Here is a 54,143-nt window from a genome sequence, read left to right as displayed (position 1 = left end):
ACCGACGGCCAGCGTCCTGTCGTCCGGGCTGATGGCCACCGGCCATGTGTACGGGTACCTGCCGCGGATCGGCGGGCCGAGTTGCCTGCCGGTCAGCCGGTCCCAGACGCGGATGGTTGCGTCCGCTCCGCTGCTGACCAGGATGTCGCCGTTCTTGCTGTACGCCAGCTGCGAGACTTCGTCCTCGTGACCGGTGAGCGGGTCGGTGACCGGCCGCCGGGCGGCGGCGCGCCAGAGCCGGGTGGTCCCGTCCCCGCTGACGGTGGCCAGGGTTCCGCCGTCCGGGCTGAGAGCCACGCCGAAGACGTAGCCGCTGTGGCCGGTGAACGCGTCGCCGGCCGGGCGCCGGGTCACCAGGTTCCACAGCCGGGCGGTCCCGTCCCGGCTGCCGGAGGCCAGAGTCCGGCCGTCCTTGCTGAACGCGAGTCCGGTGACGGCGTCGGTGTGAGTTGTGAGAGGTCGTCCGACGGGTTTCCCGGTGGCGGGGTCCCACAGCCGGATGTCTCCTTCGAAGCCGCCGGTGGCCAGCGTCCGGCCGTCCGGGCTGAACGCGACGGCCCAGATCTCGTCGGTGTGGCCCTTGAGGGGCTTTCCGACGGGTCTTCCCGTGGCGGGGTTCCACAAGCGGGCGATCTTGTCGCGGCCGGCGGTGGCGAGGACTCTGCCGTCCGGGCTGAAGGCCACCCCGCTGACCTGGTCGGTGTGGCCCTTGAGAGGTCGTCCGACGGGTTTGCCGGTGGCGGGGTCCCACAACCGGGCGGTGTGATCCTGGCCCGCGCTGGCCAGGGTCCGGCCGTCCGGGCTGAAGGCCAGGGCCCACACGACGGACCGATGACCCGTGAGCGGGACCGCTGTCCTGGTCGAGAGGTCCCACAGCCTGATCGTCCCGTCGAGGCCGGCCACGGCGAGGGTCCGGCCGTCCGGGCTGAAGGCCAGGGCGAGGCCGCCGTCCTTGATCGGATTCCCGGCGGGCCGGCCGGTCGCCGGATCCCAGAGGCGGGTGGTGCCGTCCGTGCCGCCGGTGGCCAGGGTCCGGCCGTCCGGGCTGAAGGCCACCGCGCCGCCGTGGTAGGAGCCACTGTCCAGGATGGCGCGCACCGGGGAGGCCAGGGCGGCCACCATGCCGTAGCGGGCCTCGGGGGTCCTGGCGAAGTGCCAGGCGGTGGCCGACAACAGGCCGGAGACGACCGGATCACTCTCGCCGATCTGGATGCCGCGATCACTGGCCAGGTACGACAGGGCCTGATCGCGCTCGGCGTCGGCTCTGACGCGTTGGGCGTCGGCGACGTCGGCCGCGTGGACGGCCACGGCGGCCGCGACGACCGCCGCCGCGGTGAGGACGGACAGCCCGGTCCACGAGAGCCGCCGGAAGCGCCGGACCAGCCGGTGCTGCCGGACGTCTTCGCCGACGAGTTCGTCCTTGGCCCGGCCGTGCAGGGTGGCGGCGAGCGTCGCGACGGCGTCGAGGAAGGCCGGGTTGCTGAGCGAGAGGTCGCTCTGGCTGCGGATCGAGCGCAGGTCCGCCCACAGGGGGACCTCGGTGAACGACGTGAGCAGCGACTCGGGCAGCGCCGTGGTCAGGGTCTGGTCGAAGTGCCCGGCCGCGTGGTCCCAGACGAGGTCGCCGCCGGTGAGCACGAGGAAGATGGGCCGCCCCGGTTCGAGCGAGCTCCAGTGCTCGATCTCCCGCCGCACCCACACCGAACGCGCCGACTCGGGGGAGGCCAGCAGGACGAAACAGCGCGAGGCATCGAGCGCGGCCTCGATCGTCGTCCACAGTCCCGGTGACGCCGACAGGCTGCGGGCGTCGCAGAAGACCCGCAACGCCCGCAGTTTGTACCAGGGACGGGCGAACTGGTGCAGCCCATCACGCAGAGCGGGGCCGAGCAGCCCGTCGGCGACCCGGCTGTAGGAGATGAAGGAGTCGTACGGAATCGGCGTCGAAGTCCCGCGGATGCCAGGCACGTTCACGATGATAAAGACGCGCGGCTTTGAGTACCCGGTTACTCACGCGCCTTGTTTCGCGCCTTCGCATACTGAGCTGGATACACAGTCTGGAGGGGACGCGGAATGAGGAGCATTCGTGCGTTAGCCGCATCGTTACTGGTGCTGGCGTGGTTGGCGTATCTCGGTCCGAGCCCGGCCCAGGCGGCGACCGTGGAGGTCACCGTCAGCCTGTACCGGGTGGTCGAGCTGTCGTGCGACGAGGGCGCGGGCGAGTCCTGCGGCAACGACTACTACCCCAAATTCAAGATCGGGAACGAGGACCTGTACGACGGCGAGGACGATTACTGCTGTGCCCACGGCCCCGACTTCCGGACCAACTGGGTCCACAAGGCCACGGTCGACACCAGCCAGAATCCCGTCGACATCCACCTGGAACTGTGGGACCAGGACGACCTGAGCCAGAACAACGTCATTCACTGGGCCAAGAACGGCGATTACCTGGATCTCAAGTTCGACCTGGACACGTGCGTCTTCACCGGCGGCGGCCTGACCGCCGAGCAGGGCGCCGGCGCCCTGACCCTGTCGGGGGAGAGCGAGACCACCGGCCCCGACTCGGCCCGCGGCTTCTTCACCATCACCACACCCGCCTGCATCACGCTGGCCAGGACCGCGGGCGGCGCCGCCGACAGCGACGGCGACGGCATCATGAACGCCTGGGAGACGCCGGGCGTGGGCTACGACGTCAACAACGACAACCACGTCGATCTGGCCCTGGGCGACCCGCCGTACAACGCGCTGCCCTACCGCAAGGACCTGTTCGTCGAAGCGGACTACATGAAGGACAACGAGCCCGACTGGTTCGGGCTCGGCGACGTCGTGGACGCCTTCGCCAGAGCACCGGTCGACCCCTATCACCCCGACCCGGCCCATCCGGCGGCGACCAAATATCTGGGCGTCACTCTCCACGTGCTGAAGGATGAGGAACTGCCGAAGACGTCCAACATCCGGTTCGAGAGGTCCGATCCGGTACTCGTGGACTTCAACGAGCTGAAGAACGGCGAACCGGCCGGCCCCTGCACAGGACACTTCGGCACCCTCGCCGACCGCAACGACGGGAACTGCGCGAACATCCTGAAGGCCAAACGTGACGTGTACCGCTACATGATCTTCGCCGAGAGCTACCTCGAAGATCCCGACTCCTCGGGCAACTCCGAGTGGTACGCCGTCGGCCCCCAGGGCGGCAACGACTTCATCGTGACGCTCGGCACGTGGGGCGCCAAGGCGATCAACGACGTCGGCGGACTGAGGGTCGCCCAGGCGTCGACCTTCATGCACGAGCTCGGGCACACGCTCAGCCTGGGCCACGGCGGCGACGACGCGGTCAACTGCAAACCCAATTATCTGAGCGTGATGAACTACGCGCTCCAGTTCCCCGACATCAACTTCACCCGGCCCATGGACTACAGCAGCACGGCCACCGGCACCGCGCTCGGCACCACCGACGCCACCCGGCTCGTGGAGAGACATCTCAACGAGAACCTCGGCGTGCGCGGAACGCCGCACCCCGACCGCTACACCGTGTACGGGATCAAGGGCAAACCCCACGTCGAGCCCGCCAACAGCGGCCCGATCGACTGGAACGGAGAAAAGGGCAACACAGAGGGCGACATCCCCGCCGACATCAACTACATCGAGTCCATCGGCCTCCCGGGCAAGGGATGCAACATCACCGATGACACCCAGACGCTGCACGGCTACGACGACTGGGCCCACCTGCAGTACAACCCCAGGCTCAACGCCGACGGCTTCAACGACGGGGTGCCGCGGAGCATGCCCGACGAGATGACGGAGGAGATGGTCCTGGCCCTGTCGCAGCAGGCCGACCTGAAGGTCACCAAGTCCGCCGACCAGGCCGAAGCCGACGGCGGGGACACCGTGACCTACACCGTCGACGTCACCGACCTCGGGCCCGGCAAGGCCACCGCCGTCTCGCTCACCGACACTCTGCCCGACGGCACCACCCGGCAACGCCCGGTGCCCGACCTGAACAAGGACGACGTGCACACCGTCACGCCGAAGTTCACCTACCGGGTGCCGTGCGACACGACCGACGGCACGGTGCTCACCAACACCGTCACAGTGACCGGTAAGGACACGAACGGCGTGCCCGACCCGTACACCAGCGACAACACCGCCCGCGCCACGACCACGGTGCGCGCCCCGGTGCTGACGGTGAGCGAGACGGCGACGGCCACGGTCAACGCCGGTGAGGCGATCACGTACACCATCGCCTACGCGAACACCGGCGGTGGCGGCGCCTCCGACGCCGTCATCACCGGCACGCTGCCCGCCGGCGTCTACTACAGCAAGGCGCTCGACCTGGGCGCCGGGCCGAAGCCGGACTCGGTGACGCTCAACGCCGACGGCACCAGGACGCTGGTCTGGAACGTGGGCGCCCTGCCCGCCAAGTCCGGCGAACGGAACATCGTCTTCACCGCGCGGCCGACACTGCTGGCGACGGCGGGCACGGCGTACACGAGCGAGGTGTCCGTGACCTACAAGAACACCGGCGGGGCGTGCACCTTCGACCCGGTCTCGGACTCGGCCACGACCACGGTCACGGCCGTTCCGCCCACCAGGGATCCGCTGTCCAAGGGCTACTGGACGAACCATTCAGGACAGTGGACGGCCGAGTACCTGGCCCGCATCCAGGCCGCCGACCAGCGCTACGACAGCGACCAGAGCGGCGCCCTGTCGGCGGCCGAGATCGACTCCGCCTTCCACGACACCAAGGGGCCCAAGACCGTGCTCCGCGAGCACGCCCTAGGCACGTACTTCAACCTGGCGACCAGGCGCGTCAACGCCGGGACGGCGATCGACTCGGCGACGACCAGGCGGCTGAGCCTGGGCACCGTACGCGCCGCGATGATCTACGCCCAGGAGACGATGGCGCTGCCGATCGACTCCGGCACCTCGGCTCGCTACAGCGACATCATCGGGGTGCTCGACGACGTCAACGCCAACAAGATCGAGGTGTACTGACACGCCCCTGACGGCCACCACGCGAGTCGCGTGGTGGCCGTCCTCCATGAGGTACGGGGTCTCGACGTGACCGGCGCCGCTCCTGGTCACCGCGGGGTTGGTGACGATCGTCTACGGCCCGGTCATAAGCGGCAGCCGCTGTTCGTCCTCTACGAGGGTCGGGGCGCCCGTGCAGGACCGAGCCGCGGCCTTCGCCGCCGACCCGCCCTGAAGCTGACTCACCAGGCCGCCACGAACACGGACCTCGCGCGATGCATTCGGCGTGGAGGGCTGCGAGGGCCGCCTGGAGCCACGTTCGGAGCGGAGGGCGAGCTCCGCGTCGGCGCCGAGCGTCTGATGTCAGGCTGGGTACGTTCGATTCGATCCTTTGGGCCTTGGAGATTTTGATGCGTGCAGGCGTCGTGGTCACCGCAAGCCCCGGTGTGGAAAATCTCGCCGTACAGGCCGAGGAGTTGGGCCTGCACAGCTTCTGGGTCCACGACACCCCGATGGTCCAGGGCGACCCCTGTGTCGCCCAGGGACTGTGCGCGAAGGCCACCAGTCGCCCCCTGCCTTGGGCTAAAGCAGGGCGGCGACGAGCTCGGCGAACTCCTCCGGCGTGGCGATGCGTACGCCGAGGCTTTCCGCCTTGACTCGCTTGGAACCCGCCTTTTCGCCTGCCACCAGCAGCGACGTCTTGGCGGACACGCTGGAGGACGCCTTCCCGCCCGCCCGCTCGATGAGTTCGTTGACCTCGTTGCGCGTCAGGGCCGCCAACGGCCCCGACATCGCGCCGGTGACCACCACCGACATCGAGGCCAGCGGCAGCTCCATCGCCACGTGCTCCTCCGACGTTCCCTGGGCGGGCGGCCGAGCGCCGGGCTCGACCATGTTGACGCCGGCCTGGACGAGTTTGTCGATGAGGGGGGCGAGCTCGATCAACTCGGCCACCACGACCGGGGCCTTCTCCGGCCCGATGCCCTCCACCTCCTGGATGGCCTCGGCGTCGGCCGCGCGGACGGCGTCCATCGTGGCGAAGTGGCCGGCGATCCGCCGGCTCATCGAGCGGCCCGTGCCCCTCACCCCGAGCGCGGCGAAGGTCCGGCTCAGGGGCTTGGTCTTGGCCTGCTCGATGGCGGCCAGCAGGTTGTCGGTGCTGGTCTCGCCCATGCGCTCCAGGCCGAGCAGCTGCTCGCGGGTCAGGTAGAACAGGTCGGCGAAGTCGGCGATCAGACCGGCGTCGAGCATCTGCTTGATGCGGTTCTCGGCCAGGCCCTCGATGTCGAGCTGGTCGCGTCCGGCGGCGTAGACGATGGAGGCGATCGCCCGGCAGGCGCGGCCGCGCACGCACCGCCACCGCTCCTGCGAGCTGTCGATGGCGTCGCCGCAGGACGGACAGACCTGCGGGATCGGGATCGGCCGCTCCTCGCCGGTGCGCAGGTGCACCACCGGGGACTCCACACGCGGGATCACGTCGCCCGCCTTGTAGACCACCACGCTGTCGCCCAGCATCAGGCCGCGGCGGGTGATGTCGGCGACGTTGTGCAGGGTGGCGTAGGTGACGACGCTGCCGTCGAGCTCGACCGGCTCCAGCACGGCGCGCGGGGCTATGACGCCGGTGCGGCCGGTGTTCCACTCCACGCCGACCAGCTTGGTGATCTTCTCCGTGGCGGGCAGCTTGTAGGCGATCGCCCAGCGCGGCGCGCGTGAGCTGAACCCGGCCTCGGCCTGGTCGGAGGCCAGGTCACACTTGATCACGATGCCGTCGATGCCGAACGGCAGCCCGGCGCGGGCCGCGGCGATCTCGCCCACGCGCTCCTGCACCCGCTCCAGGCTGTCGGTGACGATGCCGGCGACCGCGGTGACGGCGGTGGTCTGCACGCCCTGCCCGGCCACCCACTCCATGACCTGGCTGTGCGGCAGCTCGCGCAGCCGCGTCGCGAGGTCGGAGTCGTCGCCGGGGGCGGGCAGCGCGCCGTAGCCGAAGAACGTCAGCTCGCACACGTAGGGCCGGTCCTGGGCGCGCAGCGTGCCGGCGGCGGCGCTGCGCGGGTTGGCGAACGTGGTGCCGTCGTGCGCCGAGCGCTTGGCGCACGCCTCCTCGAACTGCGACGTCGTCATCATCACCTCGCCGCGCAGCTCGACGGTGACCGGCTCGGCCAGCCGCTCGGGCAGGCCGACGATGGTGCCGACGGCGTGCGAGACGTCTTCGCCCGCCGTGCCGTCACCCCGGGTGACGAGCTGGGCCAGCCGGCCGCCGCGGTAGCGGGCGGAGATGGCCAGGCCGTCGAGCTTGGGCTCGACGCTCCACGCGGTGACCGGACGGCCGAGCCTGCGCTCGACCGAGGCGGCCCAGTCGGTGAGCTGCTCGGCGCCGAACACGTTGTCGAGGCTGAGCATCGGCACGGTGTGCGGCACGTCGCCCACGACCGCGCCGCCTGCGACCTTGCCCGTCGGCGAGGCCGGCAGCACCTGCTCGGGATGGGCCTCCTCGTAGGCCTGGATGCCGCGCACCAGCCGGTCGTAGGCGTCGTCGTCGAGGGTGGAGGTGCCGTCGGCGTAGTAGGCGGCGGCGGAGTCCACGGCCAGTTGCACGGCCTCGGCGTAGGCCGTCTCGTCGGCGAGTGCGGTGAAGGGAGGGGCGTCGCTCATAGTCACATCCTGCCTGGCCGGACCGACAATCTCGGACCGCGCAGGGCCGCACGGGCGAGCTCGCGCGGGCGCGTCGTCAACTGCCGCGAGCCTCGCGGGGACGGCCAAGGGATGATCGCCGTGGATCCGCGCGCCATGGGCGGCTCGGCCTGCGGGCGGTGCTGCCGGGCACGGGCACCGACGTCGAGGTGGTGCTCGTGCCCGGCAGCGGCCACTACATCCCCGAGGAGCAGCCCGAGTTCGTCGTCAGGCGGCTGAGCGACTTCTTCGGCTGAGCCGTCCTCGGAGCCGCCGGTGGCGTCAGGCGGGTGGCACCGCGCCGTTCTTGGACATGGGTACGGCGAGCTGCGTGGCGCCGGTGAGCCTCACGTCCTCGGCGGGCAGGTTCGCCAGCACCGGGTTCAGGTGCTTGAGGTTCAGCCCCACGATGGGCGTCGCCGGGCCGGTGACGTCGAACTTCTCCAGGTCGACCCAGCGGACGATGTCGAACACGTCCGACGGGATCTGGTCGCCGCCCTTCTGCACCGGGACGCAGAGCTGACGGGCGGCGCCGACCTGCACGGTCCTGGGCGGGATCTGGTTGACCAGCACCGGGTTGAGCTGGGTCAGGTTGAGCGCCTTGTTCATCAACGGGTTCGGCGTGTGGCCGTAGCACAGCAGGTCGATGTGCGAGACGACGCGCAGCACGTCAGCCGGTGGGACGACGCCGTTCTTGGCCACCGGCACGCACAGCTGCTGGGGCGTGTTCAGGGTGACGTCGAAGCCCGGCAGGCCCTGCAGGACGGGGTTGAGGTGACGCAGCCCCAGCGGCTGGTTGATCTGCGGCCCGGTCACCTGGTAGCAGGACAGGTCGACGTACCGGACGTAGTCGAGCACGGACGCCGGCGGGATGACGTTGTTCTTGGCCACCGGCACGCACACCTGCGTGCGCTGGCCGAGCGTGACCTGCACGGGCGGCTGGTTGGCGAGCACCGGGTTGATGTGCCGCAGCGACAGCGTGACGGCCGGCGGCTGGTACGTCGTGGTCTTGTAGCAGTCCAGGTCGAGGTTCGACACGAACTCCTTGGCCGTCGGCAGTGCCAGGGCCCCCGCGGGGGTCGCGACGAGGAAGGCGGCGGCGAACACCGCGAGACCAGCGGATAAGAGACGTCTTACCGCGGTCGTCGCGTAGCGGTGGGGGGCGGGTCTTGCGTTCATCCATCCTCCTGGGCTGGGCGATCGTGCCTTGACTGTGCGCCCGCGCGCCCTGCCCGACAAGGTGGATGGCCGCTGTTTGACATGCCCTTGTCAGCGGGCCGGAGACGTTCATGTGATCTTCGGGCGGCGGCTCCCGGGACGTCCCGTGAAGGGCGTGTGCACGCCACCCGTCCACCTGCCCGCCTTCGCCGACCGGCCGGGCTCAGGACAGGGTGACGGTCCCGACCAGCACGCGGTGGTCGGAGCACAGGCCGCCGGGGTTGCCCGTGCACGTGGTCGCGGGGGCGAGCGAGTCGGCCGAGTAGGCGCCGCTGATCCTGTCCTCCCTGGCGAAGATCATGTCGAGTTTCGTCCCGGAGGCGCAGGGGCCCTTGCCGTCCGGGGTGCTGACGGTCAGCTCGCCGTAGCCGGGGCAGTTGCCCGCGTCGGCGTCGTCCAGCTCGTGGTAGCGGCCGGTGTTGCCGCGGTTGTTGGCGGTGTCCACGGTGGTGGAGTAGTAGCCGTTCAGCCGGGCGGCGTCGGGCGGGAGGTTGAGGTCGCCCGCGACGACCACGGTGTCGCCGGCCGCGTGGTAGGCCTCCAGCTTGGCCAGGACGGCGTTGAGCTGGGCGGCGCGGTAGGCGTCGACATACGTGGTGTGCGTGACGCAGAACCGGAGGCCGGGACGGGCCTGCATGGGGGCGCAGAGCATCTTCCGCTTCTCGGTCTTGCCGTCGTCGGGCAGGGTGACCCTCTCCGCGGCGCCCAGGGGCTGCTTGCTGAACAGGGCGTTGCCGTACTCGCCGCCGCCGCACGGGCCGCCGGACTGGGCGGGGTACGTGGCGACGAACCGGGCGAAGTTGCTCCGGTCAGCGGGCCAGCCGGCGTCCCGCAGGCCGGTGACCAGCGCCTGGTACTGGCTCGCGCACAGCTCGTTGAACGAGACGAGGGTCGCGCCGCGCGCCACGATCGAGCTCACGGCGGCCCGGACCATGCCGTTGCCGGTCGAGCCGTGATTCAGGGTGTTGCCGGCCGCGTTCCAGTGCCAGACGACGGCGGGCGTGGCGGCTCGGGCCGCGCCGGGCACGGCCGAGGCCACCAGAACCGATGAGACGATCACGGCGGCCAGGCGCCTGGGGAACCACACGGGGCACGCTCCGGGAGTCGATGATCAGGAGGGTCCAGCGGACCAGAGCCGGGGCCGTCGCGTCAACCGCCCGCAGGCGTCAGGCGCGCTCGTTCCAGCCGGATTCCAGGAGGTCGAAGACGGCGTCCAGGGCGGCACGGGGGTCGGGCTCGGCGCCGGCCAGCTCGGGGATCTCCAGCACGTAGCGGGCCAGGGCGCGCACGGTCATGTCGGCGGGCTCGCGCCCGGTGGCGGCCGCGATCGCCTCGGCCAGCGGGCCTTCGGCGGCGATCCAAAGGCGGCGCGAGTACTCCCGCAGAGCGGGCGTGCCGACGATCAGGTCGCGCTTGCGCCGCTGCTCGGGCGGCAGGTCGCCGGCGAACGGCCCCCGCTCGGCCAGGCAGCGGCGCAGGGCCTCCAGCACGCTCTGCCCCGGGGACCGCTCGCGGACGGCGTCGGCCAGCCAGACGTGCCGCTCGTCGCCGTCGTCGAAGATCAGCGCGTCCTTCCCGTCGGGCACGTGCGCGAACAGGGTGGCGATGGAGACATCGGCCTCCTCGGCGATGCGGGCGACGGTGACCCCGTCGTAGCCGTGCTCGGCGAACAGCCGCACGGCGGCCTCGGCCAGGGACTTGCGGGTCTGGGCCTTCTTGCGTTCGCGGCGTCCTGTCGTCATGCTTCCAGCGTAGCGGAAAACTAGAATGATTCTGATTTCATAGTCATTACAGAAGGAGACGACATGTCCTCCCACCCCGCCCCCTGGGACGTCGGACGCCTGCCGGCCGCCCCGGGCAGGCACTTCCTGGTCACCGGCGGCAACGCGGGCATCGGTTACTTCGTGGCCGAGCAACTCGCCGGCACCGGCGCCACCGTGATCCTCGGCAGCCGCGACCCCGCCAAGGCCGAGACGGCCGCGCTCTCCATCCGCGGCCGGGTCCCCGGCGCGCGCGTCCGGCACGTGCCGCTGGACCTGGCCGATCCCGCCTCGGTCGAGGCCGGCGTCCGGGCGCTGCGGCTGGAGAGCCTGGACGCGGTCGTGTGCAACGCCGGCGTGCTGCTCGACCACCCGCCGCGGCGCGAGACGCCGGACGGCCACGAGCTGATGTTCGCCACCAACCACCTCGGGCACTTCGCGCTGGTCGCGCGGCTGGCGCCGCTGCTGGCCGCCGCTCCGGCCGCCCGGGTGGTGACCACGGGCAGCCTCACCGCCCGGTCGGAGACCCTGGACTTGGACGACCTCCACAGCGTCGGCGACTACCGGCCCAAGCGCGCCTACGCACGCTCGAAGCTGGCGCAGATGCTCTTCGGCTTCGAGCTGGACCGCCGCCTGCGCGCCGCCGGGGCCACGACGGCGAGCGTGGTCACGCATCCCGGCGGGGCCCTGGACTGCCTGACGCCCTCGCGGCCGGTCCGTCCGCGCACCGCGGGCGAGCGGCTGCGCGGCCTGCCCGCCGGGCTGCTGTTGCAGGGCAAGGAGGCCGCGGCGTGGCCGGCGGTGCGGGCCGTGCTGGATCCGTCCGTGCGCGGGGGGCAGCTCTGGGGGCCCCGGGTGCTGGGGATGCGCGGCCGGCCGGTCCTCGAACCGCTGCGCGGGCAGATGGCCGACGCCGAGCTGGCGGGCCGTCTGTGGGCGGTGAGCGCCGCTCTGACCGGGCTCGACCCGTTCGCGGACGCTTCCGGCGGGCCGCGCCCGGTTTCCCGGCGCGAGCGCTGACACGACATCCCGGTGCTACGCTTCGACGACCGTGCCCCGGTGAGGGCTCAACAGCGGCTCAACACAGGCTCAACGCCCCGATTTCCATACTCAGGGCAGTCCCACCCGTTCAAGGGGAGGGCGGCCGGGAGGAGATGCGATGACGGGCATCATGGACAAGGCCGGGCCAGCTCTGGCCGGGGAGCTGGAGAGCGTCTGCGGCCGGTGGTCCGAGCGCACGGGCGTCGCCGTGGAGATCTGGGCGCTGCCCGCCGGTCCCGTGGCGGCGGCGTTGCGGCGGGCCGTGCTGGCCGTCGTGGGCGAGGCGCTGGACAACGTCGAGGCCCACAGCGGCGCGAGCACCGCCTCGCTGGCCGCGACCGCCGGGGCGGACGGCCTGCGCCTGACGGTCAGCGACAACGGCCGCGGCTTCGCCTCCACGGCCCCGGGCGGCGGCACGGCCCGCATGCGCGCGGCGTTCGCCGAGCTGGGCGGGCGCCTGTCGGTGCGCGGCGTGCCCGGTGAGGGCACGACCGTCAGCGGCACCGTCCCGGTCTGACCCCACCGTTCCGGGCCCTCACTGTGCCGGGTTGACGAACTCGGGCTGGTCGAGGACGCGCAGCCAGCTTCCGTCGGGCTGGCGGCGTACGACCTGGGCGCGGGCGCCCGAGCCGTCCTTGGGCGGGGTGGAGGTGAGGGCGAGGTCCCCGCTGACCAGCGTCGGCAGCGGCTGCTCCGGCTCGAAGTGCGGCCGGCCTGCCAGCACCTTCTCCCACAGGGCCTGGATCGCGGCCCGCCCGACGGTCTGGCTGCCGGGCGGGTAGGCCAGCACGGCGTCCTCCTCGTAGAGCGCGGCGACGCCGGCCGCGTCACCGGCGTTGGACCGTTCGACGAACAGGCGGGTGATGTCCTCGGGGCGCATGGCCTTCTCGTATGTGGTCATGGTTCCAGCCTGCCGCCCTCCTTTCCAGAAGTCCAACAGATGGTTGTGATGGCTTCTAGAATCTGTGGTTATGGAACTGAGGCAGCTGGAGTACTTCGTCGCGGTGGCCGAGGAGCGGAGCTTCACCCGGGCGGCCGAACGGGTGCACATCAGCCAGTCGGGCGTCAGCGCCCAGATCCGGCAGCTCGAACGCGAGCTCGGGGCCGAGCTGTTCGACCGTTCGGCCCGGGTGGCCACGCTCACCGTCGCGGGCAAGGCGGCGCTCGAACACGCCCGCGCGGCGCTGGCCGCCGCCGGGGCGGTGGGCCAGGCGGTGGGCGAGGTGACCGACCTGATCCGCGGCACGCTGACGGTCGGCATGGTGCTCGGCTGCACGGTCACGCCGCTGTTCGACGCGCTGGCCGCCTTCCACCGGGCGCATCCGGGCGTCGAACTGTCCCTGCTGGAGGACAACTCCGACAAGCTCGTCGAAGGGGTCCGCGGTGGTGCGCTCGACCTGGCGCTCATCGGCACCGCGAACGCCGTCCCCGAGGGGCTGGAGGCGTTGACGGTCGTCAGCGAGCGGCTGGTCGCGGCGGTCCCGCCCGGACATCGGCTGGCCGCCCGGCCGCGGATCGCCCTGGACGACCTCGCCGACCACTCGATCGTGTGCATGCCGCGCGGCACGGGGCTGCGCGCGGTGTTCGACGAGGCGTGCGCGGCGCGGGGGCTGCGGCCGCGGATCGCGCTGCAGGCCGGCGCCGCCGACGCCATCGCCGACCTGGCCGTGCGCGGCCTCGGGGTGGCGATACTCAGCGAGTCGATGGCCGAGCGCCACCGCGACCGGCTCACCGCGCTGCTCCTGGACGACGTGCCGGCGCCCGCGCTGCTCGCCCTGGTCTGGCGGGAGGGCGGCGGCCCGGCGGTGCGGGCGCTGCTGCCCCACGCCCGCCGCGCGTTCTCCGCCGGGCCCCTGTAGCTGTCAGCCCACCCTTGACACGGGGGGCCGTCAAGGTCAGGCTGACAGCATGATGACACGCAGCAAGAGCGCCCGAGAGGTGACGCCCGTCGACCAGCTGGCGACGCGGTGTTCGTTCTGCGGCAAGCCGCACGAGGAGGTCAGGAAGCTCGTCGCCGGGCCCGGCGTCTACATCTGCGACGCCTGCATCCAGCTCAGCCAGGACATCGTCACCGGCGAGCTCGACAAGGCCGAGCAGGAGGGCGACCGCGAGCCCCGCGCCCACTGGGGCCCCGATGCGTCCGACCAGTACGTGACCGGCATGTCCGACGAGGACGTGCTGGCCGCGCTGCCGCGCCAGGCGCTCACCGTCGAGCTGGCCGAGCGCGACCTGCGCGCCTGGGTGGGCATCCTGCGCGACCGCAACGTGACGTGGGCCAGGATCGGCGAGGCCCTCGGCATCACGCGCCAGGCGGCGTGGGACCGGTTCGCCGCCGACATCGAGTCCCGGTGACGGCCGGAAAACAGTAATCCACTTCAAATTTGCAGTAGAGTCCTGTCATGACCGAAGGGCTTCGCGAGCGGAAGAAGCGCAAGACCCGCCGGCACCTCGCCGACGTGGCGATCGGCCTGTTCGTGGACCGCGGGTTCGACCAGGTCACGATCGCCGAGATCGCCGCGGCGGCCGAGGTGTCGGTGAACACGCTCTACAACTACTTCACCTCCAAGGAGGACCTCGTGCTGCCGCCCGAGGACGCCTCGCCGCAGCGGCTCGCCGACATAGTGCGCGAGCGGGCGCCGGGCGAGTCGGCGGCGGGGGCGGTGCTGGCCCGGCTGCGCGAGGAGGTGCACGCGCGTGAGCGCAGGCTGGGCCTGACGGCCGGGTTCGGCCAGGTGCTGGAGATGATGCTCGCCGCCCCCACGCTGCGGGCGCGCCTGGAGGAGCTGGGCCGGCAGATGACCGACGCGCTGGCCGACGCGCTGGCCCAGGAGACGGGGGCCGCGCCGGGCGATCCGCTGCCGCGGGCCGTCGCCTGGCAGATCGGCTGCCTGCACTCGCTGGTGTACGCCGAGGTCGGCAGGCGGGTGTCGGCCGGGCAGCGGCCCGACGACATCGCCGAGGCCGTGCTGGAGCTACTGGATGTGACCGAGGGGCTGCTCGCCGAGCGGTTCCTGACCTATGCCGTACGGGAGGGCTGAGCGTTGTTCCGGGTGACCATCCGCGGGAAGTTCGACGGACTCGACGAGGAGGGACGGGCCGCGGTGCTGGGGGCGCACGACACGGCGTTCACCGAGGCGGGCACGTTCACCCACGACGGGACCCTGTCGGCGTTCACCTTCCGGTGCCAGGTGGCCGCCGGGCCGGGCGACGGCGAGCACGAGGCGACCGGGCGGGCGGTGGCGGCGCTGGAGGCGTACGGGGTGCCGTACCAGGTGTTGCAGGTCGCGGTGACGGACATGCGGGACATCAAGATCCGCCGCAAGGGCCGCGCCTGACACCACCCGTGTCCCGGATCTGGGATATAGTCCCGAATATGGGACATGATTTGGACGACCGCCTGGCCGCCCGGCTCGCCGAGCTGCGGGTCGAGCGCGACTGGTCGCTCGACGACCTGGCGCGCCGCGCCGGGATCAGTCGTTCGACGCTGTCCCGGCTGGAGCGCGGGGAGATCAGCCCGACCGCCGCCCTGCTCAACAAGCTCTGCGCCGTCTACGGGCGCACGATGTCGCGCCTGCTGGCCGAGGTGGAGTCCGAGCCGGCGCAGGTGGTGCGGGCCGCGGCCCAGGCGGTGTGGCGGGACGAGGACTCGGGCTTCGAGCGCCGTTCGGTCTCGCCGCCACATCCCGGGCTGCGCGGCGAGGTCGTCGAGGGGCGGCTGCGGCCGGGCGCGGACATCGCCTACGACGAGCCGCCGGTTCCCGGGCTCGAACAGCACGTCTGGGTGCTGGAGGGCGTCGTGGAGATCACCGCCGACGGCCTGGCCCACCGGCTGGAGGCGGGCGACTGCCTGCGTTTCCGCCTGTGGGGGCGGTCGCGGTTCCGCTGCCCCGGCCCCTCGCCGGTCCGTTACGCCCTGTTCGTCGTCCTGCCCTGAGCTCGGAAGGAGCCCCCTCGTGCACACCGTCACCCGCATATCGGCGCAGGAGTTCGCCGCCTGCGTCGAGGAGCTGGCCGCGCTCCTGGCCGACGCCGTGGACGGCGGCGCCTCGGTCGGCTTCCTGAAGCCGTTCGGCCCGGCGCAGGCCGCGGCGTGGTGGCGGGAGCAGGCGGCGGCGGTGGCCGAGGGCGGCATGGCGGTGTGGGCCTGCCGCGACCCGGACGGCTTCCTGGCCGGCACGGTCAGCCTGGTCATGGCCCGCAAGCCCAACTCGCGTCACCGCGCCGAGCTCGTCAAGCTGCTGGTGCACCGCCAGGCGCGCGGGCGCGGCCTGTCCCGTCTGCTGCTGGCCGCCGCCGAGGAGGGCGCCGTCGCGGCCGGGGCCGGGCTGCTGGTGCTCGACACCGAGACCGGCAGCACCGCCGAGCGCGTCTACCTCACCGGCGGCTGGACCCGGTACGGCGTCGTGCCCGCCTACGCCGGCGCCCCCGACGGCACCCTGCTCGACTGCAGCTTCTTCTACAAGCGCCTCACCACCCCCGCCTGAGCCCGTCGAGGGGCCGCGCCTAGAATGGGCTTCGGATCTTCGTCGGGGGGTTGACGTGCCGTCCTGGGCAGAGCAGGCGATCTTCTGGCACGTCTATCCGCTGGGCTTCCTGGGCGCCGAGCGCGCGGCCGTGCCGCAGGTCACCCATCGGCTCGGGGGCCTGGTGCCGTGGCTGGACCACGCCGCCGCCCTGGGCGCCGACGGGCTGCAGCTCGGCCCGATCTTCGCCGCCGAGACCCACGGCTACGACACCCTCGACCACTTCCGCGTCGATCCGCGCCTGGGCGACGACGGCGACTTCGACGCGCTGGTGTCGGCCGCGCACGACCGCGGCCTGCGGGTGCTCCTCGACGGCGTCTTCAACCATGTGGGCCAGGGCTTCCCGCGCTTCCAGGAGGCCCTGCGCGAGGGGCCGGACTCGCCGGCCGCGCGCTGGTTCCGGCTGCGCTGGCCCGCCGGCGGCGGCGCTCCCGCGCACGACGACTTCGAGGGGCACCAGTCGCTCGTCGCGCTGAACCACGCCGAGCCGGCGGTGGCCGAGCACGTCGCGGCGGTGATGGCCCACTGGCTCGACCGCGGCGCCGACGGCTGGCGGCTGGACGCCGCCTACGCCGTGCCGCCGTCGTTCTGGGCGCGGGTGCTGCCGCGGGTGCGCCGCGGGCGGCCGCAGGCGTACGTGGTGGGGGAGGTCATCCACGGCGACTACGCCGCGTTCGTGGCCGAGACCGGCATGGACGCCGTCACCCAGTACGAGCTGTGGAAGGCGATCTGGAGCTCGCTCAACGACCGCAACGCCTTCGAGCTGGCCTGGGCGCTCAAGCGGCACGCCGCCTTCGCCGAGTCCTTCACGCCGATGACGTTCGTGGGCAACCACGACGTCACCCGCCTGGCCAGCCGCCTGACCGACGAACGCCACCTGCCCCACACCCTGGCCGTGCTGATGACGGTCGCCGGCACGCCGTCGCTGTACGCCGGCGACGAGTACGCCCTTCGCGGCGTCAAGGAGGAGCGCGAGGGCGGCGACGACGCCGTACGCCCGGCCTTTCCCGCCTCCCCGCGCGAGATGCCGCCGGACGGCCTGCCGGTCCTCGGCCTGCACCGGCGGATCGTCGCCGTGCGCCGCCGCCATCCGTGGTTGTCGCGCGCCCGCACCACCGACCTGACCCTGTCCAACCAGCTCTACGCCTACGAGAGCCGCTCCGGCGGCCACGCGCTGGCGGTCGCGCTGAGCACCGCCGACGAGCCGTCGCAGGTCACGCTGCCCTTCCCCGGAAGCGTCGCCGCCGGGGACGGCGAGCTGGACGGCGCGCTGCTGACCCTGCCCCCGCACGGCTGGGCCGTCGTCGAACCCTGAACAGGGCGACCTACCTGCAATCACTACGAAAAGTAGCGTTCTAGCAACGTTCCGCTACTAACTTCTCCGGGCATGAATCTCGCGACAAAGCCGACGTGGTCGCCGATAGCGCGAAGCAACCCGTCAAAGCGGGCCCGTCGTGCGTTCCCCGCGAGAGGAAACCCTTCTCATGCCCCTGACCCGGCTTCCCCCTGTCCTGTGCGCCGCCGCCCTGGCGCTGGCCACCCTGACCGGCCCCGCGCAGGCGGCCGACACCGACACCGCCGCCTGCGTCCGGCAACTGGCCAAGAACCACACCTACAAGGACGGCCCCCGCACCTACACCACCGACGGCGCCGGACGGCCCGCCCAGGCCCTGGCCCCGCAACTGGCCAGGAAGGCGGCCGCGCGCAGCGGGTGCGAGGCCACCGTCGGCAACTGGGGCGGCAGCGGCGACTGGCAGGGCGGCCATCTCATCGCCTCCTCCTTCTCCGGCTCCAGCATGCGCTACAACCTGGTCCCGATGCGCGGCAGGCAGATCAACCAGGGCCTGATGCTGCGCGTCGAGAACGGCGCCCGCGCCTGCCTGGCGGCCAAGGGCGGCGCGGTGGCCGACTACCGGGTCCAGGTGCACTATCCCGACGGCACGACGGTGATCCCCGACCGCATCCACGTCTCGATGGCCGCGAAGATCGGCGGGGTGTCCCGGCAGGTCAACGTGACCTTCCCGAACGCCACCCTGTCGGCCGGCGACCTGGACTCCTGGCATACGAAGATCGGCAACGCGTTCCGGGCGGCGCACTGCATGAGCGGCTCTGACAAGGCGTAGCCACCGGCGTTGTGGGAACCCTGCATGCGGGATCGACCCGTTCTGGTGTGGGATCGTCCTCATGACGAACGCAGGAAGACAGCGACGGTTCCCCACCGGCGACCTGGCCAGGATCGCGGTGTTCGCCGCGCTGATCGCGGTGCTGGGCGCGCCGGGCGCGGTCAACGTCTTCGGCAACGGGGTGCCGATCACGCTGCAGACGCTCGGCGTCATGCTGGCCGGGGCCGTGCTCGGGGGCTGGCGGGCGGCGCTGGCGGTGGTCGTGCTGCTGGTCCTGGTCGCGGCCGGGCTGCCGCTGCTGGCGGGCGGGCGCGGCGGGCTGGGCGTGTTCACCGCCGCCTCCGCCGGGTTCCTGATCGGCTGGGTTCCCGGGGCCGCGGTCACCGGGCTGCTGGTGGAGCGGGCGGGCCGGACGCCGGGCCTCCTGCGGCTGCTGGTGGCCTGCGCGGTGGGCGGGATCGGGGTGGTCTACCTGGTCGGGGTGCCGGTGCAGGCGCTGGTGACCGGGCTGCCGCTGACCAAGGTGATGGGCCTGACCGCCCTCTTCCTGCCGGGCGACGCGCTCAAGGCGGTGGTGGCCGCGCTGGTGGCCCGGGGCACGCAACGCGCCTATCCCGACGCCGTTCCCGCCGTGCACCGCGAGCGGGTGCGCTGATGCCCGTCGCCGAGCACGTCCTGCGGCACGCCGCCGAGAGCCCGTCGCGGGTCGCGCTGCGCGGTCCGCGCGGCAGCCTGACCTACGCCGAGCTGGCCGAGCGCGTCCAGGGCGGCGCGCGGCATCTGCGGGGGCGGCTTCAAGGGCGGGGCGCGCTGGTCGCCATCGCCCTGGAGGACCCGGCCGAGCTGCTGGCCGCCGTGCTGGCGGCCGATCTGGCGGGCGTGACGCCGCTGGTGGGCGACCCGGGCTGGAGCCCGGAGCGGTGGGCGCGCGTGGCGGCGGCGGCCGGGGCCGACCTGCGGGTCGGCGAGCCGCTGCCGTGCGTTCCGGGCGCGCCGCTGACGCCCGATCCCCGTCCCGATGACCGGGCGTGGGCGTGCTTCACCTCCGGCAGCACGGGCCGGCCGCGCGCGGTCGTCCGCACCCGCGCCTCCTGGACGCGTTCCTTCCCGCACCTGTGCGAGCTGACCGGGATCGGCCCGGCCGACGTCGTCCTGGTGCCCGGCCCGCTGGTCTCCTCCCTGTACGCCTTCGCCGCGGTGCACACGCTGGCCGTCGGCGCGACCGCCCTGGTGCCGGGCGGGCGGCCGGCGTCGGCGGAGCTGCGGGCGGCGACCGCGATCCACCTGGTGCCGCACCGGCTGCCCGAGGCGCTGGAGCAGGCTCCCGGCCTGCGTACGGCCGTCGTCGGCGGCGCGGCCCTGAGCCCGCGGGCGCGGGACCTGGCCGGGCGGGCGGGGGTGCGCGTGGTGTCCTACTACGGCGCGACCGAGCTGTCGTTCGTGGCCTTCGACGCCGACGGGGGCGGGATGCGTCCCTTTCCGGGCGTCGAGATCGAGGTCAGGGCCGAGCCGGGGCGCGCGCTGGGCGAGGTGTGGGCGCGTTCGCCGTGGCTGGCCGAAGGCTATCTGGGCGGCGCGAAGGGTCCGCTGCGCCGCGACGGCCAGGGCTGGATGACGGTGGGCGACCTGGCCGAGCCGTACCGGGCGGGGCAGGTGCTGCGGGTGCGCGGGCGCGGCGACGGCGCGATCCAGACCGGCGGCGCGACCGTCGTCCCCGAGGACGTCGAGGCGGTGCTGCGGAAGGTGCCGGGCGTGGGGGACATCGTGGTGATCGGCTCGCCGCACCCGTCGCTCGGCTCGGTGGTGACCGCGGTGGTCGAGGGCGCCTGCCCGCCGCCGCGCGCGCTGCTGGAGGCCGTCGCCCGCGGCGGGCTGGACGTGGCGCAGCGGCCCCGCCGCTGGTACGCCGTCCCCGCGCTGCCGCGCACCGGGTCGGGCAAGCCCGCGCGCGGCCTGGTGGCCGACCGGCTGGCCGGCGGCGACCCCGAGATCCGGCGGCTGGTCTGACGTGGGCGGACGACCCGTCGTCGTGGCGGCCCGCCGTACGCCGATCGGCACGGCCGGGCACGCCTTCAAGGACGTGACCGTCGACCGGCTGGCCGCCCCCGTGATCCAGGCCGTGACCGAGTCCGTGACCGGCGAGACCGGCCGGCCGGTGGACGACGTCGTGCTCGGCAACTGCATGGGCCCCGGCGGCAACGTGGCCCGGGTGTCGGCGCTGGCGGCCGGGCTCGGCCACGGCGTGCCCGGCCTGACGGTCGACCGGCAGTGCGGCAGCGGGCTGGCGGCGATCCTGGTGGCCGGGCAGGCGGTGGCCGCGGGCGAGATGGGCCTGGTGATCGCCGGGGGAGCCGAGAGCGCCTCGACCGCGCCGCTGCGTACGCCGCGCGGCGCCGACCGCCCCTACGAGCGGGCGCCCTTCGCCCCCGACGGTCACCCCGACCCCGACATGGGCCCGGCCGCCGACGCCCTGGCGGCCGCGTACGGCATCAGCCGCGACCGCCAGGACGACTACGCCCGCCTCAGCCACGCCAAGGCGCTGGCCGCCCGCGCCGCGGGGGCCTTCGACCAGGAGATCGTGCCGATCGGCGGGCGGGCGGAGGACCAGCGGCCCAGGGTGCTGCGGGCGGCCTCGCTGGCCCGGCTGCCTGCGGCGTTCGTGCCGGGCGGTACAGTGACGGCCGGTAATTCCTCCCCGGTCAGCGACGGCGCGGCCGCCGTGGCGCTGGTTCACGAGCGGGCCGGCCTGCCGGGGTTGCGGCTGGTGGCCGGGTCCGTCGTCGGGTGTGATCCGGCGCTGCCCGGGTGGGGTCCGGTGCCCGCGGTCCGCCGGGTGCTGGCACGTGCGGGGGTGGACATGGGACGGGTGGCGGCGGTGGAGATCGTGGAGGCGTTCGCGGCGCAGGTGCTGGCCGTCACCGACGCGCTCGGCCTCGACCCGCTGGAGGCCGACCGTGAGCGGGTGTGCGCCGGCGGGGGCGCGCTGGCGCTCGGCCATCCGTGGGGCGCGACCGGCGCGGTGGTGGTGACCAGGCTCTTCTCCAGGCTGGTGCGCGCCGGGGCGCCGGCGGGCACGCTGGGGCTGGCGGCCGCGGCGGTGGGCGGCGGGCTGGGCGTGGCCGCGCTGTTCGAGGTGGTCGCGTGATCGAGTTCGCCGACGTGCACGTCCGGCTGGGCGGGCGTGACGTGCTGCGCGGCGTCACCGCGAGCCTGAGCGAGCGCCGGGTGGGCGTGGTGGGCGCGAACGGCTCGGGCAAGAGCACGCTGGCCCGGCTGATCAACGGCCTGGCGGTGCCCACCTCGGGCGAGGTCACCGTGCTCGGCCTGGACACCCGTCGTCAGGCCGCGCGGATCAGGCGGCGGGTGGGGTTCCTGTTCACCGACCCCGACGCGCAGATCGTCATGCCGACCGTAGCCGAGGACGTCGCCTTCTCCCTTCGCCGCAAGGGCCTGCGGCGCGAGGAGGTCGAGCGCCGCGTGCACGACGTGCTGGCCCGGCACGGCCTGGGCGGGCACGCCGACCATCCCGCGCACCAGTTGTCCGGCGGCCAGAAGCAGTTGCTGGCCCTGTGCGCGGTCATGGTGCTCGAACCCGACATCCTGGTCATGGACGAGCCCACGACGCTGCTCGACCTGCGCCATTCGCGGCAGGTGGCCGAGCTGTTGCGGGAGATGCCGCAGCAGGTGGTGGCGGTCACGCATGATCTGCCGCTGCTGGCCGGGTTCGACCGGGTGCTGGTGCTGGACGAGGGCCGGGTGGTCGCCGACGGCTCACCGGCCGAGGCGATCGGCCACTACACCGAGCTGATGGCGTGAACGGGCTCACCGGCGCGTACGTGCCGGGCGGTTCGTGGCTGCACCGGCTGCCGGCCGGGGTCAAGCTGGCGGGGCTGGCGTTGTCGTGCACGGCGCTGGTGCTGCTGCGCCCGCCTGTGGCGCTGGCGGGGGCGGCGGTCGTGGCGGCGGCGCTGTACGCGTCGGCGCGGGTGGGGGGCCGGGCGGCGTGGGCGCAGGTCAGGCCGGTGCGCTGGTTCGCGGTGGTGCTGTTCGTCGTGCAGCTGGTGTTCGCGGACCTGGACGCGGCGGTGTCCTCGACGTTGCGGGTGGTGCTGGCCGTGGCGCTGGCGGGGCTGGTGACGCTGACCACGCGGACGGCCGACATGCTGGCGACGCTGGAGCGCGGCCTGTCGCCGGTCCGGTTGGTGGGGCTGGACCCGTTCCGGCTGTCGTTGCTGCTCTCGCTCACCGTGCGCAGCGTGCCGGTGGTGGCGTCGCTGGCGCAGCGGGTGCGGGAGGCGCAGCGGGCGCGGGGGGTGGAGCGCAGCGTGCGGGCGTTCGCGGTGCCGCTGGTGGTGGGGGCGCTGCGGCACGCGGACGCGCTGGGCGAGGCCCTGTCGGCCCGCGGCCTCGACGACTGAGCCCACACTTCATCACAAAGCGAACATAAGGCAGTTACAACTTATACCTGCACTTTTGGGCAAATATAGCCTTCTTGCGTAAATAAACGACAAAGCGGACGTCGATCGTTCGTTGCGCAAGGAGTCCTTCCCCCGTGCTGCCCACAAGAGCACTGCTCGCCGCCTGCCTGCTGGCCCCCCCTTCCCGCCGTCCTGCCGGGCACGGCGCACGCGGCCGCGTACTGCTCGATCCCCGACACCCCCGCCCTCACCGCCCAGGAGTCGGGGCCGCGTGAGGGCTACCTGGCCGGATCGGGCAGCGACGCCTTCGTGGACTGGATCTACCCCAGCCCGCGCCCGGCGGCCAAGGAGCCGACGGCGGCCCAGCGCCGCGACTACGCCAGCTTCCCCAACCTCACCGCCGTCGACGTCGTCAGGCCCGACGGCACGCCCGGCCAGAAGCTGATCGCCACCTGGTCCACCAACGTGGACGCGGTCATGGCCCAGACCAGCGGCATGGCCGTCTCCGACGACGGCGGCCTGACCTTCGGCCCGCCGCGCGCCACCCCGCTGCGCGAGGCCCCGGTGCAGCTGCACGACGGCCGCCTGTTCGGCACCGCCTACTACCTGACGAAGGTCGACGCCCGCACCAACGAGCTGGACGTCCACACCTCCACCGACCTCGGCCAGACCTGGGACACCGCCAGGGCCACCTTCACCAGCCCCGACGAGCTGGTCGGCGGCGGCGTGGCGCACGGCGTGCCGGTGCAGCTCGCCGACGGGACCGTCCTGGTGACCGTCTATGCCCGTTACACCGCCACCGGCGGCAAGAACCAGGCCGAGCTGTACGCCAGTGCCGACGGCGGCAGGACCTTCGCCCGCCGCGGCGTCATCGCCCGCCCGGCCGGGGAGACGACCTACAACGAGACGGCCGTCGAGCAGACCGCCGACGGCAGCCTGCTGGCCGTCATGCGCAAGGACGGCGGCACCTACTCCACGCTGGCCTGGAGCCGCTCCACCGACGAGGGCCGCACCTGGTCGGCGGTGCGTGACCTGCAGCTTTCCGGGCAGAGCTGCACGGTGCGCGGCGTGGCCCCGCGCCTGCTGCTCATGCCCAACGGCGTGCTGGTGCTCAGCGCGGGCCGTCCGGACAACTGGCTGGCGATCTCCTCCGACGGCCGCGGCGACTCCTGGACGCAGCAGCGCGTGACGTACCACAACCGCGACGGCGTCTACGACACGCACGGCTCGTCCGGTTACACGGCGCTGGCCGCCGTCGGCACGAACCGGCTGGTGCAGGTCTTCGACAACTGCAAGCTGCCCGGCGTCAACGCCGGCGGGACGCTGAACGAGACCGCCTGCCCGGCGAGCGGCACGTTCGAGAACGGCGGCTGGTACGGCGTCAGGCGCCGCCACCTGGACGTCCTGGCGCCCGGCGCGGGCCGGATCGACCTGGCCGCCAGGCAGCGTGCCGGCGAGCTGACCGTCGAGACGAACATGACCTGGGCCGGCGCGAACCGGCCGCGGGTGCGTCCCGACGGCGCCTTCGACGGCAGCACCGCCTATTGGTCGAGCGCCGTCTCCCAGGGGCCCGGCGAGTACGTCGTGCACCTGGACCGCGAGCAGACCTTCAACCGGATCGGCCTCAGCCTGCGCCCGGGGCATCCGGCCTCCGCCCGCGTCTACGTCTCCAAGGACGGCGCCGACTGGGGCCCCGCGGTGGCCACGGTCAGCGGGCGCACCGACTACGCGCTGCGCTACCAGCCGGTCAACGCCACCGGCCGGCACGTCAAGGTCGTCGTGGACGCCACGCAGGGCTGCGATGCCGAGATCGGCCAGAGCTGCGCGATGCTGAACGAGGTCGAGCTGTACTCCACGACCGACACCTTCGACAACGACCCGATCTGGCTGCGTCCGCGCGGCTACCAGAGCCTGTCGGCGGCGTGGGTGTCGCCGTACGAGGTGGGCGCCGACCGCGCGCTGACCCTGTCCGACAAGTCCACCACCCTCATGGCCAAGGCCGCCCGCACCACGACCGCGAGCGCCCGCAAGACCCTGGAGTTCCGCTACCGGCCGGTCAGCGTGACCAACTCCTTCCTGTTCACGGTGACCAGCGGGACGACCTCGGCCTACCACCTGAGCATCAGCAGGGCCGGCGCGGTCAGCCGCTACGACGCCGCCACCAAGAAGTGGACGACGCTGGCCCCCGCCGGGACGGTCGGCGAGGGCTGGACGAGGATCCGCCTGGAGGCCACCACGTCCGCCGCCACCCTGTACGCCGGTGACCGCCAGATCGCCACGCTGCCCCGCACCGCCGCCGTGACCTCGATGGACGGCTACGCCTTCAGCAGCGCGGGCACCGCCCCCACCGGCGACGAGGCGCTGTTCGACGACGTGCGCTTCGAGGATCGCTGACCTCGCGTGGCGGCGCGGGAGCGTGCCCGCGCCGCCACCTTGGCCTGCCTTGCGCCGCCTCGACGGGCCGTGTCTATGATCGCGCCATGCCTCCCCTGACGCTTCCCCGCCAGCACGCCCGGACGGCCCGCTTCACCTACGGCGTCCCGCGGAACTTCACGATCTCCCCGGACGGCGCGCGCGTGATCTTCCTGCGGTCCTCCTCGGGCGAGGACCCGGTGCACCGGCTGTGGTCGTTCAGCGTGGCCACGGGGGAGGAGCGCCTGCTGGCCGACCCGGGCACGCCGACGCCCGGCGCGCGGCCGTCGGAGGCCGAGCGGGCCCGCAGGGAACGCACCCGCGAGCAGGCCTCCGGCATCGTGGCCTACGCCACCGACGCGGCCGTCACCAAGGCCGTCTACGCGGCCGAGGGCGCGCTGCACACCGTCGACCTGCTGACCGGCGAGGTGACGGCGCTCGGCCTGAGCGGCTCCGACCCGCGGCTCGACCCGACCGGCGAGCACGTCGCGTTCGTCTCCGGCGGCGCGCTGCACGTCGGCGAGCGGCCGCTGCTCGTCCCCGACGGCACCGACGTGACGTGGGGGCTGCCCGAGCACGTGGCCGGCGAGTCGATGGGCCGCCACCGCGGCTACTGGTGGGCGCCCGACGGGAGCAGGCTGCTGGCCGCCCGGGTGGACAACGCGGCGGTGCAGAAGTGGTGCCTGGCCGAGCCGGCCGAGCCCGGCAGGCCGCCGCGGACCATGGCCTACCCGCCGGCCGGCACGGCCAACGCCGACGTGTCGTTGTGGCTGGTCACGCTGGAGGGCCGGCGCACCCGGGTGGTGTGGGACCGCGTGGCCTTCGAGTACGTGGCGGCGGTGTCGTGGACCGGTCAGGGCCTGCTGGTGCTGGTGCAGAGCCGTGACCAGCGCACCACCCGCGTCCTGGAGGTCGATCCGGCCACCGGCGCGACCACCCTGGTGCGCGAGGACACCGACGACGCCTGGCTGGAGCTGGTGGGCGGCGTGCCGTCGCGCACGGCCTCGGGCGAGCTGGTCTGGACGGTCGACCGCGACGACACCCGCCGCCTGATGGTGGGCCAGGACGTGGTGACCCCGCCCGGCCTCCAGGTGCTGCAGATCCTGGCCGTCGACGGCGACACCGTGCTCTTCCAGTGCTGCGAGGAGCCGACCGAGCGGCACCTGTGCACCTGGTCCAGGGCCGAGGGCCTGGTCAGGGTGACCGCCGAGCCGGGCGTGCACACCGGCACGCGCGCCGGCGGGGCGACGGTCGTGGTGCGCCGCGCCCTGGAGGAGCACGGCGTGCGGGTGAGCGTGGGCGATCGGGTGATCGCCTCCCACGGCGCGGTGCCGGTGCTGCGGCCGCGGGTGGAGCTGGTGTCGCTGGGCAAGCGCGACCTGCGTACGGCGGTGCTGTTCCCGTCCGGGCACGTGCCGGGGTCGGGGCGGCTGCCGGTGCTGCTGTCGCCGTACGCCGGGCCGATGGCCGCGCGGGTGCTGCGCGGCCTGGACGGCTTCGCGATCGAGCAGTGGTTCGCCGAGCAGGGCTTCGCCGTGCTGGTGACCGACGGGCGGGGCACGCCGGGGCGGGGGCCGGCCTGGGAGCGCGCGGTGCGCTTCGACAAGCTGAGCGCCGCGCTGGAGGACCAGGCCGACGCGCTGCTGGCCGCCGGTGCCCGCCATCCCGACCTGGACCTGGGCCGGGTGGCGATCCGCGGCTGGTCCTACGGCGGTTATCTGTCGGCGGCGGCCGTGCTGCGCCATCCCGACGTCTTCCACGTGGCCGTGGCGGGCGCGCCGGTGACCGATCCCCGCCTGTACGACACCCACTGGCAGGAGCGTTACCTGGGCCACCCCGACGAGCATCCCGAGGCCTACGACCGCTGCTCGCTGCTGCCCGACGCGCCCCGGCTGACCCGTCCGCTGATGCTGGTGCACGGGCTGGCCGACGACAACGTCTTCGCCGCTCACACGCTGCGCCTGTCGGCGGCGCTGCTGGCCGCGGGCCGCCCGCACACCGTTCTGCCGCTGAGCGGCGTGACGCACATGACCCCCCAGGAGGACGTGGCCGAGAGCCTGCTGCTGCTGGAGCTGGAGTTCCTGCGCCACCATCTACCTCAGGTTTGACTTATATAAGGCTGTCTTGAAACACTGAGGTCGTGCACGCGTTCGACGTCCTCGGGGATCCGGTCCGCCGCCGGATCCTGGAGCTGCTGGCCGGCGGCGAGCAGAGTTCCGGCGAGGTCACCTCAGTCATCCAGCGAGAGTTCGGCATCTCGCAGCCGGCGGTCTCCCAGCATCTGAAGGTGCTGCGCGACAACGGGTTCGCCAGCGTGCGGGCCGAGGGCACGCGACGGCTCTACGCCGTGCAGGCCGCGCCGCTGCGCGAGGTCGACCTCTGGCTCGACCGTTTCCGCGGGTTCTGGGACCAGCGCCTCGACGCGCTGGCCACCGAGCTGGCGCGGGGCAGAAGAAAGAAGCACGATGGACAGCCTTGACGAGATATCCCGGATCAGGCGCGAGCTGAAGGACGGCGAGCGCAAGACCGTGTCACTGACCCGCCGCTACGACGCGGAGGTGGAGGACGTCTGGGACGCCTGCACCGACGGCGAGCGCATCGCCCGCTGGTTCATGCCCGTCTCGGGCGACCTGCGGCTGGGGGGCACGTACCAGCTGGAGGGCAACGCGGGCGGGGAGATCCTCGACTGCGAGCCGCCCTCCTACCTCAGGGTGAGCTGGCTGTTCGGGCCCGACCCCGGCTTCTCCGAGGTCGAGGTGCGCCTGTCGCCCGAGGGCGGGGGCACCCTGTTCGAGCTGCGCCACACCGCCGAGGTGCCGCCGGAGATGTGGGGCAGGTACGGGCCCGGGGCGGTGGGCGTGGGCTGGGACCTCGCGCTTCTGGGCCTGGGGCTGCACCTCTCGGGTGCGCCGCTGCCCGACAAGGCCGGTTTCGAGCTGACCGGCGAGGGCCGGAGCTACATCACGGCCAGCAGCAGGGCGTGGGGCGAGGCGTTCGAGCAGGCGGGGGCCTCGCCCGAGTCCGCCGCCACCGCGGTCGCCGCCACCACCGACTTCTACCTGCCGACGGAGGACCAGTCATGAGCCAGAAGACCACGACGTTCCTGATGTTCCAGAACCGCGACGCCGAGGAGGCGATGAACTTCTACGTGTCGCTGTTCGAGGACTCCAAGGTGGTGGCCGTCTCCCACTACGGCCCCGGCGGGCCGGGGCCCGAGGGCACCGTCATGCATGCCACGTTCACCCTGGCCGGCCAGGAGTACATGTGCATCGACAGCAGTGAGCAGCACGCGTTCGGCTTCACCCCCTCGATGTCGATCTGGGTCGCGTGCGACACCGAGGAGGAGATCGACCGGCTGTACGCGGCGCTGCTGGAGGGCGGCCGGCCGCTGATGCCGATCGGCTCGTACGGCTTCAGCACCAAGTTCGGCTGGGTCAACGACCGCTTCGGCGTGTCCTGGCAGCTCAACCTGGCCTGACGGCCGCGACGGAGGTCAGACCAGGCTCTGGCCTCCGTCGACGGTCAGGACGGTCCCGGTCACGAAGTTGTTGGCCATGAGGAACAGCGAGGCCGAGGCCGCCTCCTGGGCGGTGCCGAACCGGCCCAGCGGCGTGCCCGAGCCGGCCGCGGCGACCGCCTCCTCGCCGTCGAGGCCGAAGGTGCCGCGCGAGAGCGGGGTGTCCACGATGCCGTACCTGACGGTGTTGACGCGCAGCCGCATCGGCGCGAGCTCGACGGCCAGCGTCCTGGTGAGCCCTTCGACGGCGCCGAGGATCGCGATGGCGGCGGCCGCGCCGGGGATGGGCCGCTGGAGGTAGAGGCCGGAGCTGAAGGTGATGGAGCCGCCGGGGGGCAGGACGCGGGCCGCGGCGCGGGCCGCGCCGTAGGCGCCCCAGAAGCGTCCGTCCACGGCCTGGCGGAGCTGCTCGACGGGGGTGTCGAGGAACGGGCCGCCGGCCAGGTCGCCCGCGGTGACCAGGACGTGGTCCACGGGGCCGGCCTCGTCCAGCACGCGTCGCAGGTCGTGTTCGTCGCTGCCGTCGGCGGCGATGCCCGTCACCACGGCGGCGGGCGTGCGTACCTGGTCCACGGCGGTTGCCAGGCGGTCGCGGTCGCGGGCCACCAGCGTCACGCGCGCTCCGACGGAGGCCAGCAGCGCGCCGGCCGCCAGCCCGATGCCGGAGCTGCCTCCGACGACCACCACGCCGCGGCCGGCCAGCGCGGCGGGCAGGGGCGGGCTCATGGGGACGGGGGCAAGGGTGTTCACGGTCATCGATCTCTCCTCCAGAAATAAACCATACAGTTGGTTTAGAGAGAACCCTGGCGCGCTTCCGCCCAAATGTCAACTGGATGGTTTAATTGCCGGTATGACCTACGACGCCGAAGCGACCAGGCGGCGGATCCTCGCGGCCGCCACGGCCGAGTACGCCGAGCACGGCCTGGCCGGCTCCAGGATCGACCGCATCGCGACCGCCGCCCAGGCCAACAAGCAGGCCATCTACCTCTACTTCGGCGGCAAGGACAAGCTGTTCGGCACGGTCGTGCGGGCCAAGCTGGAGGAGATCTGCCACGCCGTGAGCCTCGACCCGCGCACGCTGCCCGAGGCCGTCGGCCAGCTGTTCGACTGGTACCAGGAGCATCCGGAGCTGGTCCGGTTGCTGATGTGGGAGGCGCTGGAGGTCGGCGACGCGCCGGTGGAGGGCGAACGTGAGCGCCGGGAGTCCTACGTCGGGCACGTCGAGGGCCTGACGGCGGCCGGCCTGCGCGACCGGGCCACCGCCCAGGACTGGCTGTTCACCGTGCTGGGTCTGGTGGCGTGGAACTTCGCGGCCCCGCAGATGCGCCGGCTCATCCTCGACGAGCCCGATCCCGGCCGGGCGCTGGCCCGCCGCCGCGCGGCGGTCGTGGAGGCGGCGCGCGCCCTGGCGGCGGCCCACGTCCCCGTCCCCGCCGGCTGAGGGTGGGGCGAGTAGGGTGAGTAAGTGTTCACCCACCCTCTCGCGAAGGGCACGACATGAGGCTCGTCATCTTCGGCGCGACCGGCCGCACCGGGCTCGAACTCGTCCGTCAGGCGCTCGACCTGGGCCACGAGGTCACCGCCGTCGTCCGTGATCCCGCCCGGCTGCCGGACGGGCTGCGCGGCCGCGTCGAGACCGTGACCGCCGACCTGGCCGACCCGCAGGCCGTCGCCCCGGCGATCAAGGGCCGGGACGCCGTCCTGATCGCGCTCGGCCCGCGCGGGCGCGGCCCGACCACCGTGCACTCGTCGAGCATGCGCTCGATCACCCAGGCGATGGCGCGGGTCTCGGCCCGGCGGGTGCTGCTGGTGAGCGCCGCGGGCCTGGTCGCCGACGCCGGTGACGGCGCGGTCACCCGGTACGTGCTCAAGCCCCTCATCCTGCAGCCGCTGCTCAAGAACTCCTACACCGACCTGGCCGAGTCCGAGCGCCTGCTGCGCGCCTCGGGGCTGGACTGGACGATCGTGCGCCCGTCGCGCCTGCTCGACGGCGGGCTCACCGGCCGTTACCGCACGGCCCGGGATCTCAACCTGCGCGGGGGCCGCTCCACCACCCGCGCCGACCTGGCCGACTGCATGCTGAAGCTGGCCGCCGACCCGGCCTCGGCGGGGCACGTCGTGTCGGTGGCCACGTAACAGGGCTTCAGGCCGCGATCGAGGCCAGGAAGTCGTCGAGCAGGGCCGTCTGGGTCTCTTCGGGGAAGCGTCCGGGGTCGAACAGCGCCTGGACGACGAGCCCGTGGACGAAGGCCACGGCACTGGCCGCCAGCCGTTCGGGGTCGGCCGCCGGAGGCAGTTCGCCGAGGTCGCGGGCGGCCTCCAGATGGGCGCGCAGCGCCGAGCGCAGCCGGGTGTAGCGGGCGGCCTGGCCGGCGCCGAGGTCGTCGTCGGCCAGGGCCAGGTCCCATGAGCTGACCCAGATGCGGTTGCGGGCGACGTCGGCGGGGGCCAGCGGCAGGATGTCGAGCAGCGCGGCCCGCAGGGCGGCCAGGCCGGCGGCGGGGGCCCGGCGCCGGGGGCGGCCGGCCGTGCGCCGCTCCAGCAGGTCGAGCGCGTGCCCGACCAGGGCCCGCTTGGTGGGGAAGTAGTGCATGAGCAGGCCGGTCGAGACGCCCATGGCGGCGGCGACGGCGCGCAGGGTGAGCCCGCCGAACCCCTTGTCGGCCAGCACCTGCCAGACCGCCTGTGAGACGTCCTCGCGGCGGGCTTCACGGTCTCCGGCTGCGGGTGGCATGCTGCTACCTTACATACCGAACGCTCGTTACGTACCTTTGGACGGTGTCCGTGTTCACACTGCCGCTCGGCGACGACGCCGAGCTCCGCCCGCTGGAGCCCTGGCAGGCCCAGGAGTTCCTGGACCACATCGACCGCGCCCGCCCCTTGGTGGACCCGTGGATCCCGTGGGCCGAGCGCAGCACCGACCTGGCCTCGGCCACGGCCGTCCTGCAGCGCTATGCCGACGACCAGGCCGGCGACGGCGCCCGCATCTACGGGATCTGGCTGGCCGGCACGCTGGTCGGCGGCGTCATGTTCACCCGGTTCGACGCGGTCTCGGGGGTGTGCGAGATCGGCTGCTGGCTGGAGGCGGCCGGGACGGGCCGTGGGCTGGTGACCCGGGCCTGCCGGCTGCTGATCGACTGGGCGTTCGCCGAGCGCGGCATGGCGCGCGTGGAATGGTGGGTCTCGCCGGGCAACACGCGCAGCGTCGAGGTGGCGCGCCGGCTCGGGATGACCCGCGACGGCGTGCTGCGCAAGCGTTTCCCGTACCGGGGCGAGCGGCAGGACAGCGAGGTCTGGTCGCTGCTGGCCGACGACGGGCCGCCCTGCGGCGTCAAGGCCGAGCTCGACGGGCTGATGGCGGCGTTCATGGGCGCCTTCACCAACACCGGCGGACGCCGCCCCGACGTCGGCGTCGTGCGCGACCTGTTCGTCCCGCAGGCGATGATCGTCAACAACACCGGGCCCGAGCCCGTGGTCCACGACCTGGACGGCTTCGTCGAGCCCCGGCAGCGCATCCTCACCGACGGGACGCTGACCGAGTTCCGCGAGTGGGAGGTCGCCGAGCGCACCGAGATCTTCGGGTCGGTGGCGCACCGGTTCAGCGACTACCGCAAGTCCGGTGTACGGGACGGGGTGCCGTTCGAGGGCGGGGGCCGCAAGACCACCCAGTTCGTCCGGACGCCCGCCGGGTGGCGGATGAGCTCGATGGCCTGGGACGACGAGTGAGGCCGGGTCAGGCGGCCACCTTGTCCAGGAAGGAACGCACGTTGGCGTGCGTGCGGGCGATCTTCTCCGCCGGCGTCAGCGACTCGTCCACGACGCCGGCGCCCGCGGCCTGCTTCCTGCCGCGCAGGTAGAGGGGGCAGGCCAGGTCGGCGCACAGGTACTGGCCGACGGTGTTGCCCTGGCGGCCGGGCTCGCCGGTGCGGCGGGCGGTCATCAGGGCGACGCCGCCGCTGGTGTGGGTGGTCAGGCAGAAGGAGCACATGCTGCGCGAGGTGAAGGCCCGCGGGGCGCCGGAGGTCACGCGCAGGGCGACGCCCACGAGGGTGTCGTCGCGTTCGGCGACCAGGTAGGCGCGCTCGGGGGCGCCGGGATCTCGCCAGCCGAGGAAGTCGAGGTCGTCCCAGGGCAGGTCGGCCAGTTCCCTGGGCAGGCCGACGCGTTTGGCCTCGCCTTTGGTGCAGTTGATGAACGATGTGCGGATGTCGGGTTCGGTCAGCGGTCTCATGGTTGTGGAGGCTAGCCGTTCTTAACGGTAGTATGCAAATACTTAAAGCCTTTAAGAAGGAGTGCTGTGGTGGCCCGCGCCGGAGTGACCGTCGACCGTCTGACCAGGGCGGCCGCGGACCTGGCCGACGAGGTCGGCTTCCAGAACGTGACCGTCTCCGCGCTCGCCCGCGGCTTCGGCGTCAAGCCCGCCGCCCTGTACGCGCACGTCAAGGACCTCCAGGAGCTGCGGCTCAGGGTGGCGGAGCTGGCCTTGGGCGAGATGGCCGACCGGGCCGCCGCCGCGCTGGCCGGCCGGTCGGGCAAGGAGGCGCTGGTGCCCTTCGCCAACGCCTACCGCGGCTACGCCAAGGAGCATCCGGGCCGCTACGCCGCCACCCAGCTCGAGCTCGACTCCGAGTCGCTGGACGTCAGCGCGGGCCGCCGCCACGCGGAGCTGACGCGGGCCGTCCTGCGCGCCTACGGCCTGTCCGAGCCCGACCAGACCGACGCGCTGCGCATGATGAGCAGCACGCTGCACGGTTACGTGACGCTGGAGACGGCCGGCGGGTTCCGCCGCCATCCCCGCGACGTGGAGTCCTCCTGGTCCAGGACGCTGGACGCCCTGGACGCCGTCCTGCGGAACTGGCCCCCAGCCTGAGAACCGGCCGGAGAACCGCGCTCAGACGGCCGCCCATAGCTGGGCCTTGTTGGTCAGCCCCGGCGAGCACGGGAAGATCTTGACGAAGGTGTCCAGGGTGTCCAGGCAGCTTCCCGACGCCAGGGCCGAGCGGATCTGGTTGAACCCCGAGCCCTTGACGAACGGCACCCCGCCCAGCGTGAACCATCTGACGGCGGGGTCGGACTCGCCGCAGGCCCGTTCCACCACCTGCGCGCCGAACCCGGCCGATTCGGCCGCCACGCACATCCGGGTCAGCGGGTTGCGCAGCAGGAACGCGTCCCCGGCCAGCGGGAGGATCTCCCACTGCTGCTCGTTGACGCTGTGGCAGGTGAAGCGCTGCAGCCGGGCGCCGGGGACGAAGATGTCGTCCTCGGTCCGGATGTCGAGGCATTTGCTCTGTTCTGCCTCCTTGACGTGGACGGGCGTCGCGGCGTGGGCGGTGGCGGGGATCAGGCCGAGGGCGAGCGCGGCGCCCAGCGCGTACCCGATCCGGCGCAGGTGTCTCATGGGGGTCTCCTTCTGGTCGTTGCGGGTGTCCATCTGTCTGGGCGTTCCATGGCGTTCCATCGGGGTGCGTGTTGGCCGCGGGGCCGCCGGTGCCGCACAGTGGCCGGGTGAGCGATGTGACGACGGATCAGGCCCTGTCCGGCGGGATGGGCGGGGCGGCCGCGCTGGAGCCGCTGCTGCGTGACGTGCTGGCCGCCCTGGCCGAGGGCGCGCGACGGCGGGCCGGTCCGCTGCCCGCCGGCACGCCCGGTGAGCTGGCCGCCGAGGTGGCGCGGGCGTTCGCGTCGGAGGGCGGCGGCCTGACGGCGCTGACCGAGCTGCTGGCCTACGGGAGCGCCGATCCGGCCGATCCGTTCTGCGCGGCGCATCTGCACTGTCCGCCGCTGGCCGTGGCGGTGGCGGCCGATCTGGCGGTCTCGGCGCTCAACCCGTCGCTGGACTCCTGGGACCAGGCGCCGGCCGCGACCGCGCTGGAGACGTCGCTGCTGGCCGAGCTGGCCGAGCTGGTGGGGTTCGGGTCGGCGGCGGCCGGCGTGCTGACCTCGGGCGGCACCGAGTCCAACCTGATGGGCCTGATGCTGGCCAGGGACGCGGTGGTGGGCCGGGCGTCGGGCGACAGGGTCGAGCTGGCGGGCCTGCCGGGGCGGGGGCCCGCCGGCTCGGCCCGGCCGCGGATCTTCGCCTCCGAGGCGGCGCACTTCTCCGTCCGGCGGGCCGCGGCGCTGCTCGGGCTCGGGGAGGAGGCGGTGGTGGCCGTCCCGGCCGACCGGGAGCTGCGGATGGACGCCGGCGCGCTGGCGGGGGCGCTGGGGGCGAGCGTGCGGCGCGGGGAGCTGCCGGTGGCGGTGGTGGCCACGGCGGGCACGACGGACACCGGGGCGATCGACCCGTTGCGGGCGTGCGCGGCGCTGGCCGCCGAGCACGGCGCCTGGCTGCACGTCGATGCCGCCTACGGTGGTGGCGCGCTGCTGTCGGACCGGCTCGCGCCGCTCCTGGACGGTCTCGCGCTGGCCGACTCGGTGTCGCTGGACTGGCACAAGCTCGGCTGGCAGCCGGCCGCGGCGGGGGTCTTCCTGGTGCGCCGGGCCGAGACGTACGCGTCGCTGGCCCGGCGGGCGGCCTACCTCAACCCGGCCGACGACGAGGAGGCCGGTTACCCGAGCCTGCTGGGGTACTCGCTGCGCACCACGCGGCGGGCCGACGCGTTCAAGATCGTGGTGACGTTGCGCACGCTGGGCCGGGCGGGGCTGGGCCGCCTGGTGGAGGCCTGCCATGACCTGGCCCGGCACGGCGCGGCGGCGGTGCGCGCCCATCGGCGGCTGGAGCTGCACGCCGATCCGGTGCTGACCGCGTTCCTGTTCCGGTACGTGCCGGCCGATCCGGCGCGCTCGGACGAGGTGAACGCGGGGTTGCGGCGCAGACTGCTGCGGGAGGGGCGGGCGGTGGTGGGGCGTACCGAGCTGCCGGGGGCGGGGCCGGGGCGGGTGCGGCTCAAGCTGACTCTGCTCAACCCGTACGCCACGCCGGCCGACCTCGACCGGCTGGTGGCGACGGTGGCGGCGGCGGGCGAGGCCGAGGAGCTCACCCCCTGACCGGCCCCACCCCGGCCCCACCCCGGCCCGCCCCCGGCGCAGTCAGTGGAGGAGGGTGGAGGGGTCGCGTTCCGGGGGGCCCGCGGGCCACCAGTGGCCGTCGTGCCGGGTGAAGGGGTACCAGCGGCCGTCGCGGCCGTAGCGGACCTGGCGGGGGCCGAGGGTCCAGCGGTTGCGCCAGGTCTCCAGGCCGGGCGGGGGTTCGCCGTCCCAGCCGGACTCCAGCAGCGCCTGCGCTCTGGCCAGGTCCTGGCGGGGCGGCGTCCAGGGGGTTTCGAGTGCGTCGAGGCCGGGGGCGCCGCCGTAGCGCCAGGCCTGGACGGCGGGTTCCAGGCCGAGGTCGAGGTCGTGCTCGGCGGCCAGGCGGACGCGGTCCTGGTGTTCGGTCAGCGGTTCCAGGCGGCCGCGCTGCAGGATCTGGCGGGCGCGGCCGGCGGCGGAGGCGGCCAGCACGGCCAGGGCGGCCACGTCCACGCCGGGTGCGGGGTCCAGGGCCAGGGGGGTGAAGGCGCTCTCGTGCGGCGGGGGTTCGGGCAGCGGCGGCCGGCCGACCGCGAACGCCTGCGCCGCGGGCACGCCACCGGCCGCGGCAGTGGTCCCCGCGCCGGCGGCGGGGGGCTGGGCCGGGGGCAGGTGGCGGGTCTGCAGGGCCTCGATCAGGTCCCGCTCGCCGCGTCCGCGCAGCAGCAGCAGGACGAACGGGTCGCCGTCCAGCAGCCAGGACGCCTGGTAGCACAGGGCGGCGGCGTGCTTGCACGGGTGCCCCCAGTCGGGGCAGGAGCATTCGGGTTCCAGGTCGCCGACGGTGGGCAGCAGCGGCACGGCGGCGTCCTCGGCGGCCTCGACCAGGTCGTGCGGGACGTCGCGGTCGAGCAGGGCGGCGATGTGCCCGGCCTTGGCGGCGACCTGGTCCAGGAAGCGTTCCCAGGCGGCGTCGGTGAGCTGTTCGACGCGGACGACGGTGTCGTACTCGTGCTCGGTGACGGCGGCGAGCCTGCCGGGGCTGACGGTGATCGGGCCGACCTGGCCGGTCTTGGCGTAGGCGCGGCCCTTGCGCAGCAGGGTCTGGTCGAGCGAGGTGTCCTCCAGGGCCTTGATCCACGCCTGGCCCCACCAGGTGGTGGCGAAGCGGGCGCCGGCGCGTTGCGGGGGGAAGGCGGCGAATCCGCGTACGGCGGTCATCTGAGCTCCACGAGTGCGGCGAGTTCGGCGTCGGTCAGCTCGGTGAGGGCGGCCTCGCCGGAGGCCAGGACGGCGTCGGCGAGCGAGCGCTTGGCGCTCAGCATGGCGGCGATGCGGTCCTCGATCGTGCCTTCGGTGATGAGGCGGTGCACCTGGACGGGCCGGGTCTGGCCGATGCGGTAGGCGCGGTCGGTGGCCTGGTCCTCCACGGCGGGGTTCCACCAGCGGTCGTAGTGGATGACGTGGTCGGCGCGGGTGAGGTTGAGGCCGGTGCCGGCGGCCTTGAGGGAGAGCAGGAAGACGGGGGCGTGGCCGTCCTGGAAGCGGGCGACCATCTCCTCGCGGCGGGCGACCGGGGTGCCGCCGTGCAGGAGCTGGGTGCCGACGCCGCGGCCGGTCAGGTGCTTGTCCAGGAGCCTGGCCATGGCGACGTACTGGGTGAAGACCAGCACGGCGCCGTCTTCGGCGACGATCGTGTCGACGAGCTCGTCGAGGAGTTCGAGCTTGCCGGAGCGGCCGGTCAGCCGGGGGGACGATTCGTGCAGGTAGTGGGCGGGGTGGTTGCAGATCTGCTTGAGGCCGGTCAGCAGTTTGACGATCAGGCCGCGTCTGGCCATGCCCTTGGCGTTCTCGATCTGGGTCATGCTCTCGCGGACGACGGCCTCGTACAGGGCGGCCTGTTCGGTGGTGAGGGGGACGGGCCGGTCGGTCTCGGTCTTGGGTGGCAGTTCGGGGGCGATGCCGGGGTCGCTCTTGCGGCGGCGCAGCAGGAACGGGCCGACGAGCCTGGCCAGCCGGGCGGCGGTGTCGGCGTCGCCGGACTCGACCGGTTTGGCCCAGCGGGCCCTGAAGCGGGACAGGGGGCCGAGCAGGCCGGGGGTGGTCCAGTCGAGGACGGCCCACAGTTCGGACAGGTTGTTCTCCACGGGCGTGCCGGTGAGGGCGACGCGGGCGGCGGCGGGGATCTCGCGCAGCGCCTTGGCGGTGCCGGAGGCGGGGTTCTTGACGTGCTGGGCCTCGTCGGCGACCAGCAGGCCCCAGGGGTGGGCGCCGAGGGTGGCGGCGTCCAGGCGCATGGTGCCGTACGTGGTGAGCACGAACCCGTCGTCGGCCAGGGTGCGGGCGGCGCCGTGGTAGCGGCGGACCGGGACGCCGGGGGCGAACCTGGTGATCTCGCGTTCCCAGTTGCCCAGCAGCGAGGCCGGGCAGACGACGAGGGTGGGGCCGGTGCCGGCGCGGTGCAGGTGGAGCGCGATCAGGGTGATGGTCTTGCCCAGGCCCATGTCGTCGGCCAGGCAGCCGCCCAGGCCGAGCGAGGTCATCCTGGCCAGCCAGCGCAGCCCTTGGAGCTGGTAGTCGCGCAGGGTGGCGGCCAGGCCGGGCGGCGGGTCGACGGGGTCGGGGTCGGTGAGCCGGTCGCGCAGGTCGGCGAGCCAGGCGGTGGGCTCGACGGCGATCTGTTCCGGTTCGCCTTCGGCGTCGATCTCGACCGTGCCGGTGAGCGCGGCGCCGAGCGCCTGGAGGCCGGTGAGGGGTTTGAGGTCGCGCAGGCGGGCCTTGCGGGCCAGGCCGGGTTCGATGAGCACCCATTGGTCGCGCAGCCGTACGACGGGCCGGTGGGACTCGGCCAGCAGGTCCATCTCGGCGGCGCTCAGCGGGGCGCCGCCGAGGGCGAGCCGCCAGTTGAAGCTGGTCAGGTGGTGGCCGCCCAGGAAGGAGGGCAGGTCGGAGGGCGCGCTGTCGCGTTCGCCGACGACGGCGTGGGCGCTCAGGCCGCGGACGAGGGAGCGCGGCCAGTGGACCTCGACGCCGGCGGCGGTGAGCCGGTCGGCCGCGCCGGCCAGCAGGTCCTCCACGTCGCCGTCGGTGAGGGCGAGCTCGTCGGGGACGGCGTGGTCGAGCAGCCGTTCCAGGCGGGGCCAGGCGCGGGCGGCGCGGCGCAGACCGAGGGTGACCTCGATCCTGGCGCCGGGGCCGAACCCGGGGTCGTGTCCCTGCCACAGGTCGGCGGCGTCCACGACGAGCGAGGGGTCGGCCAGGCCGTGGACCTGGACGACGGCCCGGAAGTCGGCCTGGGCCAGGTCGTCGGCCTCCAGCCGGAGCGAGAGCCGGACGCCGGAGTCGAGCCCCGCCGAGACCTCCTGGGCCCAGGACCGCAGGTGGGGCACCTTGACGGGTTTGACGGCGGCGAAGGCGGTGGTGCCGGTGGCGCGTACGGCTCCGGGCGAGCGGGGCATGGCGTCGGCCACGGCGTCGAGGAAGGCGCGCACGAGCGGCTCGGCGTCGGGCAGCAGCAGGTCGCCCACGGGGAGGGCGCGGGCGGCGGCGGGCATGGCCTCGGCCAGTTCGCGCACCCGGCGGGCGTCGGCGGCGTCGAGGGGGCCGGCGCGCCAGGAGTCGTGGCCGTCGGGTGAGACGGCGGGCAGGATGCGGCCGCGGGTGACGAGCTGGAGGGCGACCAGCGCGACGGCGCCCCAGAAGCGGGTGGCCGGGTGGGCGGCGGCGTCGGCGCGCGCCCTGGCCAGCACGGCGACGGCGTCGGCGACGGGGATCTCGGTGACGGCGCGCTCGCGGGGGCGGGGCGAGCCGTCACCGTCCTGTTCGATCACCGTGGCCGTGCCGTCGCCTTCGTCGTCGAGGAAGACCAAATGACCGGACCTGGGGGGATCGCCGGGTCGGAAGATCGCTGGGTGTCGTGCCAGATCCGGAAGAGGACTCATAGACCGTACAGTGTACGGTACGTGGGGGTGTGGTTTACCACAGAGCACATCCGGCAGTCCGCCTCATTACCGGTCTACCCGATCATTCGTAGCCTGGGGGACATGACGGATTGGTTGATTGCGTTGATGGAGAACCTCGGCGCCTTCGGGGCCGGGCTGGCGATCATGCTGGAGAACCTGTTCCCGCCGCTGCCCAGCGAGGTCATCCTGCCCTTGTCCGGCTTCACCGCCGCCAGGGGCGAGCTGGCCCTGCTGGAGGTGCTGGTGTGGACGACGCTCGGCTCCGTCGCCGGGGCGCTGGCGCTGTACGGGGTGGGCGCGATGCTCGGCCGCGAGCGCACGCTGGCCATCGCCGCCAAGCTGCCGCTGGTCAAGGTGTCCGACATCGAGAAGACCGAGGCGTGGTTCCTGCGGCACGGCCGCAAGAGCGTCTTCTTCGGCCGGATGATCCCCGTCTTCCGCAGCCTGATCTCGGTGCCGGCGGGTGTGGAACGTATGCCGCTGGTGACGTTCACGCTGCTCACGACGGCCGGCAGCGCCATCTGGAACACCATCTTCGTGCTTGCGGGATACTTTCTCGGCGAGAACTGGTCGCTGGTGGAGGCCTACGTGGGCATCGGCACCAACGTGGTGATCGGCCTGGTGGCGCTGGCGATCGTGGTCTTCGTCACGGTACGGCTGACGGAACGGCGCAAAGGACGGCATGCGAACCGCCGCTGAAGGGCTGAAGGTGCTGGGCGCGGTGGTCCTGGGCGGGCTCACCGCGCCGGCCGGCGCGCTGTTCCTGCTGCTCACCCTGCCCGTGCTGGGCCGGCCGCGGGTGCGGGAGCGGGCGGCGCGGCTGGCCGCGTTCGAGGCGCGCCGCCTGCGCCTGGACACCGCCGCGCTCGACGCCCTGTCCGGGTGGGACACGCGGCCGGCGCGCTACCTGGCCGCCAGGATCCCGGCCGGCGTGCTGGGCGGGCTGGTGGTGGCGCTGCTGGTGCTGGGCGCGCGCGCCGGGGTGCTGCTGCTGGGGGCCTGGGCCCGGGGCGAGCCCTACGACGGGATGACGCCGACGCCGCCGCTGGTGCTCTACTTCGTGGTCGGCGGGTGCGTGCTGCTGTTCATCGCCCTGTCGGGGCTGGCGGGGGTGCACGCGCTGGAGCGGCGGCTGGCCGGGCGCATGCTGGGGCCCGACCGTACCGAGGCGCTGGAGCGCAGGATCGCCGAGCTGGCCGAGAGCCGGGCCGGGATCGTGGCCGCGGTCGACTCCGAGCGCCGCCGGATCGAGCGTGACCTGCACGACGGGCTCCAGCAGCGCCTGGTGGCGTTGTCGATGCTCATCGGGCGGTCCCGGCGGGGGCGTCCGGAGCTGCTGGGGCAGGCGCACGAGCAGGCCCAGCAGGCGCTGGCCGAACTGCGCGAGGTGGCCTGGCGGGTCTATCCCAGCGGGCTGGACTCCCTCGGGCTGGGCGAGGCGCTGGCCGGGGTGGCCGAGCGCGCGGGCGTGCCGGTCACGGTGGTGTGCGAGCTGCCGCTGCGGCCGCCGATGGCGGTGGAGACGGCGGCGTACTTCGTGGTCAGCGAGGCGGTGACCAACGCCGCCAAGCACGCGGCCGCCACGCTGGTGACGGTCGAGGTCAGGCAGGAGGACGACAGGGTGCTCGTACGGGTGGGCGACGACGGGACGGGCGGCGCGCGGCCCTCGGGGGGCGGCCTTTCCGGGCTGGCCAGGCGGGTGGCGGCGCTCGACGGCGCCTTCGAGGTGGTCAGCCCGCCCGGCGGCCCGACGACGGTGTCGGCGGTGCTGCCGTGCGGGTGATCCTGGCCGAGGACTCCACGCTGCTGCGCGAGGGCCTGGTACGCCTGCTGGGCGAGGAGGGCCACCAGGTGCCGGCCGCCGTGAGCGACGGCCAGGCCCTGGTGGCGGCGGTGGCCGAGCACGCCCCGGACGTCGTGGTGGTCGACGTGCGCATGCCGCCGACCCACACCGACGAGGGGCTGCGGGCGGCGCTGGAGATCCGTCGGCGCTGGCCGCACATCAAGGTTCTGGTGCTGTCGCAGTACGTGGAGAAGCGGTACGCCACCGAGCTGATGAGCGCCGACGTCGAGGGCGTGGGCTACCTGCTGAAGGACCGGGTGGCGCAGGTCGGCGACTTCCTGGACGCGCTGGAGCGGGTGGCGGCCGGCGGCGCGGCCTTCGATCCGGAGGTGGTGCGGCAGTTGCTGGCCCGTACCACGCAGGTCGATCCGCTGGCCCGGCTGACCGCGCGGGAGCGGGAGGTGCTGGAGTGCATGGCCCAGGGCATGACCAACGCCTCGATCGCCGCGCAGTTGCACGTCTCGCAGAGCGCGGTGGAAAAGCACGTCAACTCGCTGTTCGACAAGCTGGGCCTGTCGCACGCCAGCGGGTACAGCCGCCGGGTGCTGGCCGTCCTGCACTTCCTGAAGTCCTGAAGGGGTCCGTTGTGCGCGTGCGTGTCTTCCGTCATGAGGATCTGCCGTCCCTGCGGTCGGTCATGGCGGGGTGGATCGGCCAGGCCGGGCGGTGCGGTTACGACCACGTCGGCGAGCTGCCGCACCGCGTCTATGACAATCTGCGCGACCGCCGTCCGGCCGCCGAGCTGGTACGGCTGTGGGAGGACGGCGACGGCCTGGCCGGGATCGCGATCCTGCTGCGGTTCGGCTGCGCCTTCGACGTCTTCGCCGCGCCGCGGCTGCGTGGCGGGCCGCGGGAGCTGGACATGCTGGAGGAGGCGGCCGGGGCGACCGCGCGGATGATGGACCCGGGTGAGCCGTACGTGCTGACCGACGTCTTCGACTGCGACGCCGCGCGGATCGGCCTGCTGGGCCGGGCCGGTTTCGAGCGGTTCCGGGTGTGGGACCACGTCAACGAGCGCGATCTGCGCGACCCGGTGCCCGAGCCGGGCGTGCCGGCCGGGTTCGTGGTGCGGCACGCCGTCGCCGAGGACGCCTTTGGGCTGGCCGAGGCGCGCAACGCGGCGTTCGGCGACGACTGGACCGGGCCGCTCTACCGCGCGGCGGTGATGGAGCGGCCCGGCTACGACCCGGCCGACGAGATCGTGGTCCAGGCGCCGGACGGGCGGATCGCGGCCTTCGCGGTCGGCTGGATCGACGAGCGCAACGCGATCGGTCATTTCGAGCCGGTCGGCACCCATCCGGCGTTCTGGCGGCGGGGCCTGGCGCGGGCGGCGATGCTGCACGCGATGCGCCGCATGCGGGCGCTGGGCGTGGGGGTGGTGACGGTGAACCACGACGCGACCAACGTGGCCGCCCGCGAGCTCTACCGTTCGCTGGGTTTCGTCCGGCGGCACGAGACGTTCGGCTTCCGCCGCCCGGTGGGCTGAGCGGCCTACTTGCTCTGGATCTGGCCCAGGGGGTGGGGGGCGGCTCGCAGGGCGGCGCGGGCGTCGGGCCAGGCGGTGTCGCCGGGGTCGAGAGCGCTGCGCAGGTAGGCCGTGGTCAGCCGCTGCAGCAGGGCCAGGCGTTCGGGGCTCTCGTCGGTGGTCTCGGCGACTTGGTGTCCGGCGACGCCGCCGAGGGTGTGCTCGGCGCCGAACAGGGTCAGCAGGCTCTTGTCGCCGGGGCTGAGGTGGTAGCCGTCGGTGAACCAGTCCGGCCCTCGCGTCGACAGCGGGGAGTCGTCCTTGTCGCCGGCGACCAGCAGGGCGGGGGTGGTCATGCCGTCGAAGGCGGGGTTCATGAAGGGGAAGTGCTCGGCGGCGAACGGTGACAGGTCACGGCCGCCCAGGCCGGGGAGGGCGAGCAGCACGCCTGCCTTGACGCGGGGGTCGGACAGGTCCTGTCCTGGCGTGCCGTCGGCGTCCAGGACGCGGGCGCCGAGGAGCATGCCGGCGCTCTGGGCTCCCCAGGAGTGGCCGGCGACGGCCAGGCGGTCGTGGTCCAGGCGTCCGGCCAGGCCGGGGAGGGCGGCTTCCAGGACGTCCAGGTCGTCGATGACGCGCCTGAGGTCCTCGACCCTGACGCGCCAGATCGTGGGGGTGCGGGGATCGTCGGCGGGCAGGGCGAGGGTGCGGGAGTCGAGGTGGGTGGGTTGCACGACGGCGAAGCCGTGGGCGGCCCAGAAGTCGGCCAGGGGGGCGTAGCCGTCCATGGACCAGCCGTGGCCGTGGGACAGGACGATGACGGGCAGGCGGTCGCCGGTGGCGGGGGCCGAGACGCGGACCTGGAGGTCCTCGCCCCGTCCGGGTGCGGGCAGGACGACCGGCCTGACCGAGACGACCGGGGTGCTGGGCGATGATGTGGGCATGGGTGTGCCTTCCGGGTGGGTGGTGGCAGGTGGGCGTGGCGGAGGGCAGGGCTTTGCCGGCGGCGCTCCGCTCTGACATCATGAGCAAGCGGGACCGTGTCCCGCTTTTGACGATACGGGACCGTGTCCCGTTTAGCAATCCGGAGGGAACGGCGTGGACCACTCGCGTCCGAAACGGGCTGATGCCCGGCGTAACGAGGAGAACCTGCTCCGCGCGGCCGCCGCGGTGTTCCTCACCTCGGGCGTGGAGGCGCCGATCCGTGACATCGCGGCCGAGGCCGGGGTCGGGACCGCCACGATCTACCGCCATTTCCCGACCCGGGCCGACCTGGTCATCGCCGTCTACCGTCACCAGGTCGAGTCCTGCGCCGAGGCCGGTCCGGCGCTGCTGGCCTCCGCCGCGAGCCCGTACGCGGCGCTGGGGCAGTGGATCGACCTGTTCGTCGACTTCCTGGTCACCAAGCACGGGCTGGCCGCGGTGCTGCAGCCGGACAACACCGGCTTCCAGACGTTGCACGCCTACTTCCTGGACCGGCTGGTGCCGGTGTGCGCGCGCCTGCTGGAGGCCGCGGCGGCCGCCGGTGAGATCCGCGCCGGCCTGGACGCCTTCGAGCTCATGCGCGGGGTGGGGAACCTGTGCATCGGGGCCGGCGCCGACCCCCGCTACGACGCCCGCCGCCTGGTCGGGTTCCTCGTGGCGGGGCTGGGCCGGTGAAAGGGTGACCGTAGGAGAACCGTTAGCCGGACCCGCGAGACTTCGGGCACATCACGACACGGCGTGGCCGGACGGCCCCGCCCCCGCATGGAGGGTCATCATGAGGACGATCAGCGCAAACCTGTTCATCTCGCTCGACGGTGTCATCCAGGACCCGGCCGACTGGCACTTCCCGTACTTCAACGATGAGATGGGCGCGGCGGTGACGTCGCAGATGGCCGACACGATGCTGCTGGGCCGCAAGACCTACGACAGCTTCGCCGGGGCGTGGCCGCAGCGCGAGGAGGCGGGCGGCGAGGACGCCGATTTCGCCAGGACGATCGGCGACGCGCGCAAGATCGTGGTGTCCCGTCAGCCGCTGGAGTTCACCTGGCGCAACTCCGAGCTGCTGCAGGGCGACCTGGTCAAGGCCGTGACCGCGCTGAAGTCCGAGCCGGGCGGCCGGATCGCGATGAGCGGCTCGGTCTCGGTGGTCCGCCGGCTCCTGGCCGCCGGGCTGCTGGACGAGCTGCACCTGCTCGTGCATCCGATCGCGGTGCGCAAGGGCGAGCGGCTGTTCGACGAGGGGGACACCCCGATCCCGCTGGAGCTGGTCAGCTCCCAGGCGTTCACCACGGGCGTGTTGTACCTGGTCTACCGTCCCGCCGCGGCCGTGGGCGAGGGCTCCTACGACGACGCCAAGGCCCATCTGCCCCAGGACGTCCGGTAACGCGCGTCGCACAGGTCCGGTCCCGTCTCGCGCGGGGCCAGGCCTGTGGCGCGTCTCGGGCGGGATCGGGCCTGTGGCGTGTCCGGTCCCGCCTCGGGCCGGGTCTGTGGTGTGTGCCGGGTCAGCGTGCCAGCAGGTCGTCCACTTCGGCGGCGAAGAGCAGGGCGGGGTCGAAGCCCATGCCGGTGAAGTGGCCGGCCAGTTCCAGGGACAGCACGCCGTGGACCCGGGTCCAGAAGCTGAGCGCCTGGTGCAGGACGGCGGGCGGGGCGGGGTGGCCGGCGGCCCAGTCGCCATGGTCGGCCAGGTGGCGCTCGAGCAGGCTGGCGGGCTGCTCGGGCTGCCCGGGCGGGGTGGCCGAGCCGGCGTCGAGCAGGAGCGTCATGATCTGGGATGAGATGGCGGTGACGTCGTCGGGGGCGTGGTAGCCGGGGACGGGGGTGCCGTAGATGAGCAGGTACCGCTGGGGGTCACGCAGAGCCCAGCCGCGTACGGCGTGAGCAAGCACGGCCAGGCCACCGCTTTCCTCGCTGCCTGTCCCGCCGTTTTTCCCGGCGGCTTCTTCGGCGGCTGTTCGGAGGGTGTCGGCGAGGCTGCGGTAGGCGTCGCGGATGAGTTCGGTGATCAGCTCGTCGCGGTTGGCGTAGTAGCGGTAGAGCGCGGGGCCGCTCATGCCCATCTGTTTGGCGATCGCGTTGAGGGACAGCGCGGAGGCTCCGGTGGTGGCGATCTGCCGCCAGGCGTGCTCCTTGATCTCGGCGCGGACCTGGGCGCGGTAGCGCTCGCGCGGGGTCGCCGTGCCGGTGTCCGCCATGGTCATACCGCCTTCCGCTACACCTCAGAAATTTAGTTAGAGGCTATCACGAACGTTGTTGACACTCCTCTCGCTGCACGGTTATAACTTCTAACGAACGCACGAGCTTCTAGCCGCTCGTGGCCGTCCAGGTGAAGGGGAAACGTCATGACCAGCACGTACCAGCCGCCCGCCCGTACCGGCCGCGGCACGCCGGTGGCGGTGAGCGTCGCCGCCTGGGCGGTCGCCGTCATGGTCGTCGGCCAGTTCGCGCTGCTGGCGGCCGTTCCGGTCGCGGTCGTGCTGGTCGGCGCCCTGCGTCACGCCCGGGACCGGGCGGTGCGACGGGCGGCCGTGCTGGTCGCCCTCACCTACACGGCGCCGCTGGCCGTGTGGCTGGTCCGGTCCGACGCGGCGCCGAGCCTGTCGAAGGACCTGCACCCCGCCTTCGCCGTGCTGATCGTCGCCGCCTGCGCCGCCCTTCTCGCGGCCGTCCTGCGGGCCGGCCGCCGCTGAGGCGTCCCCCTTCGATCTCGATCCCTCAACGAGAGGAACACCACCATGTTCAGCAACATCCGCATCGCCTCGTTCCTGATCCCGCTGGCCGTCGCCGGCGTCCTGGCGGGCAACGTCCCGGCCGCCCAGGCCACCACTCACGGGTCCCGGTGCCGCGGGGAGGGCGTGGACGCCTCGGCCCGCATCCGCTACCACGCCGACATCGTGATCAAGGCTCCGCCGAGCAGGATCTTCCGGCTGCAGACCCGGGTGGAGGGGTGGCCCGACTGGCAGAAGCCCGTCCTGTCCAGCAAGCGCCTCGACCACGGCCCGCTGCGCGCCGGGTCGTCGTGGCGCTGGACCACCCCGGCTCCGGCCACCGCCACGACCCCGGCCACCACCATGCACATCACCTCCACCTTGCGCCGCCTCAAGAGCGAGGACTGCCTGCTGTGGAGCGGCCCGGCGGTCGGCGAGGGCGTGCGCATCGACCAGGGCGTGCACCTGTGGACGTTCACCCGGGTCAAGGGCGGTGTACGCGTGCACACCGAGGAGACCTGGACCGGCGCCCAGGTCGAGGCCGACGTGGCCACCTCCACCAAGCTCCTCGGCGCGGGGCTGGAGGCGTGGCTGCGCGACCTGAAGACCGCCGCCGAGTCCCGCTGACCGCCCGCGCCCTGTGACGCAGGCCCTGTGACGCACGCCACCGTCGCCGGATGTCACAGGGCGGCGGCGGCCGGCGTCCTGTGCGTGTGGCAGGGTCGAGAACCGACAGGCAGGAGCAGATTGTGAGCCAGAGCGCCGAACCGGCGGACCAGTCCGACAGCGCGACCCAGACGTTCGTCGCCCATCGCAACCTGCTGTTCACCGTCGCCTACGAGATGCTGGGCTCGGCCGCCGACGCCGAGGACATCCTGCAGGAGACCTGGTTGCGGTGGGCGTCGATCGAGCTGGAGGGCGTGCGTGACCGGCGCGCGTTCCTGGTCCGCATGGTCACCCGGAAGGCCCTGACCCGGCTGCGCACCCTGCGCCGGCGTAAGGAGTCCTACGTCGGCCCGTGGCTGCCCGAGCCGCTGCTGACCTCGCCGGACGTGGCCGAGGACGTCGAGCTGGCCGAGAGCGTCTCGATGGCCATGCTGCTGGTGCTGGAGACGCTCCATCCCACCGAGCGCGCGGTGTTCGTGCTGCGGGAGGTGTTCGGCCTGGACTACGACGAGATCGCCGAGGCCGTCGCCAAGACCCCGGCGGCGGTGCGGCAGATCGCCCACCGCGCCCGGGGCCATGTGGCCGCGCGCCGTCCCCGCGCGAGCGTCTCGGCCGAGCAGGCCCGCCAGGCGCTGACGGCCTTCCAGGGCGCGATCGAGACCGGCGACCTGCGGGGCCTGCTCGACCTGCTGGCGCCGGACGTCGTCCTGCTCACCGACGGCGGCGGCGTGGTGCGGGCCGCGCTCGCGCCGGTCGAGGGCGCGCTCACGGTGGCCGAGGTGCTGTCCAGGATCGCCGGCGCGGCCCGTCTGCGCCCGGCCCAGGTCAACGGGCATCCGGCGTTGATCGTCGAGATCGACGGCGAGGTCGACTCCGTCCTGGCCATCCGCCTGGACGACGGTCTCATCAGCGGCCTGTACGCCGTGCGCAACCCCGGCAAGTTGTCGCGGGTCGAACACGAAACCGTCGTGACCCGCTGACACGCGCCGACATCGACATCCGGGTGCGGCAGGCGCCCGGTCGCCGATCATGTCCCGTCACAGGACGCGGTCCAGGAAGGCGAGGATCGTGCGGGCCAGGGTGACGCGGTGGTCCGACAGGGCGTGGTCGGTGGGGAAGAGGTGGTGTTCGAGGCGTTCGACGGGTTGTGCCTGGTAGGCGGCGACGAGGGGATCGTGGTGCAACTCGTTCGGGGTGACGGCGTCGTGGCCGGTGCCGATGAGGAGCACGGGGCGTCCGGCCAGCCGTGGTGCGAGCCGGGCCAGTTGCCAGGCGTCGCCGGCCGCCTCCATCTCGCCGACCAGCGCCTGCCCGCTGGTGCCGCGCAGGGGAGCCAGTTCGCCGTCGAACGCCTTGACGTACCGGGCGCGAACCTCGGCGTCGTCCCGGCACAGCGCGGCGGCCGCGCCGAGGTCGAACGCGGCGACGGCGGCCACGGCGGCCACGGCGGCCACGGACGGATGGGCCGCCGCCGTCATCAACGCCGCGAACCCGCCCATGCTGTGACCGACCAGCGCCAGACGCCGCAGGTCGAGCCGATGAGCCTCGGCGAGGCCGGGCAGCCCGGTGACGACGGCGGCCGCGTCCTCCAGCACGTGCCCCCAGGACCACGAACCGCCGACGCCCCACGATCCCCGGTAGTGGAACACCAGGCCGGCGTACCCGGCGCGACGCAGTGCCTGGGCGAGGTCGAAGTTGCGTTCGTTGCCGGGGAATCCGTGCAGCAGCACGACGGTGGGGTGCGGGCCGCGTCCGGCGGGCACGTGCAGCACGCCGAGCAGGCGCTCGCCTCCGCTGTCGAACGTCACCTCCGGCGTGGTGGCCGGGAATTCGGGGTCACGCGGCGGGTCGGCGGCAAGCGGATCAAACATGGGTGAACTCCCCGAGATCGAACCGATCGGTACGAGCCGAGACGTTAGCATCGGATCGAACCGACCGGTACTATCTGTGCCATGCCCGTGGTCAAAGGCTCCACGATCGACCCCGCCCGCACCCGCGCCGCCATCCTGGGCGCCGCCACCGAGCTGCTGTACGAGCACGGCCTCGACGGCATCGGCGTCGCCGGACTGTGCTCCGGCATCGGCATCTCCAAGGAGACCCTCTACCGCCACTTCGGCACCAAGGACGGCCTGGTCGAAGCCGTGCTGCGGGAGCGCAGCGACCGGGTCGCACGCCGGCTGGCCTCCTGCGCCCAAGCCGCGGGCGACGATCCGCGCGCCCGGCTGGCCGCGGTGTTCGACGCTCTGCGGCAGTGGTACGACGACCCGGTCTTCCGCGGCTGCGCCCTGCTGAACGCCGCCGCCCAGCACCACACCGACCCCGTACGGGCCATCACCGCCCGCCACCTGGACCGTTACCTTGAGCTGCTGACCGGCATCGCCGAACGCGCCGGGGCCGCCGATCCGCGACTTCTGGGACGGCAGCTGCTGATGCTGGTCGAGGGCGCTACCGTCGTGGCAGCCCACCACGACAGCACCGACGCCGCCGACCAGGCCCGCCAAGCCGCCTTGACCTTGCTCTCCGCCGCCACACCCCACACCTAGCAACCCCAGTCCCCGGCCCGCCCGCCTCTCCCTGTCGCGCTCCGCCCTGCCCTGCCCCGCCTGGCTGCGCTTCGCCTGGCTGCGACCGGCCGCGCCCAGGGCCGCCCCGCGCAGTCCCGAACTCAGCCGACCGTCCCTGGTGCGCGATGGGGGCCGTTCCGTAACAACCGGCGGCGGGGGCCCTCCGCCCGCCTTCGAAGCCGTTCTGCGCGCCCGACAATCCGCACCCACGCGGGGGCTCTCGCGTGCTCACCACCCCGCCCGTCTTCACCACCCCACCCGAACGCCACCCCGCCTTCGCCTCTCGCCGCCCGCCCAGGGCCCCGCCCGCGCGGAGGCTTTCGGGTGTCGCCGTCCGGCCCGGGGCCGCTCCGCCGTCGCCTTTCGCGGTCCCGCCCCCAAGCCCGTGCCGTCGCCGCGTTTCACGGCCCGCTCCCGTGGCCGCTGCGCCGTTGAGCAGCGCATATCCCAAACCACCGGCCACCTCCACGCCGCCGAATCTCGGACAAGGGAAGTCGTCTTGACAACTTCATTTGTCGGTGGGAAGGTTGAGCCACCTCAAGGACTCAAGGAGAGCGACAATCATGAGAAAGATCACCGCGGGCCTGTTCATCTCCCTCGACGGCGTCGTCGAGGCCCCCGACACCTGGCACTTCCCGTACTTCAACGACGAGATGGGCCAGTCGGTCGGCGAGCAGATGCAGGCCGCCGACGCCATGTTGCTGGGCCGGAACACCTACGAGGAGTTCGCCGCCTACTGGCCGAACCAGGACCCCGAGAAGGAGCCGATGGCCGAGGCGATGAACTCGCAGACCAAGTACGTCGTCTCCACCACGCTGACCTCGCCGTCCTGGCAGAACACCGAGGTCGTCAGCCTGGCCGACCTGGCGGCGCTGCGGGAGCGCCCCGGTGGGAACATCTCCGTCGTGGGCAGCGGCACCCTGGTCGTCTCGCTGCTGCGCGAGGGCCTGCTCGACGAGCTCAACCTGCTGCTCCACCCGATCGTCGTCGGCTCGGGCAAGCGGCTGTTCGACGACGCGCGCGAGCAGATCCCGCTCCGCCTGACCACCTCCACCACCTTCAGCACCGGCGTGCTGAACCTGATCTACACGAAGGCATGACATGACCGCCAAGACCGTCGCCGACAAGCTGCTCATCAAGCCGCGAAGCAGCGTGTGGGTCTCCGACCCCGCCCACCGGCCGCTCCTGGGGCCGCTGCCGGAGGGCGCCCAGGAGGCCGAAGCCGTCAAGGACGCGGACGTCGCGCTGATCTTCGCCTCCGACGCCGCCGCGGCCCACCGCATCCTGGACGAGCACCGCGACGAGCTCACCACCCCGCCCGTGGTCTGGGTGGCCTACCCCAAGGGCAACACGTCCGACATCAACCGCGACACGCTGTGGCCCATCGTCGGCGAGTACGGGCTGCGTCCCAACGGCCAGGTGGCGGTGGACGAGGTGTGGTCGGCGCTGCGCTTCCGCGCCCTGAAGGAGGGCGAGCCCCCGTTCACCGGCGGCCGCGGCTGACCCCGCAACCCCGTCGGACGCCCCCGCCAAACCCAGCCCCCCAGGCGAACCAGCCCCCGCGCCGGAAGCCGGTCGGCGACGGCCCCGCCCGGTAAAGGCCCACCCGAAGTCAGGCGGGCAGGTCGTCGCCCAGCACCATCAGCGGATGCTCGTCGTCGCCGTGCAAGACCGTGCCCGCGTGCCGGAACCCGTGACGTTCCAGCAACCGCACCGAACCGGTGTTGCCGGCGAAGGGGTCGGCGTGCAGGGGCCTGGTCCTCTCCTCCGCCAGGAACAGCCCCAGCGCCATGGTGCCGACGCCGTGGCCCCAGTGGGAGCGGCCCAGCCAGTAGCCGACGAACCGCCGCCTGCCCTCCCACCAGGACACGATGTTCCCGGCCACCTCCCCGTCGACCGTGACCGCGCGCACCAGGACGGTGGGATCGCCGAGCACCTGGGTGGCCCAGTGGGTCATGAAGGCCGCCCGCTCGCGCGGGACGAACCTGGACCGCCGGACGGCCTCCTCGTCGTGCTCCTGCTCCAGGAACACCTCCAGATCGGCCTCCTGGACGGGCCGCAGCCGCACGTCATCGCTCATGCCCGCCGAGTGTGGCACCAGGTACCGACAGTTCTCCGGCGGCACGCGCGCAAGGCGGCCGTTTCCATCACCCAACGTGATCGCCGCCCCGGCCTTGAGCTGCGGACGAGGGATTTTACCCGGCCATCGAGCTTCACGGAGAGTGACATGGGGTAGTCACGGTGCAGAGTCGCCCGCTCGGGCAGGGAGGAGGAGCGCATGACAGGCAGAGCCGTCAGCGAGCCGGGGGCCGTCGTCGAGGTGCCGGCGGCCACGCTCGCAGGCGGCGGTGTCGCGGCCCAGGTCGCGACGGGCCCGGGCACGTTCCCGGGCAGGGCCGCGGGCCGCTGCGGCCATCACGGTCGCCCCGACGTTCACCCCCATGACGCGGGGCAGGCCGTTGTGCGCAGCAGGTCCGCGTACCGCCGGGCCGGGCACGCCAGGCCGTACCTCACCGCGTACGGTCTGGCTGGCCACGGCGGGAGCTCCTTGCCCGGGTCGTGATCCCGAGGCCGGTCCCGCCGCCGATGCTGACTTCCCCAGTCCTCAGCCCCGGCGGCGGGGCCTTCTCATGCACCCGCCCGTGTCACCTCCGCCAGCCGCCTGGCCAGGTAGCGGCGCTCGGCCTCGGCGGGGGCCAGGCCGAGCGCCCGCCGGTAGGCGGTGGCGGCCTCGTCCCGGCGTTGCAGGCGGCGCAGCAGGTCGGCCCGGGTGGCGTGCAGCAGGTGGTAGTCGCCGAGCGCGCCGGTGGCGGCCAGGCGGTCCACCAGCGCGAGCCCCGCCGCGGGGCCGTCCGCCATGGCGACGGCCACGGCGCGGTTGAGCTCGACCACGGGGGAGGGCAGCAGCGTGGCCAGCCGCCCGTACAGGACGGCGATCTGCGGCCAGTCGGTCGCGGCGGGCTCGGCCGCGGTGGCGTGGCAGGCGGCGATGGCGGCCTGCACCTGGTACGGCCCGGCCGCCCGCCGGGCCAGTGCCGTCTCCAGCACGAGCAGGCCCTCCTCGATCTCGGCGCGGTTCCACAGCGTGCGGTCCTGCTCCTCCAGCGGCACCAGCGTGCCGTCGCCGGAGGTCCTGGCGGGGCGGCGGGCGTGGTGCAGCAGCATGAGGGCCAGCAGGCCGCCGGTCTCGGGCTCGCCGGGCAGCAGGCCGGCCAGCAGCCGGGCCAGCCGGATCGCCTCCTCACCCGGCCCGCGCGGCCCGACACCGGAACGGACCTCGCTCTCACCCGGCCCGCCGCCGGAGCGCCCCTCGCTCTCGTCCCATGCGGGCAGGCCGGAGTAGCCCTCGTTGAACAGCAGGTACAGAACGCCCAGCACGGCCTGGAGACGTTCGGGCAGCAGGTGCGGCGGCGGCACGCGGAAGGGGATGCCGGCCTGGCGGATCCTGCGTTTGGCGCGGACCAGGCGCTGCGACATCGTCGCCTCCGGCACCAGGAACGCCCGCGCGATCTCGGCGGTGCCCAGCCCGGCCAGCGTCCGCAGGATGAGGGCGACCTGCGCGGGCAGCGGCAGCGCCGGATGGCAGCAGGTGAACATCAGCCGCAGCCGGTCGTCGGGGAAGTCGTCGGCCGGTGGGGGACCGGCCTGCGCGGCCAGGGCGGCCTGGCGGAGTTTGACGGCTCCGGCCCGCTCGCGGCGCAGCCGGTCCAGGGCGCGGTTGCGGGCGGTGGTGGTCAGCCAGGCCCCCGGCCGGTCCGGTACGCCGTCGCGCGGCCAGCGTTCCAGGGCGGCGGCGAAGGCGTCCTGGGCGCACTCCTCGGCCAGGTCCCAGTCGCCGGTGAGCCGGATGAGGGCGGCCACGACCGTGCCCCATTCGGCGCGGAAGACCGCCTCCAGGTCGTTCACGGCTCCAGGACGGGCCTGATCTCGATGGAGCCGTAGCGGGCCACCGGGTGGGCGGCGGCGATCTCGACCGCCTCCCGCATGTCCTCGCACTCGATCAGGGTGAACCCGCCGATCTGGTCCTTGGTCTCGGCGAACGGCCCGTCGGTGAGCAGCACGTCGCCCGCGCGCACGCGCACGGTGGTGGCCTCGGCGGCCGGTCGCAGCCCCACGCCGCCCCGGACGACGTCGCGTCCGGTCATCTCCGCGCTCCAGCCGCCGCACCCGTGCAGCGCGATCTCCTCCGGCACGTCGGATTCGTCCAGCCCGATCATGAGCACGTACTTCATGTCCCCGAGGATAGCCAGCACGAGGAGGCGGGCGATGAGACCGGTGTACGCGGGTGCGGCCGTGCAGGTCGCGGCGCCGCCGCAGGAGGTGTTCGCGCTGATCACCGACTGGCTG

At 73.2% G+C, this 54,143-nt stretch carries 59 protein-coding genes (2 of these 59 running past the window's edge); 41 read left to right on the top strand and 18 right to left on the bottom strand.

Annotated features, from left to right (window positions below; genetic code table 11):
• A protein-coding gene (locus ACWCSU_RS24170; protein ID WP_449937627.1) for a toll/interleukin-1 receptor domain-containing protein crosses the window boundary here: on the bottom strand, window positions 1–1,965 show its 5' portion. The gene continues 777 nt to the left of window position 1, outside the view; the window shows 1,965 of its 2,742 coding nt (coding positions 1–1,965); it begins with the start codon at window positions 1,963–1,965; its stop codon lies beyond the left edge, outside the window.
• 141 nt (window positions 1,966–2,106) lie between these two features.
• On the opposite strand from ACWCSU_RS24170, the gene ACWCSU_RS24165 reads away from it, so the two are divergent.
• Entirely contained in the window at window positions 2,107–4,989 is a 2,883-nt protein-coding gene (locus ACWCSU_RS24165; RefSeq protein WP_449937625.1) for a hypothetical protein, read from the top strand.
• A gap of 558 nt (window positions 4,990–5,547) precedes the next feature.
• Here ACWCSU_RS24165 and ligA read toward each other — a convergent pair.
• Window positions 5,548–7,620 carry an NAD-dependent DNA ligase LigA gene (gene ligA, locus ACWCSU_RS24160; RefSeq protein ID WP_357699640.1) on the bottom strand — a complete coding sequence of 691 codons (2,073 nt, stop codon included), beginning with the start codon at window positions 7,618–7,620 and terminating at the stop codon, window positions 5,548–5,550.
• Window positions 7,621–7,778: 158 nt separating this feature from the next.
• Between ligA and ACWCSU_RS24155 the strand changes: the two genes are divergently transcribed.
• Window positions 7,779–7,895: an alpha/beta fold hydrolase gene (locus ACWCSU_RS24155; RefSeq protein WP_357699642.1), complete on the top strand. Its 117-nt coding sequence runs from the start codon at window positions 7,779–7,781 to the stop codon at window positions 7,893–7,895.
• 25 nt (window positions 7,896–7,920) lie between these two features.
• Here the strand turns inward: ACWCSU_RS24155 and ACWCSU_RS24150 are convergent, their stop codons facing one another.
• From ACWCSU_RS24150 to ACWCSU_RS24140, 3 genes are all read right to left on the bottom strand, one after another.
• Window positions 7,921–8,817 carry a hypothetical protein gene (locus ACWCSU_RS24150; RefSeq protein ID WP_357699644.1) on the bottom strand — a complete coding sequence of 299 codons (897 nt, stop codon included), beginning with the start codon at window positions 8,815–8,817 and terminating at the stop codon, window positions 7,921–7,923.
• Between the two features lie 202 nt (window positions 8,818–9,019).
• Complete coding sequence (locus tag ACWCSU_RS24145; RefSeq protein ID WP_449937621.1) at window positions 9,020–9,943, bottom strand: endonuclease/exonuclease/phosphatase family protein; 924 nt, start codon at window positions 9,941–9,943, stop codon at window positions 9,020–9,022.
• Window positions 9,944–10,022: 79 nt separating this feature from the next.
• Complete coding sequence (locus tag ACWCSU_RS24140) at window positions 10,023–10,598, bottom strand: TetR/AcrR family transcriptional regulator (RefSeq protein WP_449937618.1); 576 nt, start codon at window positions 10,596–10,598, stop codon at window positions 10,023–10,025.
• A gap of 63 nt (window positions 10,599–10,661) precedes the next feature.
• Between ACWCSU_RS24140 and ACWCSU_RS24135 the strand changes: the two genes are divergently transcribed.
• Together ACWCSU_RS24135 and ACWCSU_RS24130 are read left to right on the top strand one after the other, a co-directional pair.
• On the top strand, window positions 10,662–11,636 hold the full coding sequence (locus ACWCSU_RS24135) for an SDR family NAD(P)-dependent oxidoreductase (RefSeq protein WP_449937617.1): 975 nt from the start codon (window positions 10,662–10,664) through the stop codon (window positions 11,634–11,636).
• A 139-nt stretch (window positions 11,637–11,775) separates the two neighbouring features.
• On the top strand, window positions 11,776–12,174 hold the full coding sequence (locus ACWCSU_RS24130; protein ID WP_449937614.1) for an ATP-binding protein: 399 nt from the start codon (window positions 11,776–11,778) through the stop codon (window positions 12,172–12,174).
• A gap of 18 nt (window positions 12,175–12,192) precedes the next feature.
• On the opposite strand, the gene ACWCSU_RS24125 is transcribed toward ACWCSU_RS24130, so the two are convergent.
• Entirely contained in the window at window positions 12,193–12,558 is a 366-nt protein-coding gene (locus ACWCSU_RS24125; protein WP_364088701.1) for a YybH family protein, read from the bottom strand.
• 70 nt (window positions 12,559–12,628) lie between these two features.
• Here ACWCSU_RS24125 and ACWCSU_RS24120 point away from each other — a divergent pair, with 70 nt between their 5' ends.
• The 18 genes from ACWCSU_RS24120 (at window position 12,629) to ACWCSU_RS24035 (ending at window position 28,611) form a co-directional block, all read left to right on the top strand.
• Entirely contained in the window at window positions 12,629–13,516 is an 888-nt protein-coding gene (locus ACWCSU_RS24120) for a LysR family transcriptional regulator (protein WP_357699656.1), read from the top strand.
• Between the two features lie 49 nt (window positions 13,517–13,565).
• The gene (locus tag ACWCSU_RS24115; protein WP_449937612.1) at window positions 13,566–14,009 is read left to right on the top strand and encodes a ClpX C4-type zinc finger protein; all 444 of its coding nucleotides are present in this window, start codon (window positions 13,566–13,568) and stop codon (window positions 14,007–14,009) included.
• Window positions 14,010–14,056: 47 nt separating this feature from the next.
• The gene (locus ACWCSU_RS24110; protein ID WP_449937610.1) at window positions 14,057–14,695 is read left to right on the top strand and encodes a TetR/AcrR family transcriptional regulator; all 639 of its coding nucleotides are present in this window, start codon (window positions 14,057–14,059) and stop codon (window positions 14,693–14,695) included.
• A 12-nt stretch (window positions 14,696–14,707) separates the two neighbouring features.
• Entirely contained in the window at window positions 14,708–14,992 is a 285-nt protein-coding gene (locus ACWCSU_RS24105) for a DUF6204 family protein (protein ID WP_357699660.1), read from the top strand.
• A 38-nt stretch (window positions 14,993–15,030) separates the two neighbouring features.
• The gene (locus tag ACWCSU_RS24100) at window positions 15,031–15,591 is read left to right on the top strand and encodes a helix-turn-helix domain-containing protein (protein WP_397043402.1); all 561 of its coding nucleotides are present in this window, start codon (window positions 15,031–15,033) and stop codon (window positions 15,589–15,591) included.
• Between the two features lie 19 nt (window positions 15,592–15,610).
• Window positions 15,611–16,141, top strand: a complete 531-nt coding sequence (locus ACWCSU_RS24095; protein WP_449937607.1) for an N-acetyltransferase family protein — start codon at window positions 15,611–15,613, stop codon at window positions 16,139–16,141.
• A 55-nt stretch (window positions 16,142–16,196) separates the two neighbouring features.
• Window positions 16,197–17,495 carry an alpha-amylase family protein gene (locus ACWCSU_RS24090; RefSeq protein ID WP_449937606.1) on the top strand — a complete coding sequence of 433 codons (1,299 nt, stop codon included), beginning with the start codon at window positions 16,197–16,199 and terminating at the stop codon, window positions 17,493–17,495.
• 169 nt (window positions 17,496–17,664) lie between these two features.
• Window positions 17,665–18,303 (top strand): DNA/RNA non-specific endonuclease, encoded by a 639-nt coding sequence (locus ACWCSU_RS24085; RefSeq protein WP_449937603.1) that lies wholly within the window; start codon window positions 17,665–17,667, stop codon window positions 18,301–18,303.
• A 61-nt stretch (window positions 18,304–18,364) separates the two neighbouring features.
• Window positions 18,365–18,958 carry a biotin transporter BioY gene (locus ACWCSU_RS24080; protein ID WP_357699670.1) on the top strand — a complete coding sequence of 198 codons (594 nt, stop codon included), beginning with the start codon at window positions 18,365–18,367 and terminating at the stop codon, window positions 18,956–18,958.
• Entirely contained in the window at window positions 18,958–20,310 is a 1,353-nt protein-coding gene (locus tag ACWCSU_RS24075; protein ID WP_449937600.1) for an AMP-binding protein, read from the top strand. The genes ACWCSU_RS24080 and ACWCSU_RS24075 overlap by 1 nt, the downstream gene beginning before the upstream one ends.
• A 1-nt stretch (window position 20,311) precedes the next feature.
• On the top strand, window positions 20,312–21,448 hold the full coding sequence (locus ACWCSU_RS24070) for a thiolase family protein (protein WP_449937597.1): 1,137 nt from the start codon (window positions 20,312–20,314) through the stop codon (window positions 21,446–21,448).
• Window positions 21,445–22,119: an energy-coupling factor ABC transporter ATP-binding protein gene (locus ACWCSU_RS24065; RefSeq protein WP_397043414.1), complete on the top strand. Its 675-nt coding sequence runs from the start codon at window positions 21,445–21,447 to the stop codon at window positions 22,117–22,119. Before ACWCSU_RS24070 ends, ACWCSU_RS24065 begins: the two co-directional genes overlap by 4 nt.
• Complete coding sequence (locus ACWCSU_RS24060; RefSeq protein ID WP_449937595.1) at window positions 22,116–22,721, top strand: energy-coupling factor transporter transmembrane component T family protein; 606 nt, start codon at window positions 22,116–22,118, stop codon at window positions 22,719–22,721. The genes ACWCSU_RS24065 and ACWCSU_RS24060 overlap by 4 nt, the downstream gene beginning before the upstream one ends.
• Window positions 22,722–23,030: 309 nt before the next feature.
• Window positions 23,031–25,115, top strand: a complete 2,085-nt coding sequence (locus ACWCSU_RS24055; protein ID WP_449937594.1) for an exo-alpha-sialidase — start codon at window positions 23,031–23,033, stop codon at window positions 25,113–25,115.
• 86 nt (window positions 25,116–25,201) lie between these two features.
• Complete coding sequence (locus tag ACWCSU_RS24050) at window positions 25,202–27,241, top strand: prolyl oligopeptidase family serine peptidase (RefSeq protein ID WP_449937592.1); 2,040 nt, start codon at window positions 25,202–25,204, stop codon at window positions 27,239–27,241.
• A 32-nt stretch (window positions 27,242–27,273) separates the two neighbouring features.
• A complete protein-coding gene (locus tag ACWCSU_RS24045; RefSeq protein ID WP_357699687.1) occupies window positions 27,274–27,612 on the top strand; it encodes an ArsR/SmtB family transcription factor in 339 nt (112 codons plus the stop codon).
• Window positions 27,599–28,216 carry an SRPBCC family protein gene (locus tag ACWCSU_RS24040; RefSeq protein WP_357699689.1) on the top strand — a complete coding sequence of 206 codons (618 nt, stop codon included), beginning with the start codon at window positions 27,599–27,601 and terminating at the stop codon, window positions 28,214–28,216. Before ACWCSU_RS24045 ends, ACWCSU_RS24040 begins: the two co-directional genes overlap by 14 nt.
• Window positions 28,213–28,611 carry a VOC family protein gene (locus tag ACWCSU_RS24035; protein ID WP_357699691.1) on the top strand — a complete coding sequence of 133 codons (399 nt, stop codon included), beginning with the start codon at window positions 28,213–28,215 and terminating at the stop codon, window positions 28,609–28,611. The genes ACWCSU_RS24040 and ACWCSU_RS24035 overlap by 4 nt, the downstream gene beginning before the upstream one ends.
• A gap of 15 nt (window positions 28,612–28,626) precedes the next feature.
• Here ACWCSU_RS24035 and ACWCSU_RS24030 read toward each other — a convergent pair whose 3' ends face one another.
• Window positions 28,627–29,406: an SDR family oxidoreductase gene (locus tag ACWCSU_RS24030; RefSeq protein ID WP_449937589.1), complete on the bottom strand. Its 780-nt coding sequence runs from the start codon at window positions 29,404–29,406 to the stop codon at window positions 28,627–28,629.
• A gap of 94 nt (window positions 29,407–29,500) precedes the next feature.
• On the opposite strand from ACWCSU_RS24030, the gene ACWCSU_RS24025 reads away from it, so the two are divergent.
• Together ACWCSU_RS24025 and ACWCSU_RS24020 are read left to right on the top strand one after the other, a co-directional pair.
• Window positions 29,501–30,091, top strand: coding sequence for a TetR/AcrR family transcriptional regulator (locus ACWCSU_RS24025; RefSeq protein WP_449937587.1), 591 nt, complete (start codon window positions 29,501–29,503; stop codon window positions 30,089–30,091).
• Window positions 30,092–30,147: 56 nt separating this feature from the next.
• A complete protein-coding gene (locus tag ACWCSU_RS24020; RefSeq protein ID WP_449937586.1) occupies window positions 30,148–30,786 on the top strand; it encodes an NAD(P)-dependent oxidoreductase in 639 nt (212 codons plus the stop codon).
• A 7-nt stretch (window positions 30,787–30,793) separates the two neighbouring features.
• On the opposite strand, the gene ACWCSU_RS24015 is transcribed toward ACWCSU_RS24020, so the two are convergent.
• Entirely contained in the window at window positions 30,794–31,384 is a 591-nt protein-coding gene (locus tag ACWCSU_RS24015) for a TetR/AcrR family transcriptional regulator (RefSeq protein ID WP_357699698.1), read from the bottom strand.
• A gap of 44 nt (window positions 31,385–31,428) precedes the next feature.
• Between ACWCSU_RS24015 and ACWCSU_RS24010 the strand changes: the two genes are divergently transcribed.
• Window positions 31,429–32,376: a GNAT family N-acetyltransferase gene (locus ACWCSU_RS24010; protein WP_357699700.1), complete on the top strand. Its 948-nt coding sequence runs from the start codon at window positions 31,429–31,431 to the stop codon at window positions 32,374–32,376.
• A 7-nt stretch (window positions 32,377–32,383) separates the two neighbouring features.
• Here ACWCSU_RS24010 and ACWCSU_RS24005 read toward each other — a convergent pair whose 3' ends face one another.
• Window positions 32,384–32,881, bottom strand: a complete 498-nt coding sequence (locus ACWCSU_RS24005; protein ID WP_357699702.1) for an FBP domain-containing protein — start codon at window positions 32,879–32,881, stop codon at window positions 32,384–32,386.
• A gap of 69 nt (window positions 32,882–32,950) precedes the next feature.
• Between ACWCSU_RS24005 and ACWCSU_RS24000 the strand changes: the two genes are divergently transcribed.
• Window positions 32,951–33,520, top strand: coding sequence for a TetR/AcrR family transcriptional regulator (locus ACWCSU_RS24000; protein ID WP_357699704.1), 570 nt, complete (start codon window positions 32,951–32,953; stop codon window positions 33,518–33,520).
• Window positions 33,521–33,541: 21 nt separating this feature from the next.
• On the opposite strand, the gene ACWCSU_RS23995 is transcribed toward ACWCSU_RS24000, so the two are convergent.
• Window positions 33,542–34,048 (bottom strand): RICIN domain-containing protein, encoded by a 507-nt coding sequence (locus ACWCSU_RS23995; RefSeq protein WP_357699706.1) that lies wholly within the window; start codon window positions 34,046–34,048, stop codon window positions 33,542–33,544.
• A 107-nt stretch (window positions 34,049–34,155) separates the two neighbouring features.
• Here ACWCSU_RS23995 and ACWCSU_RS23990 point away from each other — a divergent pair, with 107 nt between their 5' ends.
• Window positions 34,156–35,640, top strand: a complete 1,485-nt coding sequence (locus tag ACWCSU_RS23990) for a pyridoxal phosphate-dependent decarboxylase family protein (protein ID WP_449937584.1) — start codon at window positions 34,156–34,158, stop codon at window positions 35,638–35,640.
• Between the two features lie 42 nt (window positions 35,641–35,682).
• Here the strand turns inward: ACWCSU_RS23990 and ACWCSU_RS23985 are convergent, their stop codons facing one another.
• Together ACWCSU_RS23985 and ACWCSU_RS23980 are read right to left on the bottom strand one after the other, a co-directional pair.
• Window positions 35,683–36,822 (bottom strand): SWIM zinc finger family protein, encoded by a 1,140-nt coding sequence (locus tag ACWCSU_RS23985; RefSeq protein WP_449937582.1) that lies wholly within the window; start codon window positions 36,820–36,822, stop codon window positions 35,683–35,685.
• The gene (locus tag ACWCSU_RS23980) at window positions 36,819–39,470 is read right to left on the bottom strand and encodes a DEAD/DEAH box helicase (protein WP_449937579.1); all 2,652 of its coding nucleotides are present in this window, start codon (window positions 39,468–39,470) and stop codon (window positions 36,819–36,821) included. The genes ACWCSU_RS23985 and ACWCSU_RS23980 overlap by 4 nt, the downstream gene beginning before the upstream one ends.
• A 174-nt stretch (window positions 39,471–39,644) precedes the next feature.
• On the opposite strand from ACWCSU_RS23980, the gene ACWCSU_RS23975 reads away from it, so the two are divergent.
• Genes ACWCSU_RS23975 through ACWCSU_RS23960 form a run of 4 tightly spaced genes read left to right on the top strand, consistent with a single transcriptional unit; the run spans window position 39,645 to window position 42,892 of the window.
• Entirely contained in the window at window positions 39,645–40,262 is a 618-nt protein-coding gene (locus ACWCSU_RS23975) for a DedA family protein (protein WP_357699714.1), read from the top strand.
• Window positions 40,246–41,346, top strand: coding sequence for a sensor histidine kinase (locus tag ACWCSU_RS23970; RefSeq protein WP_357699716.1), 1,101 nt, complete (start codon window positions 40,246–40,248; stop codon window positions 41,344–41,346). The genes ACWCSU_RS23975 and ACWCSU_RS23970 overlap by 17 nt, the downstream gene beginning before the upstream one ends.
• Window positions 41,337–41,981 carry a response regulator gene (locus ACWCSU_RS23965; RefSeq protein WP_449937576.1) on the top strand — a complete coding sequence of 215 codons (645 nt, stop codon included), beginning with the start codon at window positions 41,337–41,339 and terminating at the stop codon, window positions 41,979–41,981. Before ACWCSU_RS23970 ends, ACWCSU_RS23965 begins: the two co-directional genes overlap by 10 nt.
• Window positions 41,982–41,992: 11 nt before the next feature.
• Window positions 41,993–42,892, top strand: coding sequence for a GNAT family N-acetyltransferase (locus ACWCSU_RS23960; protein WP_449937573.1), 900 nt, complete (start codon window positions 41,993–41,995; stop codon window positions 42,890–42,892).
• Window positions 42,893–42,897: 5 nt separating this feature from the next.
• Here the strand turns inward: ACWCSU_RS23960 and ACWCSU_RS23955 are convergent, their stop codons facing one another.
• The gene (locus ACWCSU_RS23955) at window positions 42,898–43,815 is read right to left on the bottom strand and encodes an alpha/beta hydrolase family protein (RefSeq protein WP_449937572.1); all 918 of its coding nucleotides are present in this window, start codon (window positions 43,813–43,815) and stop codon (window positions 42,898–42,900) included.
• 154 nt (window positions 43,816–43,969) lie between these two features.
• Between ACWCSU_RS23955 and ACWCSU_RS23950 the strand changes: the two genes are divergently transcribed.
• Both ACWCSU_RS23950 and ACWCSU_RS23945 read left to right on the top strand, forming a co-directional pair.
• Window positions 43,970–44,530: a TetR/AcrR family transcriptional regulator gene (locus tag ACWCSU_RS23950; RefSeq protein ID WP_449937571.1), complete on the top strand. Its 561-nt coding sequence runs from the start codon at window positions 43,970–43,972 to the stop codon at window positions 44,528–44,530.
• A gap of 100 nt (window positions 44,531–44,630) precedes the next feature.
• The gene (locus ACWCSU_RS23945; protein WP_449937569.1) at window positions 44,631–45,239 is read left to right on the top strand and encodes a dihydrofolate reductase family protein; all 609 of its coding nucleotides are present in this window, start codon (window positions 44,631–44,633) and stop codon (window positions 45,237–45,239) included.
• Window positions 45,240–45,360: 121 nt separating this feature from the next.
• Here the strand turns inward: ACWCSU_RS23945 and ACWCSU_RS23940 are convergent, their stop codons facing one another.
• Window positions 45,361–46,059 carry a TetR/AcrR family transcriptional regulator gene (locus tag ACWCSU_RS23940; protein ID WP_449937568.1) on the bottom strand — a complete coding sequence of 233 codons (699 nt, stop codon included), beginning with the start codon at window positions 46,057–46,059 and terminating at the stop codon, window positions 45,361–45,363.
• 141 nt (window positions 46,060–46,200) lie between these two features.
• Between ACWCSU_RS23940 and ACWCSU_RS23935 the strand changes: the two genes are divergently transcribed.
• The 3 genes from ACWCSU_RS23935 (at window position 46,201) to ACWCSU_RS23925 (ending at window position 48,212) form a co-directional block, all read left to right on the top strand.
• Entirely contained in the window at window positions 46,201–46,548 is a 348-nt protein-coding gene (locus ACWCSU_RS23935) for a hypothetical protein (RefSeq protein WP_449937566.1), read from the top strand.
• 45 nt (window positions 46,549–46,593) lie between these two features.
• Window positions 46,594–47,193 carry an SRPBCC family protein gene (locus ACWCSU_RS23930; protein ID WP_449937565.1) on the top strand — a complete coding sequence of 200 codons (600 nt, stop codon included), beginning with the start codon at window positions 46,594–46,596 and terminating at the stop codon, window positions 47,191–47,193.
• Window positions 47,194–47,315: 122 nt separating this feature from the next.
• On the top strand, window positions 47,316–48,212 hold the full coding sequence (locus ACWCSU_RS23925) for an RNA polymerase sigma-70 factor (RefSeq protein WP_357699733.1): 897 nt from the start codon (window positions 47,316–47,318) through the stop codon (window positions 48,210–48,212).
• Between the two features lie 57 nt (window positions 48,213–48,269).
• On the opposite strand, the gene ACWCSU_RS23920 is transcribed toward ACWCSU_RS23925, so the two are convergent.
• The gene (locus ACWCSU_RS23920) at window positions 48,270–49,103 is read right to left on the bottom strand and encodes an alpha/beta hydrolase family protein (protein WP_449937563.1); all 834 of its coding nucleotides are present in this window, start codon (window positions 49,101–49,103) and stop codon (window positions 48,270–48,272) included.
• An 81-nt stretch (window positions 49,104–49,184) separates the two neighbouring features.
• Between ACWCSU_RS23920 and ACWCSU_RS23915 the strand changes: the two genes are divergently transcribed.
• The 3 genes from ACWCSU_RS23915 (at window position 49,185) to ACWCSU_RS23905 (ending at window position 51,299) form a co-directional block, all read left to right on the top strand.
• A complete protein-coding gene (locus ACWCSU_RS23915; RefSeq protein WP_449937562.1) occupies window positions 49,185–49,775 on the top strand; it encodes a TetR/AcrR family transcriptional regulator in 591 nt (196 codons plus the stop codon).
• Between the two features lie 584 nt (window positions 49,776–50,359).
• Window positions 50,360–50,896: a dihydrofolate reductase family protein gene (locus ACWCSU_RS23910; RefSeq protein WP_357699739.1), complete on the top strand. Its 537-nt coding sequence runs from the start codon at window positions 50,360–50,362 to the stop codon at window positions 50,894–50,896.
• Window position 50,897: 1 nt separating this feature from the next.
• Window positions 50,898–51,299: a hypothetical protein gene (locus ACWCSU_RS23905; RefSeq protein ID WP_449937561.1), complete on the top strand. Its 402-nt coding sequence runs from the start codon at window positions 50,898–50,900 to the stop codon at window positions 51,297–51,299.
• A 109-nt stretch (window positions 51,300–51,408) separates the two neighbouring features.
• Here the strand turns inward: ACWCSU_RS23905 and ACWCSU_RS23900 are convergent, their stop codons facing one another.
• Entirely contained in the window at window positions 51,409–51,876 is a 468-nt protein-coding gene (locus tag ACWCSU_RS23900; protein ID WP_449937559.1) for a GNAT family N-acetyltransferase, read from the bottom strand.
• A 198-nt stretch (window positions 51,877–52,074) separates the two neighbouring features.
• Here ACWCSU_RS23900 and ACWCSU_RS23895 point away from each other — a divergent pair, with 198 nt between their 5' ends.
• Window positions 52,075–52,359: a hypothetical protein gene (locus ACWCSU_RS23895; RefSeq protein WP_449937557.1), complete on the top strand. Its 285-nt coding sequence runs from the start codon at window positions 52,075–52,077 to the stop codon at window positions 52,357–52,359.
• 65 nt (window positions 52,360–52,424) lie between these two features.
• Here ACWCSU_RS23895 and ACWCSU_RS23890 read toward each other — a convergent pair whose 3' ends face one another.
• Together ACWCSU_RS23890 and ACWCSU_RS23885 are read right to left on the bottom strand one after the other, a co-directional pair.
• Window positions 52,425–53,702, bottom strand: coding sequence for an RNA polymerase sigma factor (locus ACWCSU_RS23890; RefSeq protein ID WP_449937556.1), 1,278 nt, complete (start codon window positions 53,700–53,702; stop codon window positions 52,425–52,427).
• Entirely contained in the window at window positions 53,699–54,028 is a 330-nt protein-coding gene (locus ACWCSU_RS23885) for a YciI family protein (RefSeq protein ID WP_449937554.1), read from the bottom strand. The genes ACWCSU_RS23890 and ACWCSU_RS23885 overlap by 4 nt, the downstream gene beginning before the upstream one ends.
• 34 nt (window positions 54,029–54,062) lie before the next feature.
• Between ACWCSU_RS23885 and ACWCSU_RS23880 the strand changes: the two genes are divergently transcribed.
• Window positions 54,063–54,143 carry the 5' portion of an SRPBCC family protein gene (locus ACWCSU_RS23880; protein WP_449937552.1) on the top strand. The gene runs 351 nt beyond the window's last position, so the window shows 81 of its 432 coding nt (coding positions 1–81); it begins with the start codon at window positions 54,063–54,065; the stop codon falls past the right edge of the window.

This window comes from Nonomuraea sp. NPDC001699 (assembly GCF_053596455.1).
The sequence above is the reverse complement of the archived record's forward strand: the minus strand, read 5'-3'. Positions and strand labels throughout refer to the sequence as shown.

Excerpts from the sequence above, each read along its gene's own strand:
- ligA (WP_357699640.1), bottom strand. The coding sequence starts at position 7,620 with ATGAGCGACGCCCCTCCCTTCACCGCACTCGCCGACGAGACGGCCTAC.
- ACWCSU_RS24150 (WP_357699644.1), bottom strand. The coding sequence starts at position 8,817 with ATGAACGCAAGACCCGCCCCCCACCGCTACGCGACGACCGCGGTAAGA.
- ACWCSU_RS24140 (WP_449937618.1), bottom strand. The coding sequence starts at position 10,598 with ATGACGACAGGACGCCGCGAACGCAAGAAGGCCCAGACCCGCAAGTCC.
- ACWCSU_RS24135 (WP_449937617.1), top strand. The coding sequence starts at position 10,662 with ATGTCCTCCCACCCCGCCCCCTGGGACGTCGGACGCCTGCCGGCCGCC.
- ACWCSU_RS24130 (WP_449937614.1), top strand. The coding sequence starts at position 11,776 with ATGACGGGCATCATGGACAAGGCCGGGCCAGCTCTGGCCGGGGAGCTG.
- ACWCSU_RS24125 (WP_364088701.1), bottom strand. The coding sequence starts at position 12,558 with ATGACCACATACGAGAAGGCCATGCGCCCCGAGGACATCACCCGCCTG.
- ACWCSU_RS24120 (WP_357699656.1), top strand. The coding sequence starts at position 12,629 with ATGGAACTGAGGCAGCTGGAGTACTTCGTCGCGGTGGCCGAGGAGCGG.
- ACWCSU_RS24115 (WP_449937612.1), top strand. The coding sequence starts at position 13,566 with ATGATGACACGCAGCAAGAGCGCCCGAGAGGTGACGCCCGTCGACCAG.
- ACWCSU_RS24110 (WP_449937610.1), top strand. The coding sequence starts at position 14,057 with ATGACCGAAGGGCTTCGCGAGCGGAAGAAGCGCAAGACCCGCCGGCAC.
- ACWCSU_RS24100 (WP_397043402.1), top strand. The coding sequence starts at position 15,031 with ATGGGACATGATTTGGACGACCGCCTGGCCGCCCGGCTCGCCGAGCTG.
- ACWCSU_RS24085 (WP_449937603.1), top strand. The coding sequence starts at position 17,665 with ATGCCCCTGACCCGGCTTCCCCCTGTCCTGTGCGCCGCCGCCCTGGCG.
- ACWCSU_RS24080 (WP_357699670.1), top strand. The coding sequence starts at position 18,365 with ATGACGAACGCAGGAAGACAGCGACGGTTCCCCACCGGCGACCTGGCC.
- ACWCSU_RS24075 (WP_449937600.1), top strand. The coding sequence starts at position 18,958 with ATGCCCGTCGCCGAGCACGTCCTGCGGCACGCCGCCGAGAGCCCGTCG.
- ACWCSU_RS24050 (WP_449937592.1), top strand. The coding sequence starts at position 25,202 with ATGCCTCCCCTGACGCTTCCCCGCCAGCACGCCCGGACGGCCCGCTTC.
- ACWCSU_RS24040 (WP_357699689.1), top strand. The coding sequence starts at position 27,599 with ATGGACAGCCTTGACGAGATATCCCGGATCAGGCGCGAGCTGAAGGAC.
- ACWCSU_RS24035 (WP_357699691.1), top strand. The coding sequence starts at position 28,213 with ATGAGCCAGAAGACCACGACGTTCCTGATGTTCCAGAACCGCGACGCC.
- ACWCSU_RS24030 (WP_449937589.1), bottom strand. The coding sequence starts at position 29,406 with ATGACCGTGAACACCCTTGCCCCCGTCCCCATGAGCCCGCCCCTGCCC.
- ACWCSU_RS24025 (WP_449937587.1), top strand. The coding sequence starts at position 29,501 with ATGACCTACGACGCCGAAGCGACCAGGCGGCGGATCCTCGCGGCCGCC.
- ACWCSU_RS24020 (WP_449937586.1), top strand. The coding sequence starts at position 30,148 with ATGAGGCTCGTCATCTTCGGCGCGACCGGCCGCACCGGGCTCGAACTC.
- ACWCSU_RS24015 (WP_357699698.1), bottom strand. The coding sequence starts at position 31,384 with ATGCCACCCGCAGCCGGAGACCGTGAAGCCCGCCGCGAGGACGTCTCA.
- ACWCSU_RS24005 (WP_357699702.1), bottom strand. The coding sequence starts at position 32,881 with ATGAGACCGCTGACCGAACCCGACATCCGCACATCGTTCATCAACTGC.
- ACWCSU_RS23995 (WP_357699706.1), bottom strand. The coding sequence starts at position 34,048 with ATGAGACACCTGCGCCGGATCGGGTACGCGCTGGGCGCCGCGCTCGCC.
- ACWCSU_RS23985 (WP_449937582.1), bottom strand. The coding sequence starts at position 36,822 with ATGACCGCCGTACGCGGATTCGCCGCCTTCCCCCCGCAACGCGCCGGC.
- ACWCSU_RS23975 (WP_357699714.1), top strand. The coding sequence starts at position 39,645 with ATGACGGATTGGTTGATTGCGTTGATGGAGAACCTCGGCGCCTTCGGG.
- ACWCSU_RS23970 (WP_357699716.1), top strand. The coding sequence starts at position 40,246 with ATGCGAACCGCCGCTGAAGGGCTGAAGGTGCTGGGCGCGGTGGTCCTG.
- ACWCSU_RS23955 (WP_449937572.1), bottom strand. The coding sequence starts at position 43,815 with ATGCCCACATCATCGCCCAGCACCCCGGTCGTCTCGGTCAGGCCGGTC.
- ACWCSU_RS23945 (WP_449937569.1), top strand. The coding sequence starts at position 44,631 with ATGAGGACGATCAGCGCAAACCTGTTCATCTCGCTCGACGGTGTCATC.
- ACWCSU_RS23940 (WP_449937568.1), bottom strand. The coding sequence starts at position 46,059 with ATGACCATGGCGGACACCGGCACGGCGACCCCGCGCGAGCGCTACCGC.
- ACWCSU_RS23935 (WP_449937566.1), top strand. The coding sequence starts at position 46,201 with ATGACCAGCACGTACCAGCCGCCCGCCCGTACCGGCCGCGGCACGCCG.
- ACWCSU_RS23930 (WP_449937565.1), top strand. The coding sequence starts at position 46,594 with ATGTTCAGCAACATCCGCATCGCCTCGTTCCTGATCCCGCTGGCCGTC.
- ACWCSU_RS23920 (WP_449937563.1), bottom strand. The coding sequence starts at position 49,103 with ATGTTTGATCCGCTTGCCGCCGACCCGCCGCGTGACCCCGAATTCCCG.
- ACWCSU_RS23915 (WP_449937562.1), top strand. The coding sequence starts at position 49,185 with ATGCCCGTGGTCAAAGGCTCCACGATCGACCCCGCCCGCACCCGCGCC.
- ACWCSU_RS23910 (WP_357699739.1), top strand. The coding sequence starts at position 50,360 with ATGAGAAAGATCACCGCGGGCCTGTTCATCTCCCTCGACGGCGTCGTC.
- ACWCSU_RS23905 (WP_449937561.1), top strand. The coding sequence starts at position 50,898 with ATGACCGCCAAGACCGTCGCCGACAAGCTGCTCATCAAGCCGCGAAGC.
- ACWCSU_RS23900 (WP_449937559.1), bottom strand. The coding sequence starts at position 51,876 with ATGAGCGATGACGTGCGGCTGCGGCCCGTCCAGGAGGCCGATCTGGAG.
- ACWCSU_RS23895 (WP_449937557.1), top strand. The coding sequence starts at position 52,075 with ATGACAGGCAGAGCCGTCAGCGAGCCGGGGGCCGTCGTCGAGGTGCCG.
- ACWCSU_RS23885 (WP_449937554.1), bottom strand. The coding sequence starts at position 54,028 with ATGAAGTACGTGCTCATGATCGGGCTGGACGAATCCGACGTGCCGGAG.